58 protein-coding genes and 2 pseudogenes (2 of these 60 only partly in view) are annotated in these 55,012 nt (G+C 73.9%); 27 read left to right on the top strand and 33 right to left on the bottom strand.

The features are described from left to right. Both DER29_RS24565 and DER29_RS24570 read right to left on the bottom strand, forming a co-directional pair. A protein-coding gene (locus tag DER29_RS24565) for a glutamyl-tRNA reductase (RefSeq protein WP_233600125.1) crosses the window boundary here: on the bottom strand, positions 1 to 270 show its 5' end (the start). The gene continues 1,152 nt to the left of window position 1, outside the view; 270 of the gene's 1,422 nt are visible here — the first part of the coding sequence; it begins with the start codon at positions 268 to 270; its stop codon lies beyond the left edge, outside the window. Continuing rightward, positions 267 to 1,037, bottom strand: a complete 771-nt coding sequence (locus DER29_RS24570; RefSeq protein WP_121399977.1) for a redox-sensing transcriptional repressor Rex — start codon at positions 1,035 to 1,037, stop codon at positions 267 to 269. The genes DER29_RS24565 and DER29_RS24570 overlap by 4 nt, the downstream gene beginning before the upstream one ends. A gap of 399 nt (positions 1,038 to 1,436) precedes the next feature. On the opposite strand from DER29_RS24570, the gene DER29_RS24575 reads away from it, so the two are divergent. Then, a complete protein-coding gene (locus DER29_RS24575) occupies positions 1,437 to 2,738 on the top strand; it encodes a sensor histidine kinase (RefSeq protein WP_121399978.1) in 1,302 nt (433 codons plus the stop codon). 24 nt (positions 2,739 to 2,762) lie between these two features. After that, positions 2,763 to 3,416, top strand: coding sequence for a response regulator transcription factor (locus DER29_RS24580; protein WP_121399979.1), 654 nt, complete (start codon positions 2,763 to 2,765; stop codon positions 3,414 to 3,416). 109 nt (positions 3,417 to 3,525) lie between these two features. Here the strand turns inward: DER29_RS24580 and DER29_RS24585 are convergent, their stop codons facing one another. The 3 genes from DER29_RS24585 to DER29_RS24595 are packed head-to-tail and all read right to left on the bottom strand — an operon-like array spanning position 3,526 to position 6,176. Continuing rightward, a complete protein-coding gene (locus tag DER29_RS24585) occupies positions 3,526 to 4,176 on the bottom strand; it encodes an HAD family hydrolase (protein WP_121399980.1) in 651 nt (216 codons plus the stop codon). 22 nt (positions 4,177 to 4,198) lie between these two features. After that, the gene (locus DER29_RS24590) at positions 4,199 to 4,450 is read right to left on the bottom strand and encodes a glutaredoxin family protein (protein WP_121399981.1); all 252 of its coding nucleotides are present in this window, start codon (positions 4,448 to 4,450) and stop codon (positions 4,199 to 4,201) included. Then, positions 4,443 to 6,176, bottom strand: coding sequence for an AMP-binding protein (locus DER29_RS24595; protein ID WP_121399982.1), 1,734 nt, complete (start codon positions 6,174 to 6,176; stop codon positions 4,443 to 4,445). The genes DER29_RS24590 and DER29_RS24595 overlap by 8 nt, the downstream gene beginning before the upstream one ends. A gap of 553 nt (positions 6,177 to 6,729) precedes the next feature. On the opposite strand from DER29_RS24595, the gene DER29_RS24600 reads away from it, so the two are divergent. The 3 genes from DER29_RS24600 to DER29_RS24610 all read left to right on the top strand — a co-directional run bounded on the left by DER29_RS24600 (position 6,730) and on the right by DER29_RS24610 (position 9,864). After that, positions 6,730 to 7,689 carry an ECF subfamily RNA polymerase sigma factor, BldN family gene (locus DER29_RS24600; protein WP_121400167.1) on the top strand — a complete coding sequence of 320 codons (960 nt, stop codon included), beginning with the start codon at positions 6,730 to 6,732 and terminating at the stop codon, positions 7,687 to 7,689. Positions 7,690 to 7,977: 288 nt separating this feature from the next. Next, positions 7,978 to 8,862, top strand: coding sequence for a DUF5667 domain-containing protein (locus DER29_RS24605; RefSeq protein ID WP_121399983.1), 885 nt, complete (start codon positions 7,978 to 7,980; stop codon positions 8,860 to 8,862). A 126-nt stretch (positions 8,863 to 8,988) separates the two neighbouring features. After that, complete coding sequence (locus DER29_RS24610) at positions 8,989 to 9,864, top strand: HAD family phosphatase (RefSeq protein ID WP_121399984.1); 876 nt, start codon at positions 8,989 to 8,991, stop codon at positions 9,862 to 9,864. A gap of 45 nt (positions 9,865 to 9,909) precedes the next feature. Here the strand turns inward: DER29_RS24610 and DER29_RS24615 are convergent, their stop codons facing one another. The 10 genes and pseudogenes from DER29_RS24615 to DER29_RS24655 form a co-directional block, all read right to left on the bottom strand. Further along, the gene (locus tag DER29_RS24615; RefSeq protein ID WP_121399985.1) at positions 9,910 to 10,320 is read right to left on the bottom strand and encodes a hypothetical protein; all 411 of its coding nucleotides are present in this window, start codon (positions 10,318 to 10,320) and stop codon (positions 9,910 to 9,912) included. 248 nt (positions 10,321 to 10,568) lie between these two features. Further along, positions 10,569 to 11,471, bottom strand: a complete 903-nt coding sequence (locus DER29_RS24620) for a lysophospholipid acyltransferase family protein (protein ID WP_121400168.1) — start codon at positions 11,469 to 11,471, stop codon at positions 10,569 to 10,571. 203 nt (positions 11,472 to 11,674) lie between these two features. Beyond that, a complete protein-coding gene (locus DER29_RS24625) occupies positions 11,675 to 12,748 on the bottom strand; it encodes an NAD-dependent epimerase/dehydratase family protein (protein WP_121399986.1) in 1,074 nt (357 codons plus the stop codon). 120 nt (positions 12,749 to 12,868) lie between these two features. Beyond that, a complete protein-coding gene (locus tag DER29_RS24630; RefSeq protein WP_007465623.1) occupies positions 12,869 to 12,970 on the bottom strand; it encodes a 30S ribosomal protein bS22 in 102 nt (33 codons plus the stop codon). A 216-nt stretch (positions 12,971 to 13,186) separates the two neighbouring features. Further along, positions 13,187 to 13,396, bottom strand: a complete 210-nt coding sequence (locus DER29_RS24635; protein WP_007465625.1) for a helix-turn-helix domain-containing protein — start codon at positions 13,394 to 13,396, stop codon at positions 13,187 to 13,189. Between the two features lie 274 nt (positions 13,397 to 13,670). Next, positions 13,671 to 13,841: pseudogene (locus DER29_RS36345) on the bottom strand (ABC transporter ATP-binding protein); the annotation flags it as partial. 50 nt (positions 13,842 to 13,891) lie between these two features. After that, complete coding sequence (locus tag DER29_RS24640; RefSeq protein ID WP_121399987.1) at positions 13,892 to 15,163, bottom strand: hypothetical protein; 1,272 nt, start codon at positions 15,161 to 15,163, stop codon at positions 13,892 to 13,894. A gap of 588 nt (positions 15,164 to 15,751) precedes the next feature. Continuing rightward, positions 15,752 to 16,087 carry a YrdB family protein gene (locus DER29_RS24645; protein ID WP_121399988.1) on the bottom strand — a complete coding sequence of 112 codons (336 nt, stop codon included), beginning with the start codon at positions 16,085 to 16,087 and terminating at the stop codon, positions 15,752 to 15,754. A gap of 5 nt (positions 16,088 to 16,092) precedes the next feature. Beyond that, a complete protein-coding gene (locus tag DER29_RS24650; RefSeq protein WP_121399989.1) occupies positions 16,093 to 16,662 on the bottom strand; it encodes a TetR/AcrR family transcriptional regulator in 570 nt (189 codons plus the stop codon). Then, positions 16,655 to 17,452 (bottom strand): alpha/beta fold hydrolase, encoded by a 798-nt coding sequence (locus tag DER29_RS24655; RefSeq protein ID WP_121399990.1) that lies wholly within the window; start codon positions 17,450 to 17,452, stop codon positions 16,655 to 16,657. Before DER29_RS24655 ends, DER29_RS24650 begins: the two co-directional genes overlap by 8 nt. A gap of 77 nt (positions 17,453 to 17,529) precedes the next feature. On the opposite strand from DER29_RS24655, the gene DER29_RS24660 reads away from it, so the two are divergent. Then, the gene (locus DER29_RS24660) at positions 17,530 to 17,973 is read left to right on the top strand and encodes a VOC family protein (protein WP_121399991.1); all 444 of its coding nucleotides are present in this window, start codon (positions 17,530 to 17,532) and stop codon (positions 17,971 to 17,973) included. Here the strand turns inward: DER29_RS24660 and DER29_RS24665 are convergent. Next, the gene (locus DER29_RS24665; RefSeq protein ID WP_121399992.1) at positions 17,936 to 18,856 is read right to left on the bottom strand and encodes a proline dehydrogenase family protein; all 921 of its coding nucleotides are present in this window, start codon (positions 18,854 to 18,856) and stop codon (positions 17,936 to 17,938) included. The genes DER29_RS24660 and DER29_RS24665 overlap by 38 nt on opposite strands. A gap of 131 nt (positions 18,857 to 18,987) precedes the next feature. On the opposite strand from DER29_RS24665, the gene DER29_RS24670 reads away from it, so the two are divergent. The 3 genes from DER29_RS24670 to DER29_RS24680 are packed head-to-tail and all read left to right on the top strand — an operon-like array spanning position 18,988 to position 21,017. After that, complete coding sequence (locus DER29_RS24670) at positions 18,988 to 19,257, top strand: hypothetical protein (protein WP_233600126.1); 270 nt, start codon at positions 18,988 to 18,990, stop codon at positions 19,255 to 19,257. A 1-nt stretch (position 19,258) separates the two neighbouring features. Beyond that, positions 19,259 to 20,425: a glutathionylspermidine synthase family protein gene (locus DER29_RS24675; protein WP_121399993.1), complete on the top strand. Its 1,167-nt coding sequence runs from the start codon at positions 19,259 to 19,261 to the stop codon at positions 20,423 to 20,425. 19 nt (positions 20,426 to 20,444) lie between these two features. Beyond that, a complete protein-coding gene (locus DER29_RS24680) occupies positions 20,445 to 21,017 on the top strand; it encodes a CGNR zinc finger domain-containing protein (RefSeq protein ID WP_121400170.1) in 573 nt (190 codons plus the stop codon). A 114-nt stretch (positions 21,018 to 21,131) separates the two neighbouring features. Here DER29_RS24680 and DER29_RS24685 read toward each other — a convergent pair whose 3' ends face one another. Beyond that, a complete protein-coding gene (locus DER29_RS24685; protein ID WP_199729520.1) occupies positions 21,132 to 21,938 on the bottom strand; it encodes a sugar phosphate isomerase/epimerase in 807 nt (268 codons plus the stop codon). Positions 21,939 to 22,050: 112 nt separating this feature from the next. Further along, a complete protein-coding gene (locus DER29_RS24690; RefSeq protein WP_121399995.1) occupies positions 22,051 to 23,001 on the bottom strand; it encodes a Ppx/GppA phosphatase family protein in 951 nt (316 codons plus the stop codon). A gap of 74 nt (positions 23,002 to 23,075) precedes the next feature. On the opposite strand from DER29_RS24690, the gene DER29_RS24695 reads away from it, so the two are divergent. Beyond that, a complete protein-coding gene (locus DER29_RS24695) occupies positions 23,076 to 23,885 on the top strand; it encodes a hypothetical protein (RefSeq protein WP_121399996.1) in 810 nt (269 codons plus the stop codon). A gap of 56 nt (positions 23,886 to 23,941) precedes the next feature. Here the strand turns inward: DER29_RS24695 and DER29_RS24700 are convergent, their stop codons facing one another. Next, on the bottom strand, positions 23,942 to 24,625 hold the full coding sequence (locus DER29_RS24700; protein ID WP_088998216.1) for a response regulator transcription factor: 684 nt from the start codon (positions 24,623 to 24,625) through the stop codon (positions 23,942 to 23,944). Between the two features lie 23 nt (positions 24,626 to 24,648). Then, complete coding sequence (locus DER29_RS24705; protein WP_121399997.1) at positions 24,649 to 25,935, bottom strand: cell wall metabolism sensor histidine kinase WalK; 1,287 nt, start codon at positions 25,933 to 25,935, stop codon at positions 24,649 to 24,651. A 199-nt stretch (positions 25,936 to 26,134) separates the two neighbouring features. Here DER29_RS24705 and phoU point away from each other — a divergent pair, with 199 nt between their 5' ends. Further along, complete coding sequence (gene phoU, locus DER29_RS24710; protein WP_121399998.1) at positions 26,135 to 26,788, top strand: phosphate signaling complex protein PhoU; 654 nt, start codon at positions 26,135 to 26,137, stop codon at positions 26,786 to 26,788. A gap of 63 nt (positions 26,789 to 26,851) precedes the next feature. Here the strand turns inward: phoU and DER29_RS24715 are convergent, their stop codons facing one another. Then, entirely contained in the window at positions 26,852 to 27,619 is a 768-nt protein-coding gene (locus DER29_RS24715; protein WP_121400171.1) for a phosphoglyceromutase, read from the bottom strand. 150 nt (positions 27,620 to 27,769) lie between these two features. On the opposite strand from DER29_RS24715, the pseudogene DER29_RS24720 reads away from it, so the two are divergent. Both DER29_RS24720 and DER29_RS35555 read left to right on the top strand, forming a co-directional pair. Further along, positions 27,770 to 29,083 (top strand): annotated as a pseudogene (locus DER29_RS24720) (MDR family MFS transporter); the annotation flags it as partial. 221 nt (positions 29,084 to 29,304) lie between these two features. Beyond that, entirely contained in the window at positions 29,305 to 30,873 is a 1,569-nt protein-coding gene (locus DER29_RS35555; protein ID WP_233600127.1) for an MFS transporter, read from the top strand. 562 nt (positions 30,874 to 31,435) lie between these two features. On the opposite strand, the gene DER29_RS24735 is transcribed toward DER29_RS35555, so the two are convergent. The 3 genes from DER29_RS24735 to mshA form a co-directional block, all read right to left on the bottom strand. Beyond that, positions 31,436 to 32,392, bottom strand: coding sequence for a hypothetical protein (locus DER29_RS24735; RefSeq protein WP_121400000.1), 957 nt, complete (start codon positions 32,390 to 32,392; stop codon positions 31,436 to 31,438). Between the two features lie 299 nt (positions 32,393 to 32,691). Next, entirely contained in the window at positions 32,692 to 33,237 is a 546-nt protein-coding gene (locus DER29_RS24740; RefSeq protein WP_121400001.1) for a YbjN domain-containing protein, read from the bottom strand. Between the two features lie 197 nt (positions 33,238 to 33,434). Then, positions 33,435 to 34,799, bottom strand: coding sequence for a D-inositol-3-phosphate glycosyltransferase (gene mshA, locus DER29_RS24745; protein WP_121400002.1), 1,365 nt, complete (start codon positions 34,797 to 34,799; stop codon positions 33,435 to 33,437). A gap of 181 nt (positions 34,800 to 34,980) precedes the next feature. Between mshA and DER29_RS24750 the strand changes: the two genes are divergently transcribed. Both DER29_RS24750 and DER29_RS24755 read left to right on the top strand, forming a co-directional pair. Continuing rightward, positions 34,981 to 35,742, top strand: a complete 762-nt coding sequence (locus tag DER29_RS24750) for an SDR family NAD(P)-dependent oxidoreductase (RefSeq protein WP_121400003.1) — start codon at positions 34,981 to 34,983, stop codon at positions 35,740 to 35,742. 22 nt (positions 35,743 to 35,764) lie between these two features. Continuing rightward, entirely contained in the window at positions 35,765 to 36,562 is a 798-nt protein-coding gene (locus tag DER29_RS24755) for a class I SAM-dependent methyltransferase (protein ID WP_121400004.1), read from the top strand. Positions 36,563 to 36,584: 22 nt separating this feature from the next. Here the strand turns inward: DER29_RS24755 and DER29_RS24760 are convergent, their stop codons facing one another. Further along, a complete protein-coding gene (locus DER29_RS24760) occupies positions 36,585 to 37,676 on the bottom strand; it encodes a UDP-N-acetylmuramate dehydrogenase (protein WP_121400005.1) in 1,092 nt (363 codons plus the stop codon). A 70-nt stretch (positions 37,677 to 37,746) separates the two neighbouring features. Here DER29_RS24760 and DER29_RS24765 point away from each other — a divergent pair, with 70 nt between their 5' ends. The 8 genes from DER29_RS24765 to DER29_RS24800 all read left to right on the top strand — a co-directional run bounded on the left by DER29_RS24765 (position 37,747) and on the right by DER29_RS24800 (position 45,725). After that, positions 37,747 to 38,508, top strand: coding sequence for a maleylpyruvate isomerase family mycothiol-dependent enzyme (locus DER29_RS24765; RefSeq protein WP_121400006.1), 762 nt, complete (start codon positions 37,747 to 37,749; stop codon positions 38,506 to 38,508). Between the two features lie 240 nt (positions 38,509 to 38,748). After that, on the top strand, positions 38,749 to 40,050 hold the full coding sequence (locus DER29_RS24770) for an ABC transporter substrate-binding protein (protein WP_121400007.1): 1,302 nt from the start codon (positions 38,749 to 38,751) through the stop codon (positions 40,048 to 40,050). A gap of 76 nt (positions 40,051 to 40,126) precedes the next feature. Beyond that, positions 40,127 to 41,137, top strand: coding sequence for a carbohydrate ABC transporter permease (locus tag DER29_RS24775; RefSeq protein WP_121400008.1), 1,011 nt, complete (start codon positions 40,127 to 40,129; stop codon positions 41,135 to 41,137). Further along, a complete protein-coding gene (locus tag DER29_RS24780) occupies positions 41,134 to 41,967 on the top strand; it encodes a carbohydrate ABC transporter permease (protein WP_121400009.1) in 834 nt (277 codons plus the stop codon). Before DER29_RS24775 ends, DER29_RS24780 begins: the two co-directional genes overlap by 4 nt. After that, positions 41,964 to 43,334: a GH1 family beta-glucosidase gene (locus DER29_RS24785; protein WP_121400010.1), complete on the top strand. Its 1,371-nt coding sequence runs from the start codon at positions 41,964 to 41,966 to the stop codon at positions 43,332 to 43,334. Before DER29_RS24780 ends, DER29_RS24785 begins: the two co-directional genes overlap by 4 nt. A gap of 17 nt (positions 43,335 to 43,351) precedes the next feature. Beyond that, on the top strand, positions 43,352 to 44,356 hold the full coding sequence (locus tag DER29_RS24790) for a LacI family DNA-binding transcriptional regulator (protein ID WP_121400011.1): 1,005 nt from the start codon (positions 43,352 to 43,354) through the stop codon (positions 44,354 to 44,356). A gap of 57 nt (positions 44,357 to 44,413) precedes the next feature. Continuing rightward, complete coding sequence (locus tag DER29_RS24795) at positions 44,414 to 44,827, top strand: RidA family protein (protein ID WP_121400012.1); 414 nt, start codon at positions 44,414 to 44,416, stop codon at positions 44,825 to 44,827. Between the two features lies 1 nt (position 44,828). After that, positions 44,829 to 45,725 carry a GNAT family N-acetyltransferase gene (locus DER29_RS24800; RefSeq protein ID WP_121400013.1) on the top strand — a complete coding sequence of 299 codons (897 nt, stop codon included), beginning with the start codon at positions 44,829 to 44,831 and terminating at the stop codon, positions 45,723 to 45,725. A 37-nt stretch (positions 45,726 to 45,762) separates the two neighbouring features. Here the strand turns inward: DER29_RS24800 and DER29_RS24805 are convergent, their stop codons facing one another. The 3 genes from DER29_RS24805 to DER29_RS24815 are packed head-to-tail and all read right to left on the bottom strand — an operon-like array spanning position 45,763 to position 47,979. Further along, a complete protein-coding gene (locus tag DER29_RS24805) occupies positions 45,763 to 46,596 on the bottom strand; it encodes an EI24 domain-containing protein (protein WP_121400014.1) in 834 nt (277 codons plus the stop codon). A gap of 50 nt (positions 46,597 to 46,646) precedes the next feature. After that, entirely contained in the window at positions 46,647 to 47,450 is an 804-nt protein-coding gene (locus DER29_RS24810; protein WP_121400015.1) for a MerR family transcriptional regulator, read from the bottom strand. Continuing rightward, entirely contained in the window at positions 47,443 to 47,979 is a 537-nt protein-coding gene (locus DER29_RS24815; protein WP_121400016.1) for a VOC family protein, read from the bottom strand. Before DER29_RS24815 ends, DER29_RS24810 begins: the two co-directional genes overlap by 8 nt. 145 nt (positions 47,980 to 48,124) lie before the next feature. Between DER29_RS24815 and DER29_RS24820 the strand changes: the two genes are divergently transcribed. Further along, on the top strand, positions 48,125 to 49,132 hold the full coding sequence (locus DER29_RS24820) for a YafY family protein (protein WP_121400017.1): 1,008 nt from the start codon (positions 48,125 to 48,127) through the stop codon (positions 49,130 to 49,132). On the opposite strand, the gene DER29_RS24825 is transcribed toward DER29_RS24820, so the two are convergent. Further along, positions 49,123 to 50,037 (bottom strand): SDR family oxidoreductase, encoded by a 915-nt coding sequence (locus DER29_RS24825; protein WP_121400018.1) that lies wholly within the window; start codon positions 50,035 to 50,037, stop codon positions 49,123 to 49,125. The two genes, DER29_RS24820 and DER29_RS24825, sit on opposite strands and share 10 nt — an antisense overlap. Positions 50,038 to 50,113: 76 nt before the next feature. On the opposite strand from DER29_RS24825, the gene DER29_RS24830 reads away from it, so the two are divergent. Then, on the top strand, positions 50,114 to 50,809 hold the full coding sequence (locus DER29_RS24830) for a DNA polymerase beta superfamily protein (protein ID WP_121400172.1): 696 nt from the start codon (positions 50,114 to 50,116) through the stop codon (positions 50,807 to 50,809). A 40-nt stretch (positions 50,810 to 50,849) separates the two neighbouring features. Here DER29_RS24830 and DER29_RS24835 read toward each other — a convergent pair whose 3' ends face one another. Continuing rightward, on the bottom strand, positions 50,850 to 51,299 hold the full coding sequence (locus tag DER29_RS24835; RefSeq protein WP_121400019.1) for a VOC family protein: 450 nt from the start codon (positions 51,297 to 51,299) through the stop codon (positions 50,850 to 50,852). Positions 51,300 to 51,364: 65 nt separating this feature from the next. Here DER29_RS24835 and DER29_RS24840 point away from each other — a divergent pair, with 65 nt between their 5' ends. Both DER29_RS24840 and DER29_RS24845 read left to right on the top strand, forming a co-directional pair. Beyond that, positions 51,365 to 51,988, top strand: a complete 624-nt coding sequence (locus DER29_RS24840; RefSeq protein WP_121400020.1) for an ABATE domain-containing protein — start codon at positions 51,365 to 51,367, stop codon at positions 51,986 to 51,988. A 157-nt stretch (positions 51,989 to 52,145) separates the two neighbouring features. After that, on the top strand, positions 52,146 to 53,048 hold the full coding sequence (locus tag DER29_RS24845; protein ID WP_121400173.1) for a GNAT family N-acetyltransferase: 903 nt from the start codon (positions 52,146 to 52,148) through the stop codon (positions 53,046 to 53,048). 46 nt (positions 53,049 to 53,094) lie between these two features. On the opposite strand, the gene DER29_RS24850 is transcribed toward DER29_RS24845, so the two are convergent. The 3 genes in view from DER29_RS24850 to DER29_RS24860 are tightly spaced (at most 11 nt apart) and all read right to left on the bottom strand, a layout consistent with a single transcriptional unit that may run on beyond the window. Continuing rightward, entirely contained in the window at positions 53,095 to 53,832 is a 738-nt protein-coding gene (locus DER29_RS24850) for an alanyl-tRNA editing protein (RefSeq protein ID WP_121400021.1), read from the bottom strand. Between the two features lie 11 nt (positions 53,833 to 53,843). After that, positions 53,844 to 54,731 carry an alpha/beta fold hydrolase gene (locus tag DER29_RS24855; protein WP_121400022.1) on the bottom strand — a complete coding sequence of 296 codons (888 nt, stop codon included), beginning with the start codon at positions 54,729 to 54,731 and terminating at the stop codon, positions 53,844 to 53,846. Then, on the bottom strand, positions 54,728 to 55,012 hold the 3' portion of the coding sequence (locus DER29_RS24860; protein WP_121400023.1) for a DUF2516 family protein. It continues 30 nt past the right edge of the window; only the last 285 of its 315 coding nucleotides appear in the window; the start codon falls outside the window, past its right edge; its stop codon occupies positions 54,728 to 54,730. Before DER29_RS24860 ends, DER29_RS24855 begins: the two co-directional genes overlap by 4 nt.

Below are 55,012 nucleotides of genomic sequence, written 5' to 3' on the forward strand. Positions count from 1 at the left end.
CACGTAGAGGTGGTTGGCGAGCGCGGCGGGCTGGCAGCCGGCCTGCTCGGCCAGCACGGCGCAGATGTCGCCGAGGCCGCCGTGGAAACCGGACACGGCGGCGTAGATCTCCACCCGGTTGCAGGTGGAGACGAGCACGGCCTCGGTCACGTACGGCTGGGCGACCAGGCGGTCCAGGGTGCGGGTGAGGTCCGCGGGGCCGACCGCGAGCTGCTCCAGCGTGGCGACGGGAGCGGTGCGGTAGGACGCGCCGACGACGAGCAGTTTCACGTGCCTATCGCCTCCTGCGGGTCGGTGACGGCGAGCCCCCCGGGCAGGGCGGTGAGGGCGGACCCACCGGTGGCGGGCAGCGCGGTCAGCGATGCCTTGCGGTGCTCGTGGAAGGACAGGATCTGCAGCTCGATCGCGAGGTCGACCTTGCGCACGTCGACCCCCTCCGGGACCGAGAGTACGCACGGGGCGAAGTTCAGGATGCTCGTCACACCGACGGCCACGAGCTGGTCCGCCACCGCCTGGGCGGCCGGGGCCGGGGTGGCGATCACGCCGATGGCGATGGCCTCCTCGACGGCGACCCGGGGCAGCTCGTCGATGTGCCGGACGACCAGCCCGTTGATCTCCTCGCCGACCCGTGCGGGGTCGGCGTCGAAGAGGGCGGCGATCCGGAAGCCACGGCTGGCGAAGCCGTCGTAGCCGGCGAGGGCGTGACCGAGATTACCCACGCCGACCAGGGCGACGGCCCGCCGCTGGGTGAGCCCGAGCACGTACTCGATCTGGTCGACCAGCAGCGCCACGTCGTAGCCGACGCCACGGGTCCCGTACGAGCCGAGGTGTGAGAGGTCCTTGCGGAGCTTCGCGGAGTTCACGCCGGCGGCGCTGGCCAGACCCTCGCTGGACACGGTCTCGTGGCCGGTTTCGGCGAGGTTGTGCAGGGCACGGAGGTATTCCGGGAGCCGCGCGACGGTCGCCTCCGGCAGATCCGGGAGCGCCGGTACGGCACCGGCGCGGCCGGGCGCGCCAGGGTGACGGTGCTGACTCATGAGACTCCGTGCGGTGCGATCCTCGGCCAACTCGTGCGGCGGGCCGTTTCGGGATCCCCGCTGGCGACCGAGATTGCCGGCTGTGCTAGCAGGGCGCGTCGGAACTACAGAGTAGGCGCTTGTGAAGGCGTGCACAAATCGCGATCTTGAAAGCTCGCGACCCGGCTTCACCAGCCCCTCCATTCCGCAAGATCGATCCGGTGGCCGCCGCCGGCCGCCGCCCGGCCTCCGGGCGACGCCGATGGCGCCGGCGCGCCGATTATTGCTCAATTAAGACTTCTCTGACCAATCACGCGGCCCACGGCTCGCCCACGATCCGGTCACGGTAGGGCCAGCCCTACGCCGGAGAGGCGGGCCGACGGGATGGGTCGGCTACCCCGCGCTGCCTAGCCTCTTGACATGACCGCCGTACCCGTCGCCGCCGATCAGCCCGTGCCGGCGCCGACCATCTCCCGACAGCTCCTGCTGGACTCCGGCTACGTGCTGCTGGGCCTCCCGCTGGCCCTGGCCAGCTTCGTCGTCCTGCTGGTCGGCCTGGCTGCCGGGCTGGGGCTGGTCGTGACGGTGATCGGCCTGCCGATCCTCAGCGGCACCCTCTACGCCGCCCGGGGCCTCGCCGACATCGAGCGCCTCCGCCTCCCCACCGTGCTCCACCAGGCCCGGATCCGCCCCCAGTACCGGCTCCCCGAGCCCGGCGCGAGCGCCTGGCGGCGGATCTTCGTGCCGATGGGGGACGCGCAGTCCTGGCTCGACCTGGCGCACGGCATCCTCAAGCTGATCGTGGCCATCGTCACCTTCGTGGTCACGCTGGTCTGGTGGGCCGGCGCCGTCGCCGGCACCCTCTACTGGGCGTACGACTGGACGCTGCCGCACGGCGACCCGGAGGACGTCGGCCTCCCCCAGCTCCTCGGCCTCGGCGATTCGACCGTCGCCCGGATCGGGCTGCACACCGCGATCGGGCTGTTCTTCCTGATCACCCTGCCGATCGTGGCCCGGGGCTGCGCGCTGCTCCAGGCCGGCTTCGGTCGGGCTCTGCTCACGGGCGTGGCCGAGATGCGCAACCGGATCACCGTGCTGGAGGAACAGAAGCGGGCCGCCGTCTCCGCCGAGGCGAGCGCGCTGCGCCGGCTGGAGCGGGACATCCACGACGGCCCGCAGCAGCGCCTGGTCCGGCTCGCGATGGACCTCAGCCGGGCCCGCCAGCAGCTCGCCACCGACCCGCAGGCCGCCGGGCGCACCCTGGACGAGGCGGTCACCCAGACCCGGGAGACGCTCGCCGAGCTGCGCGCCCTGTCCCGGGGCATCGCGCCGCCGATCCTGGTCGACCGGGGACTGCCCAGCGCCCTGGCGGCACTGGCCGGGCGCGGCCTGATCCCGATCGAGCTGCGGGTGGACCCGGAACTGGCCAGCCCGGCCGGCCGGCTCGACCCGGCGGTGGAGAGCACCGCCTACTTCGTGGTGTCCGAGGCGCTGACCAACGTCGCCAAGCACAGTCGGGCGACGGAGTGCCAGGTCACCGTGGCCCGGCACGACGGGCGGCTGGAGGTCGACGTCGACGACGACGGGCAGGGCGGCGCCCACCTGGCCAAGGGGCACGGGCTGGTCGGCATAGCCGACCGGGTCCGCGCCGCCGGCGGCCGGCTCTCCGTGGTCAGCCCGGCCGGCGGGCCCACCAAGATCCGCGCGGAACTCCCGCTGTGAGCCGTACGTGGTAGACAACAGGACATGCGGATCGTGATCGCGGACGACGCGGTGCTGCTCCGGGAGGGGCTGGTACGGCTGCTCACCGAGCGCGGGCACGAGGTGGTGGCCGCCGTGGCCGACGGCGACGCGCTGGTGGTGGCGGTGGTGGCCCACCGGCCCGACGTGTCGATCGTCGACGTCCGGATGCCGCCCTCGCACACCGACGAGGGGCTCCGCGCGGCGGTGGAGGCCCGCCGGCTGGTGCCCCGCACCCCGATCCTGGTCCTCTCCCAGTACGTCGAGGTGTCGTACGCCGACGACCTGCTCGCCACCACCGGCGGCGGCGGGGGCGGCATCGGCTACCTGCTCAAGGACCGGGTGGCCGCGATCGACGAGTTCCTCGACGCGCTGGACCGGGTGGCCGGCGGCGGGACGGTGCTCGACCCCGAGGTGGTCGGCCAGCTCTTCGCCCGGCGTCGGCGCGACGACCCGCTGCGCGAGCTGACCCCGCGCGAACGGGAGGTGCTCGCGCTGATGGCCGAGGGCCGCTCCAACACGGCGATCGCCCGGACCCTGGTGGTCACCGACGGCGCCGTCGAGAAGCACGTCCGGAACATCTTCACCAAGCTCCAGCTCCCGCCCGACACGGAGCAGCACCGGCGGGTCCTGGCCGTGCTGGCCTACCTGCGCAACTGACCGGACGCCCGGCGCGACGCCCCGCGGCCGACGCCGGTGCCTCCGTCCCGACCCGGACCCGACGCCACCTGCCGACCCCGCCGACCCGCACCGCGCCCGCCCCGACCGGTCAGGGCAGCGTGGCCGCCAGGCTCACCGCCTCGCTGAGGGTGTCGGCGACCGGGTGGCCGGAGGCGCGCAGCCGTGCCGCGTCGGTGAACCCGCCGGTGTAGAGGACGGCGCGGCCCCCGACCGACACGGCGGCGTCGGCGTCGTCGACGGAGTCCCCGATCAGCACCACGTCCCGGCCGTCCACGCCCAGTTCCGTCAGGTGCCGCCGGAGGGACTCGGCCTTGCGGTCCCCGCCGACGCTCGCCCGCAGCCCGTCCACCCGGACGAAGCGCCCGGTGAGGCCGTACGTGTGCACGGTCGGCACCAGTTCCTCGTGGAACCACATGGACAGCAGGGACTGGCTGCCCGGCCAGGCCGCCATCGCGTCGGTGGCGTCGTGCGCCAGCGCACAGGTCGTCAGCCCGGTGCGGTACGCGTCGTGGAAGATCCGGTCCAGCCGGCCGAACGCGTCGTCGTCGACCGCCCGGCCGAGCACCTCCGCGTAGTAGTCGGCGATCGGCCGGCGGAACCGCACCCGGTGCTCGTCGGCGGTCACGGCGGGCCCGCCGACGCTGGCGAAGGCGGCGTTGGTGCAATCGACCACCAGGCTCAGGTCGTTGAGCAGGGTGCCGTTCCAGTCCCACACCAGGTGGTTGCGCGCAGGGGTCATCGGAGCACCCTAACGCCTGATGTCACAGCTGCGGCGTGGTCAGGTCCCGCAGCAGCCGCTCCTCCTCCACCCGCCAGTAGCCGTGCTCCTTGCCGTCGAGCAGCACCACGGGCAGCCGGTCGCCGTACTCGCGTTCCAGCTCGATGTCGTCGGTGACGTCCTTCTCGGTCCACCGGTCCCCGGTGACCGCCACCACCCGGTCCAGCGCCAGTTTCGCCTCGTCGCAGAGGTGGCAGCCGGGGCGGGTGATCAGGGTGAGTCGGGGCTCACGCATCGGTCTCCTCCGTCGTGCTGGCGCCGGCCGGGGCCGGCGGGCGGGTCTCCGGCGACGCCGCCGGGGACGGCACCGGGGCCGTCGGGGACGACGCCGTCCGGAGCAGGGTCTTGCGTACCTTGCCGATGACCGAGTGCGGCAACTCGTCGACGAACTCGACGGCGGTCGGGCACTTGAACCGGGCCAGGTTGCGGGCGCAGTGGGCGAGCAACTCCTCACCGGTCACCGGACGCCCCGGTGCCGGCACCACGTACGCCCGGACAGTCTCGCCGGTCCGCGGGTGCGGCACACCCAGTACCGCCGACTCGGCCACCCCCGGGTGCGCGGAGAGCACCAGCTCGACCTCGTGCGGGTACACGTTGAACCCGTTGACCAGGATCAGCTCGCCGATCCGGTCCACCAGGAAGAGGCCGCCGTCGGAGTCGGCGTACGCCACGTCGCCGGTGGCCCACCAGCCGTCGGCGTCCGGGCCGCCCCGGCCGTCCGGCCAGTAGCCGGAGAAGACGTTCGCCCCGCGCACCACGACCTGGCCCGGATCGGTGCCCGGCGTGCCGTCGGAGAGGTCGAGCTCGTCGGCGTCGTCGTCCGGCTCGGCCACGCCGTCGCGCCACAGGTCGACCCCGTCCGTCCCGACCAGACGCAGCTCGACGCCGGGCAGCGGCCGGCCGATGGAGCCGGCCTTCGGCTCCCCGCCGACCAGGGTGGAGGTCAGCACCGGCGCGGTCTCGGTCAGGCCGTACCCGACGTGCACCGGGCGACCGGCGACCTCGGCGAAGCGCGCCGCGACGGCCGGCTCCAGCGGCGCCGCGCCGCAGACCACGACCCGGACCGACGTCGTCGCCGCGGCGAGGGCGGCGGCGTCCGCCGTGGACCAGGCGGCCACCATCGACGGTACGCCGACCAGCACGGTGACCCGGTGCCGGGCGATCACGGCCAGCCCCGCGTCGGCACCGAGGTCGTCGACCAGCACCCCGGTAGCGCCATGGTGGACGACCGCGCCCAGCCCCGCGTTCAGCCCGTACGCGTGGAACAGCGGTAGCGCCAGCAGCACGGTGTCGTCCGGGCCGACGACGGACGGGTCGATGCGGCCGACCTGCTCGTGGTTGGCCGCCAGCGCCCGGTGCGTCAGCATCGCGCCCTTCGGGCGTCCCTCGGTGCCGGACGTGTAGAGCAGCAGCGCCAGGTCTTCGCCGCCCCGGTCGGGGAACGGGTGACCGGCGTCGGCCACCGGCGGCGCGGTGTGCACGGCGACGAGCGCGGGCAGGTCCCCGGCGGCGTCGGCGACCAGGTCGCGCACCCGCTCGGTGCCGATCAGCACCGAGGCGCCGGAGTCGGCCAGCACGTGCCGCAGCTCGGGGGCGGTGAGGCCGGGGTTGACCGGCACCGCGACCAGCCCGGCGCGCAGCGCGGCCAGGCAGCTCACCACGAAGTCCGGCGAGTTGCCGAGCGCGACGGCGATCCGGGGCGGGTGCGGGTCGGCGGTCCCCGGCGTCGGGCCGGGCCCGGCGGGTCGCGCCCCGGTCAGGGCCGCCAGGGCGTGGGCGGTGGCCGTCACCGAGGCGTCCAGTTCGGACCAGGTCATGGTCCGCTCGCGCCAGTGCAGCGCGGGTCGGTCGCCGTGGGCGGCGGCCGCCCGGTGAAGCCGCTCGACGAGGGTCGAGGCGGAGCTGTCGGTTGCGTCCTGCACGGTGGCTGAGTCTGGCACAGCGCGGGGCCTGCGGGCCATGCCCGCCGGAGGCCGACCGGACACCCCGGCCGGCGGGAACGGCGGCCCGTACAAGTCCCGTCGACAGGACGACCGATGGTCGCGGGCGGGACGGAACCGGTCCCGTCCACAGGACACGCCGGGACGCGCCGGGCCCGCCGGACGGTCCTGGGTCGACACCCGCGCCGCCGGCCCGCCCGACCCCGCGAAGCGCGCGCTGACCTGGAATTTCATTCGCGACCACGCGGCAATCCGAAAGTCAACCGCACACGACGGACAACCGGTCCGCCAGGTGTGCGACGCGACGGGAAATACTTCCGCCCTGTGTAACGGACTTGCCACGCGTGGGTGACGTTGGCCCTATCATCACTCGGGTCGGCTCACCCCATTTGCCGTGAGTCGACACCCCTCAGCCCGAGGAGGCCCCCGTGCCTGTGAGCGCATTGGACCAGCACCTCAAGGGGATCTGCCGCCCGTCGGCACACCCCGAGCCAGCCCTGCCCGGCCCTGCCGGCCGGGCCACGACGGCGACGCGCCGACCGGCGTGGTCGGCCGGCGGGACGGAGGCGGCGCGGTGACCACCTTCGGATACGCGGAACGGCCGGCCGGCCTGACCAACCCGGCAATCCGCGGGCCGCTCAACGAACGGCCCGCCGCCCGGAATCCGCTGGACGACACGGGCAGCCTCGCCGTCCGGGGGGAGGGCACGTCGAGCCGGACCCGCAGCCGGCCACACCAGAACGAACCACCGCCGCGCTCCGCGACACCGGGCGGCAACGCCAAGCCGGCCGGCGGTCGGGTCGCCGTCCCCGCCCGGCCCACCATGCCGGCGCAGGGCCGCCGCACCACGGAGCCGGCCAAGGCGCCCGACGAGTCGGGCGCGGAGACGGCGGTCATCCCGGCGGTGCCGGCCGCCGCCGCGCCGGTCAACACCTCGACGGGCTTCCCCAGCCGTCCGGACCCGTCCGACCCCGCCACCGAGGTCTGGGGGCTGGTCGAGCGGGCCCAGGCCGGCGAGTCCGAGGCGTTCGGGCTGATCTACGACCGGTACGTCGACACCGTGTTCCGGTTCGTCTACTTCCGGGTGGGCAACCGGCAACTCGCCGAGGACCTCACCTCCGACACCTTCCTGCGCGCCCTCAAGCGGATCGGCAGCTTCACCTGGCAGGGGCGCGACCTGGGCGCCTGGCTGGTCACCATCGCCCGGAACCTGGTGGCGGACCACTTCAAGTCCGGCCGCTACCGGCTGGAGGTCACCACCGGGGACGTGCTGGACGCCGACCGCGAGGACCGGGGCCCGGAGGGCAGCCCGGAGGCGGCGGTCGTCGAGCACATCACCAACGTGGCCCTGCTCAGCGCCGTCAAGCAGCTCAACCCGGAGCAGCAGGAGTGCATCGTGCTCCGCTTCCTGCAGGGCTTCTCTGTGGCCGAGACGGCCCGCACGATGGGCAAGAACGAGGGCGCGATCAAGGCGCTCCAGTACCGCGCGGTACGCGCCCTGGCCCGGCTGCTGCCCGACGGCTTCCAACCGTAGTCCCGGCCGAAGGAACGCCGTGCATCGATCGATGTACGCGCAGCTCCGTGCCGTCGCACCCCCGTGACAGCGATCACTTTGCGTGATTTCGCCTCCGCCGGCCCCGTAACCCATGTCCGGTGCGGACCGTTTCTCCGGGTGCGACCGGTGGTGGCCCCGGCATCCCCCGGGCCCCCGAGGCCCGGCAGCGCGGCCGGCCACGACCTTCGTCCGTGGTGTCACGCCGTCACCGGTCGCTGTCGAAGACAGCGGCCGACCGGCCGCGACCAGCGAGAGGAGGTGCCCGCGGTGGACAGCAACCTCTTCTCCCGTCGGCGCGCGGAGCGCTTCGCGCAGCTTCTCGACGAGGCCAACGGGGGCCGGCGACACCACGTCCGTTCCCGGGCCGACGACCAGTTGGCCGCGCTCGTCGCGGTGGGTCAGCGGCTGCCCGCCGCCCCGCCCGCCGTGGAGGTGGACCCGGAGTTCCGGACGGGACTGCGGGCCATGCTGCTGGCCACGGCCGAGCGCGAGGGCATCGGTGCCCCGGCCGCCGTCACCGCCGAGCCGTCGTCCCGGCGCTCCGCCGCCGACGCCGGCCGCAACCGGCTGCTGCCGGCGGTGACCGCCCGCCGGGCCCGCGCCCGGGGCGCCATCCTGGTCGGCGTCGCGGCCGGCGCCGTCGCCCTCTCGGGGATCTCGGCCGCCAGCGAGAACGCCGTACCCGGTGACGCGCTGTACGGCATGAAGCGCTCCACCGAACGCGCCCAGCTCGCGCTGGCCAGCTCGGACGTCAGCCGGGGCCAGCTGTTCCTGGACTTCGCCCGTACCCGGCTCGCCGAGGCGGCCGCGCTGCGCGGGGACGAGGACGGCTTCAGCGCGGTGCTGGACGACATGGACGCCGACACCCGCCAGGGCGTACGCCTGCTGACCACCGCCGCGACGCAGCGCTCGGACCCGGCGGCCCTGGACGCGGTCAACTCCTTCCTCACCGGCCAGCGCCGGGCGGTCGGCGGGCTCCTCGACGACGCCAGCCGGGCCGAGCGCGACCGGACCCGCCGCTCGCTCGCCCTGCTCGACGCGGCCCGCAAGCGCTCCGACGCGCTGCGGGCGGCGATCGCCTGCGGCCGGTCCGCGCCCGTCGGCAGCGACGCCCTCGGCCCGGCCCCGGCCGCCTGCCCCGGCGACCGCTGACCCGGTCTCGGCCGAACCGGCCGAGACGTCCGCGCCACACTTCTCCCCGTGGGCGGCCGTCCGCCACGCGCACCCGGCTACCCTCGCGGAAGCACACGTCGCGCCGGTCCAGCGGAGGGAGGTCGCGTGGCCCGCAGCCGCAAGGTGACCGTCAGCACCGACGCCCACGGTCACACCGCCGGCTGGGCGGAGACCGACTTCGCGCCCCTCGCTCCCCCGGAACCCGATCCGACCGCGGCGGCCTTCTTCGACGTCGACAACACGATGATGCGGGGCGCGTCGATCTACTGGTTCGCCCGGGGCCTCGCCGCGCGCGACTACTTCACCACCACGGACCTGGCCCGGTTCGCCTGGCAGCAGCTGCGGTTCCGGCTGCTCGCCACCGAGCACGCCGGCGACATGTCGCAGGCCAAGGAGGCCGCCCTCGCCTTCGTCGAGGGCTGGCGGGTGGACGACGTGGAGCGCCTCGCGGAGGAGATCTTCGACGAGCTGATGGCGCCCCGGATCTGGGCCGGCACCCGCCAGCTCGCCCAGCGTCACCTGGACGCCGGCGAGCGGGTCTGGCTGGTCAGCGCCGCGCCGGTGGAGATCGGCCGGGTGATCGCCGCACGGCTGGGCCTGACCGGCGCGGTCGGCACGGTCGCCGAGATCGTCGACGGCGCGTACACCGGCCGGCTGGTCGGCGACCTGATGCACGGCCCGGCCAAGGCGGAGGCGGTCACCCAGCTCGCCGCCGTCGAAGGGCTGGACCTGCGCCGTTGCACCGCCTACAGCGACTCGTGCAACGACCTGCCGATGCTCTCCATGGTGGGCCGGGGCGTGGCGGTGAACCCGGACGCGGCCCTGTTCAAGGAGGCCCGGCAGCGCGGCTGGGACGTCCGCGACTTCCGCACCGGCCGCCGCGCCGTCAAGATCGCCGTACCGTCCACCGCGGCGGCCGGCCTGATCGCCGGGGCGGTCGGCGCCGGGCTGGCGCTGCACCGTCGCCGCCGCGACGGCTGAGCGGGCCGTGTCCGGGCCGACCCGGTGCGGACGCCTCGACCCGCCTCAGTACGGGTAGCGGGCCGGGGCCGGAACGCCGCGCTGGCGCCGCAGCTCGACCGCCCGCCTCTCCTTGCGGATGATGGCCACGGCGTACCAGGTGAACGCAGCCGAAACCAGCGCCAGCGGGACGGCTCCCCAGAAGGGCCGGCCCTGCGCCCACGAGATGGGCAACGTCAGCGCCAGGATCACGGTGAACGCGGTGAACACGACGGCGAGGACTCGCAGCCCGCCCACGGTACGCACCATGACGCCTGGTCCGCCCCCGACGAAGCCGACCTCCTCCGGCCGGTACAGGGTCAACTCCCCGTCGACGGTGCGCATCAGACGCCACGCCTCCCCGCGCTCCCGAAGACGTTGGTACTCGGCTCGGGCGGCCTCGTCGCGAGCCGCCCGTCCGGCGTCGTCTGCGGTCACCGTCTCAGTCCTTCCGCCACCGGTGGCGCCTCTCGGTCGGCCCACCTCGCTCGGCACGCCCGCAGGCTGGGCGTATGCGAACCAACTGTGTCACGGGCTGCCTCCACGGCCGCCCGGCAGTGAGAGCAGCCACACCAAGGTCCGGATCGAGGTGTGCCGGGCAGGCGCCGGGGCAGCAGCGCTGCGACCAGTACGGGCAGCGTCCGGCTACGCGCCGTCCCCGACGACCGGGATCCGCGAGACGGGACCTAGGGGCCGAACGGGTCGGGGCGCCGCTCCAGCAACTGGTGCAGGGTCTGCTGGATGGTCTCCCGCACCTGGTCCGCGAGGTTGAACACGACCAGCGGGTCGTCGGCGGAGTCGATCAGGTGCGCGGTGGGGATCGGCGGGCAGAACTCGATCAGCCACTTGCTCGGCAGCGGCACCATGCCGAGCGGCCCCAGCAGGGGGAAGGTCGGCGTGACCGGGAAGTAGGGCAGCTTGAGCAGCCGCGCCAGGGGCTTGATGTCGGCGAGCATCGGATAGATCTCCTCGCCGCCGACGATGGCGACCGGCACGATCGGCGTGCCGGTGCGCAGCGCCGCCGAGACGAACCCGCCCCGGCCGAAGCGTTGCAGCTTGTAGCGCTCGGAGTAGAGCTTGCCGATGCCCTTGAAGCCCTCGGGGAAGACGCCGACCAGCTCGCCGTTGCCGAGCAGCCGCTCGGCGTCCGGGTTGCAGGCGACCGTCCCGCCGGTCTTGCGGGCGAGCTCGGAGACCACCGGCATCCGGAAGACCAGGTCGGCGCCGAGCAGCCGCAGGTAGCGGCGGGCCGGGTGCTGGTCGTGCAGCGCGGCCGAGAGGATCAGCGCGTCCAGCGCCACGGTGCCGGAGTGGTTGCCCACCACCAGACCGGCGCCCTCGGCGGGCACGTGCTCCAGGCCGGTGACCTCGGTGCGGAACCAGTCCCGGTAGAGCATCCGCAGCAGCGGGTGGAAGACCGCCTCGGTGATCTCGGGATCGAAGCCGAACTCGTCGACCTCGTAGTCGCCGGAGAGCCGACGACGCAGGAACGCCAGGCCCCTGGCGACCTTGCGGTCCCAGTGGTCGCCGGGCCGGTCCGGCACCGCCGGCCCGTTGGGTCCCGTGCCGCCCGGCGCCCCGCCCGCCACGGTGGCCGGCTCGCCGGTGGCCCCGGGGTCGGGCTCGTCGACGGTGGCCGGCACGTCGCCCGCGACCGCCTCGTCGGTGGCGGACGTGTCGGGCTCGTCGGGCGTGCCGGGGTGGTGTCCGTTCGCCCGCGCGGGCTCCGCGTCCGGCGCAACCACGGTCAGCGGTACGTCGTAGCGGCCGTCGCGCCGCTCCTCCGGCCCGTTCACGAGCCCTCCCGCACGGCCGCCCGGACCTGCCGGATCCCGTCCAGCACGAGCTGCTCCGCGACGGCCAGCTGGTCCCGGTTCACCACGACACCGCCGTAGTGGGCGCGGATGAAGTCGTCGAAGGCGGCGGCGGTGGAGCGGGGCGTGAAGCCGTACTCCCGCTCCAGCCGGCTGGTGTCGACGACCCGGCCGTGCACGAAGAGGTCGACCTGGTCCAGGCCGTAGCGGCCGAAGCCGAGGTTGCGGGCGATCGCGGCGGCACTGGAGAGGCCGGGCTCCAGCACCGGCACGGCCACCCGGCCGGCCCGGCGGATCGCCTGCGACAGGGAGAGCACGCCCGGCCCGGCCACGTTGTACGTCCCCGGGTGGTCCTCCACGATCGACCGGTGCAGCACCTCCAGCGCGTCGTCGAAGTGCAGGAACTGCAATCGGGGGTCCCGCCCGAAGACGGTGGGCACCACCGGCCGGGAGAAGTAGCGGGTGAGGGTGGTGTCGGCGGTCGAGCCGATGAAAGGCGCGAAGCGCAGCACGGTCGCGGTGACGTCGGGCCGGCGGCGGCGGAAGCCGCGGACGTACCCCTCGATGTCGAGGATGTCGCGGCCGAACCCACCGCGTGGCACCTCGCGCGGCTCGGTCTCCTCGGTGAAGACGGCCGGGTCGCGGAACGACGCCCCGTAGGCGGCCGTCGAGGAGCGCACCACGAGCTTGCGCAGGCGGGGGGCGCGCTGGCAGGCGGCGAGGAGCTGCATCGTGCCAATGACGTTCTGGTCCTTCATCGCCGCGCGCCCGCCGTGCTGCGGGTCCGGCGAGGTGACCAGGGCGAGGTGGACCACCGCGTCGACGTCGAGGTCGGCGAGGAGGCCGCCGAGCGAGCCGGCGTCGATGCGGACGCGCTCGACCCGGTCGAGCAGGTCGGAGAACTCGGCGCCGGGCTCGGGCTGGTCCACGCCGATGACCCGCTCGATGCGGGGGTCGGCCGCGAGCCGGGCGGCGACGTGCGCGCCGAGGTAGCGGCTGACCCCGGTGACGACGACGACCCCCGGGGCACCTGGGGTGCCACCGGGGGTCATGTCGCGCACCTTCCCCGGCAGGAGGGATCGAACCGGGAAATCCGCGGCGTGATCACCTGAGCCTCCGAGGGTCGACAGTTGGCAAGTGACGACGGGAGCCGGGTCGGGACCCGGCCCCGGTCACTTGCCGAGACGGCGACGCTGGACGCGGGTCTTGCGCAGCAGCTTGCGGTGCTTCTTCTTAGCCATGCGCTTGCGGCGCTTCTTGACCACCGAGCCCATACGAAAGCCTTTCGATGCAACGTGCGGGGCGACCGGATGACGCCACGGTGTGGCGTCGGCGACCGCTTGCGGACAACGGACCGGGCCAGCGGGGTAAGCGGCAGGGCGCACCTGCGGTCACGGTCGGGGTCCAGGGTAGCCGGAGAGCGTCAGCAGGACCAACGCGCCCCCGTCGATGCCCGTTACGTCGTGCTCGGACGACGGCCCGCGGGAGGGTCAGGCGGTCTCCTGAAAGGCGCCCCGCAGGTATTCGTGCACCGCGTGTTCGGGCACCCGGAACGACCGGCCGACCCGGACCGCGGTGAGCTCACCGCTGTGCACCAGGCGGTAGACCGTCATCTTCGACACCCGCATCACCGTCGCCACCTCGGCGACGGTGAGGAACTTGACCTCCGACAGCCGTCCGTCGGACTGCGACCCGGCCATGGCTCACCGACCAATCCCATGCCCGGCGCGTGCCACCGGACGGGTTCGTCCCGCCCGGACCGGCGACGCGCGTGTTACCAGTACGGTAGCGGGACGGCTGTGACCGGCGCGATCCCTTCGTACAACTGATCATGATTCTCGCCGGTGTCCACCCGACCGGTCGGTTCGTTGTCGAACCTGTTGCGCCCGGCGTCCGATCGGTCCTCATCCGGAACTCCGCCCGGTCCGGGGCGGTCGAGACCGCTGCCCGACGCCCCTGGACGCCCCGACGGTTCGGCGCCGGGCCGCCGCGCGGAAGGCGCCCGGTGGCTCCGGCGGCGCCACCGGAGCCACCGGGCGGGTGCCCCGGGCCGCTTCCGGACGCGGACCGGGGCTCCGCGCTGGGAGCGGGCACCAGTGTGTCAGGTCGCCCGACGCGGCCCGACAGCGGTCGATCATGAATGCCGGGGGCTGCCCGGGCCGGCGCCAGCGGGACCCACCGCGCCGCCCGGCGCGTCAGCTGACCACGGCCCGGACGTACCCGACGCACTCGTCGTGCAGGGCGGACCAGGGTTCGCCGAGGACCCGCTCGGCCGCCTGGTCCACCGGCGTGCGCTCGTGCACCACGGCCGCGAAGAAGGCGAGCAGCCGCTCCGGGCCGAACCGGTCGACCAGGTGCCGGACCGCCAGGTAGGAGACCCCGTAGCTGCCGCTGACCCGGTCGGCCGGGGCGTCGTCGGCCGGGCTGAGGCTGTCGAGCCGGCCGTCCCAGCCGCCGCCGAGCAGGCGCCGCACCTCGTCCAGCCCGGCGTATCGGTCGATCGGCTCGCCGTCGGCGCCCGCGTACTCGGCCAGCCCCTCCACCAGCCACCAGGTGCCCTTGCCCGGGTAGCCCCGCTCGGGCAGGGAGGCGGCGTGGGTCAGCTCGTGCCGGAGCAGGTCGTCCACCCCACCGGCGACGAGCCCGTCGGCGTTGAGCACCACCTCGTGGTGGCCGCCGCCGACCGTGACCGCGTACCCGCCGGTCCACTTCGGCCGGCCGCCGCCGTACCAGCGCTGCCACTCGCCCCGGCCCGCGTAGAAGATCCGGTACCGGTCCGGCGCGCGGCCGTCCACGGCGTACGTGTCGGCGACCCGGGCGGCGGCCTCCGCCTGGGCCAGCAGGCCGGGCAGTTCCTTGCGCCGGGCGGGAGTGGTGGCCACGAGCGTACGCCGACCGACGGCCACGGCCAGCTCGCTGACCTCCCAGGGCCGGGTGCCGGTCTCGGCGGACCGGGACGGCTCCACGGCGAGCAGCCGGGGCCGCTCCCCCTCCCGCCAACGGGTGCCGGTCAGCACCCGGCTGGTGCGGCAGTCCGGCGTGACGAAGCAGTAGCGGAACTCGACCAGCAACCGCCACTCGCCGGGCCGGCCCGCCACCGGGGTGGGCAGGCCGTTGGCGCCGGCCTGCCAGGCGGTCACGCGCAGCGCGCGCAGCGCGGCGTACCGGCGGCGCAGGTCCGGATGCGCGACCGGCTCCGCGACCGCCAGGAACCCGGCGCGGTCGCCGCCGAGCAGGGCGGCGGACTGCCGGGCCAGCTCCGCCGTCATACGCTCGCCGAGCCGGCGGGCGGCCGCGGTGGCGGGGTCGTCGGCCGGCGCGGCGGACGCCCCCGGGGCCGGCGGGTCACCGGCACGCATTAGGCCAGCCACCAGCGCCGCGGGCAGGCCGCAGGCCAGCAGCAGCACGACCACCGCCAGCGCCACCCCGAGCGGCCGGAGCCGCCGCGACGGCCGCTCGGGGCCCACCGCTGCCGGAACGGGCCCGCCGGGCCCGGGCCCGGCCGCCGCGACACCCGGCACGCCGGGAGCCGCCGGCCCGCCGGCAGCAGCAGTCGGTACGGCCGGCGCACTCACAACGGACGGCACGAGCGGCGCGCCCACAACCGCCGGCGCGAGCGGCGCGGCGGGCTCGGCTCTCTCGGCGGGCTCGACCTCATCGGCTGGCTCGGCCTCGTCAGCCGGCTCGGCCTCGACAGTGGGCTCCGCCCGGTCAACGGGATCGGCCTCGACAGTGGGTTCGGCGCCATCAGCCGGCTCGGCCTCGACAGTGGGCTCCGCGCGGTCAGCGGGCTCAGCCTCGACAGCCGACTCAGCGCCGTCAGCCGGCTCAGCCTCGACAGTGGGCTCCGCGCGGTCAGTGGGCTCGGCGCCGTCAGCGGGCTCGGCCCGGTCAGGCGGCTCGGCCCTTGCTGTCGCGGTGGCCGGCGTGCCGTCCGTCACCGGTCGGCCGTCCGTTCCGGGCTGCCCGTCAGTCACCCGCCGAAGGGTACGACCATCGGGCCGCCCCGGCGACCACGGCCCGGCGAGCCACGCCGCCCGGCAGCCCCCGGGTGTTCAGGCGGGGCGGCCCGTCAGGCGGAGCAGGGTGACGGTGACCGCCCACGCCACGACCAGCGCAACCCCGGCCAGCGGCAGCCCGCGCAGGGCGAGCATCCCGCCACCCGCCACGAACCAGGCGGCCTGGAACGCGTGCTTGCCCGCCGCCGGCAGCGGCACGCGGGCCTTCGGCGAGCCGAGGACGCCCCAGAGCGCGGCGAGCAGCAGCGGCACGGCGCCGGCGGCGCCCACCCGGACGGGCGTCGCCGCGTCCAGGGTCCAGCCCCACCAGCCGCCGACGGCCAGCACGGCCAGTTCCAGCAGGAAGAGCAGCAGCAGTCCCAGGGCCTTCACCGGCCTTACCGCCGGGGCCAGGACCGGAACGCGACGTCCAGCGCGGCGACCAGGTTGTCGAAGGAGGCGTCGACGGCGCGGGGCAGCCCGAACCCGCCGGCCGCCTCCAGCGAGACGAATCCGTGCAGGGTGCTGCGCAGCATCCGGGTCGCGTCGAGGGCGTCGTCGCCGTCGAGCCCGTAGCCCCGCAGGGTGGCCCGGATCGCCCCGACGGCCCGCTCGCCAGCGATGACGTGTTCCGGGTCGGTCGGGTCCGGCACCCGTTGGGTGGCCGGGTAGCGACCGGGGTGCCGGTGGGCGTACGCCCGGTAGGCGGCGGCGACGGCCCGCAGCGCCTCCCCGCCGGCCCGGCCGGCGACGGCGGCGGTCAGTTCGTCGGCGAGTTCGGCGGTGGCCAGCGCGGAGAGCTTCTGGGCGAGCGCGTCTGCCCCCCGGACGTGCTTGTAGAGGCTGGGCAGCGCGACGCCGAGCCGGCCGGCCAGCGCGGCGAGGGTGAGCTGGTCGGCGCCGACCTCGTCGGCGAGCCGGGCCGCCTCGCGCACCACGCTGCCCTGGGTCAGCCCGGCCCTAGGCACCGGTGACCGCCAGGAACTCGGTGAGCTGGGCGGCGGTGCGGGCCGGCTGGTCGGCGTGGGGGTAGTGGCCGGAGTCGTCGATCATCCGCGCCTCGGCGGTGGCGAACAGCCGGCGGGCCGCCCGCGCCCCGGCGCCCGGGTCGGGGAAGTCCGGGTCCCTCGTGCCCATCAGCACCAGCACCGGCTGCCGGACCTCGCGGGCGCGGGCTGTCCAGTGCGGCTCGGCCGGCGCGAGCACGCCGCGCATCGCCGCCATCCGGCCGGGCTCGCGCAGGTTGGCGACCATCGCCCTGCGGTACGCCGCGTCGTCGGCCGGCCGGTCGCACGGGAAGAGCGTGCGGTGGAACAGCCCGAAGATCCGGGGGCTGCGCAGCACGGCGGTCTGGACCACCCGCGTGACCGGGTTGAGCTTCGGCTCCTCGACGAACGGGGCGACCTGGACGATGCCGTCGACCAGCGCGGGACCGTCGGCGGCGGCGAACACCACGGCCGCCGCGCTGGACGAGCTGCCCACCAGGGTGGCCGGCCCGCCGCCGAGGTCGCGGACCACCGCGAGCAGGTCGGCACCGACCTCCGCCGGGGCGTACGACGGCCAGCCGGCGGTGGACGAGCCGTGCCCCCGGACGTCCACCGACGCCACCTGGTGCCCGGCCGCGACGAGCAGCGGAACCAGGTGGCGGAAGGAGCCACGGTTCTCCCCCATGCCGTGCGAGAGGACCACGAGCGGCCCCCGCCCGTGCACCTCGTAGGCGATGCGTCCGCTGGCGCGCTCCACGTAGCTAACTGCCATAACCAGAAAGCTAAGGCAATTAGCCAACGCGGTCAAGGGGTTGACCTCACGCCGGCTTCAGGTCGCACGATCCGCTCATGCCACTCACCCGCGCCACCGCCCCGCACCTGCGCATCGCCCGACCGAGCCGCGACCTGGCGGCCGCCGAACGCTTCTGGGTCGGTGGGCTCGGCCTCGACGTGCTCTGGCGCGCCGCCGCCAAGGTGCCGGGCGAGCACGACCTGCTCATGGTCGGCTGGCCGGGCGAGCACTGGCACCTGGAACTCGTCGGCGGGGAACAGCTCGCCGTCGCGCCGTCGCCTGCGGACCTGCTGGTGCTCTACCTCGACGGCCCCGTCGACGACGAGCTGGTCCGGGAACTGGAACGGGCCGGCGGGACGAGGGTCTCCGCCGGCCCGTACTGGGACCGCTGGGGGGTGACGGTGGCCGATCCGGACGGCTACCGCCTGGTGCTGAGCACCCGGGGCTGGTCGAACGACCGACTCACTTCTTCGACATCACGGCCCGGCCGAAGAACATGAGGTTGGCCGGGCGCTCGGCGAGCCGGCGCATCAGGTAGCCGTACCAGTCCTCGCCGTAGGGCAGGTAGACCCGCACGGTGTAGCCCTCGCCGGCCAGCCGGGCCTGCTCCTCCGGGCGGATGCCGTACAGCATCTGGAACTCGAACCGCTCGGGGCCGCGGTCGAACCAGCGGGCCCGGTCCTCCCCGATGGCGATCAGGCGGGGGTCGTGGGTGGCCAGCATCGGGTAGCCGTCGCCGGACATGAGGATGTTCATGCAGCGCACGTAGGACTTGTCCACCTCGCGCGCGGACTGGTAGGCCACCGACTCCGGCTCCTTGTAAGCGCCCTTGCACAGCCGCACCCGGGAGCCGGCCGTGGCCAGCTCGCGGCAGTCCGACTCGGTGCGCCGCAGGTACGCCTGGAGCACGGCGCCGGTCGACGGGTGGTCCTTGCGCAGCTTGGCGAGGATGTCCAGCGTCGAGTCGGTGGTGGTGTGGTCCTCCATGTCCAGGGTGACCGTGGTGCCCGCCTCCTCGGCGGCGGCGCAGATCGCCCGCGCGTTGTCGTAGGCGAGCTGCTCGTCGAACATCTGGCCGAGCGCCGACAGCTTGACGCTCACCTCGGCGGCCGGGGTGAGCCCCGCGCCGGAGAGCAGCTTCAGCAGCCCGACGTACTCGTCGCGGGTGGCGGTGGCCTGCTCGGGGGTGACGGTGTCCTCGCCGAGGTTGTCGAGGGTGACCGCGAGACCGTCGTCGACGAGTTCGCGGGTCGCGCGCAACGCGTCGTCGGTCTTGGCGCCGGCGACGAACCGGCGGACGAGGTCCCGGGTGAACGGGGCCGTCGCGACGAGCCGCTCGACCTGGGGTGACCGGGAGGCGGCGAGGATGACGGTACGGAGCATGGGCCGAGCGTAACGCCCGCCGGTGGCCCCGCGCGGGGCAGCGGGGGCAGCCTCGGTCGCCAGGTTCCAACACCGTCACAGGCATCGCCCGGGGGCGGACGGCGGTGGACCCCATCGGTTACAACGATGACGTGGAACATCGCCCCCGTCGCCGGCTCCGGTCGGCCTCCGTGCAGCTCGGCGCGCTCACCGTCCTCGCGCTCACCCTCTCCGGCTGCAACATGTCCTCGGACGACGACGATGACGACTGCGCCCTCGGCCCCGTGGGCGGCGGCGAGACGGTGGCCCTTGCGCTGCGGGCGCCCACGGTGACCACCGGGCGCACCGCGCCGGAGCCGGCCGCCGCGGCGGTGCCCGACCGCGGCGGCTTCGGCACCCACCTCGCCTCCTGCGGCGGCTGAGGTGCGCCGCGAGACGGTCACCCCCCGCCCGGACTGGGACGCCACGATCCGCTTGCAGGGCCTGGTGTACGTCGACACCGAGCTGCCCGACGGCGGCATCATGTCGTACTGGGACGAGACCGCCGCGTACGCGTTCGAGCTGGACGAGGTGCTGCGGCTGGAGGAGGCGACCGAGGAGCTGCACCGGATGTCGGTCGCCGCCGCCGAACACGTCGTCGCGCGCCACCGCTACGCCGAGTTCGGCATCCCGGCCTGGGCGGCCGAGGCCGTGGCCCGGTCGCTGCGCGAGGCGCCGCCCACCCTCTACGGGCGCTTCGACCTCGCCTACGACGGCAGCTGGCCGCCGAAGCTGCTGGAGTACAACGCCGACACCCCCACCGCGCTGGTCGAGGCGAGCATCATCCAGTGGTACTGGCTGGAGCACACCCGGCCGGAGCTGGACCAGTGGAACAGCCTGCACGAGCGCCTTGTCGGCGCCTGGGCGAAGATCGGCGCGGGGCTGCACGACCGCCGGGTGCACGTGGTCTGGTCGAACGAGGAGGAGTCCGGCGAGGACCACATGACCGCCGGCTACCTCGCCGAGACCGCCCGCCAGGCCGGGCTGGAGGTCACGCTCCAGCCGATCCAGCGGCTCGGCTGGGACGGCCGCCGCTTCGTCGACGCGACCGACCAGCCGGTCACCACCTGCTTCAAGCTCTACCCCTGGGAGTGGATGCTCGCCGAGCCGTACGGGCCGCTGGCGCTGGAGCCGGGCACCCCGACGACCTGGATCGAGCCGGCGTGGAAGCTGCTGCTGTCGAACAAGGCGCTGCTCGCCGTGCTCTGGGAGCTGTACCCCGGCCACGAGCTGCTGCTGCCGGCGTACCTCGACTCGCCGCGCGGCATGCCGGAGTACGTGGCCAAGCCGCTGCTCGGCCGCGAGGGCGGCTCGGTGCGGATCGTCACCGGCGACACCGAGATCACCAACCCGGGGATCTACGGCGACGAGGGCTGGTGCTACCAGGAGTTCCGGGCGCTGCCCGAGTTCGCCGGCAACCGGATGGTGCTGGGCAGCTGGATCGTCGACGGCGAGTCGGCCGGGGTGGGGGTGCGGGAGAGCACGAGCCTCATCACCGACGGCTACGCGCGGTTCCTGCCGCACTACATCGACGCGCCACGCATCCCCTGAGTCGTCTACGGTTGTGGGCGTGAACTTCGACGCGTACGCCCGGACCGGCGTTGACCTCGTCAACGCCCGCCTGGACGACCTCGACGACCTCCGGGCCCTCTTTCCCGACGACAACGCGTGGATGCGCGACGAGGTGGCGGAGCGCGACCTCGCCACCTTCCGGCGGGCGCAGAAGCGACTGCGCGACGTCTTCGAGTACGGCACATCCGGGCGGGACGCCCAGGCGGTGACCGAGCTCAACGCGCTGCTGGAGGCGTTCCCGGTGCAGCCCCGCATCTCCGGGCACGACTCCAGCGACTGGCACATGCACGTGACCAGCAGGGGCGCCTCGGTGAGCGCCGAATACCTGGCCGGCGCCGCCTGGGGGCTGTCGGTCTGGCTCTGCGAGTACGGCAGCGCCCGGTTCGGGGTGTGTGCCGACGAGCGCTGCGGCAACGTCTACCTGGACACGTCGTCCAACTGCTGCCGGCGGTTCTGCTCGGAACGCTGCGCCACCCGCTCGCACGTGGCCGCCCACCGCGCCCGCAAGCGCGCGGCCATCGGCGAGCAGGCCGGCGTGAGCAGCAAGGAATCGCTCAGCACGGTCGTCTGACGCCCGGCCCGGCCGACGCTCCGGCGTCGGCCGGGCTCGCCTCGGCGGCCCGCCGGCCGTCGACCGGGGACGGCGCGGTCACCTCTCCGGCCGTCGGCCGGGCTCGGCGTGGGTTCAGGCGTCGACCGGGGACGGGGTGCCGAGGTGCTGGCGGGCGAACGCCAACGACTCCCTCAGGTCGGCCTCCCGCACGGCGCGGCTCTTCGCGCCCCGGGTGGTGACCTCCACGGCGACCGAGCCGGTGAACCCGCGCCCGGCGAGCGAGGAGAGCAGCTCGCCGCAGGGCTGGGTGCCGCGCCCCGGCACCAGGTGCTCGTCGCGGCCCTCGCCGGTGCCGTCGCCGAGGTGCACGTGGGCCAGGTTGGCGCCCATCCGGTCGGCCATCGCCAGCGAGTCGGTGTGCGAGGCGGCGCAGTGCGACAGGTCGAGCGTGTAGGAGGCGTACCCCGTCTCGGTCGGGTCCCAGCCCGGGACGTACGGCACGAACTGCCGCCCCGCCATCCGGACCGGGTACATGTTCTCGACCGGGAAGCGCAGGTCGGGGTAGTCGGCGGCGATGGCGGCGAGCCCGTCGGCGAAGTTGCGCGCGTAGTCGCGCTGCCAGGTGAACGGCGGGTGCACCACCACGGTGGGCGCCCCGAGCGTCGCCGCCAGCTCCGCGGAGCGGCGCAGCCGCTCCCACGGGTCGGGGCTCCACACCCGCTGCGTGACCAGCAGGCAGGGCGCGTGGACGGAGAGCACCGGGACGCCGTAGTGCTCGGCGAGCCCGCGCAGCGCGCCGGCGTCCTGGCTGACGGCGTCGGTCCAGACCATCACCTCGACGCCGTCGTAGCCGAGCGCGGCGGCCAACTGGAACGCCGCCGCGGTCCGCTCAGGGAAGACCGAGGACGTGGACAGGAGCACGGGGACGCGGGAAGTCACACCATCGAGGGTAGCCGGGGTCGATCGACACCTCGTGACGAGAGACCGCAAACCGCGCGAATCACACCGGTCCGCCCTTCGTTCGCGACTGCGGGGCTCGCAAGCTCACTCCTCACGCTCCCACCGGGCCGAGCTGGTCCAGCCGACGCAGGATCACGCCCTCGCGCAGCGCCCAGGGGCAGATGTCCAGCGCGTCCACGTCCAGCTGGCGCAGCACGGCCTCGGCGACGACCGCCCCGGCGAGCAGTTGGTGGGCCCGGCCGGCGCTGACCCCCTCCAGCTCGACGAGCTGGGCCGGCGGGATGTGCCGGATGAAGGCGAGCACCTGCCGCAGCCCGGCGCGGGTGAGCCGGCGGGGCGCCCACAGTCCGGCACCGGAGGGCGCCGCGCCGGCCAGCCGGGCCAGCGTCCGGAACGTCTTCGAGGTGGCCACCGGCCGCTCCCAGCCCACCGCGGTCAGCTGCGCGACGGCCGGTTCCAGCAGCCCGTCGACGTACGCCCGCAGCTCGTCGACCGCCTCGGCCGGCGGCGGCGCCGCGCTGTCGGGGGCCACCCGGAGCCGGTCGCGGGTGAGCCGGCCGGCGCCGAGCGGCAGGGAGACCGCGACGGCCGGGTCCTCGTCGATGCCGGCCGCCAGCTCCAGCGAGCCGCCGCCGATGTCCAGCACCAGCAGCCGGCCCGCCGACCAGCCGAACCAGCGCCGCACCGCGAGGAAGGTCAGCCGCGCCTCGTCCGCACCCGGCAGCACCTCCAGGCGCACGTCGGTCTCGTCGCGCACCCGCGCCAGCACCTCGGCGGCGTTGGTGGCGTCGCGCACGGCGGAGGTGGCGAACGCGATCAGGTCGTCGGCGCCCAGCCCCACGGCCGCCGCCTTTGCCATGCCGACCGCCTTGACCAGGCCGTCGGCGCCGGCCTCGGTGAGCGCGCCGTCCGGGCCGATCTGCTCGGCCAGCCGCAGCACGACCTTCTCCGAGTGCGCCGGCCAGGGGTGCGCCCCGTGATGGGCGTCGACCACCAGCAGGTGCACCGTGTTGGAACCGACGTCGAGGACACCCAGTCGCATGCTGAAGACACTAGGGCCACTCGGTTTGCGCGGCTCGGCGGACCGGTGGGGGCACCGGGCGTACGCTGGGCCGGGTGACAGGCCAGATCGAACTCCGTGTGCTGGTGGACGACCCGGACGACCCCCGCAGCCGCGAGGTGCCCCTGGACTTTCCCCGGGAGTGGATCGAGTTCGCCGACCCGGCGGACGACAACCACCTCATCCGGGCCGACCTGACGTGGCTGCTCTCCCGTTGGACGTGCATCTTCGGCCGGGGCTGCCACGGCATCGTCGCCGGTCGGGCCGCCGACGGCTGCTGCTCGCACGGCGCGTTCTTCACCGACTCCGAGGACGAGCAGCGGGTCCGGGCCGCGGTCAAGCGGCTGACCCCGTCGACGTGGCAGCACTTCCGGCGCGGGTTCAAGAACTGGACCGAGAACGACACCATCGACGGCAAGAACTCCGCCCGCCGCACCGCCACCCAGGAGGCGGACGGGCCGTGCGTCTTCCTCAACGACGCCGACTTCCCGGCCGGCGGCGGCTGCGCCCTGCACGCGCAGGCGCTGCGCGACGGGGTGCACCCGCTGGAATACAAGCCCGACGTCTGCTGGCAGCTGCCGATCCGCCGCGACCAGGAGTGGGTCAAGCGGCCGGACAACACGAAGGTGCTGGTCTCCACGCTCTCCGAGTTCGACCGGCGGGGCTGGGGCGCCGGCGGGCACGACCTGGACTGGTGGTGCACCTCCTCCACCGACGCGCACGTCGGCAGCGAGCCGATGTACGTCTCCTACGGCCCGGAGCTGACCGCGCTCGTCGGCGCCCCCGCGTACGCGAAGCTGGCCGAGGTGTGCGGGGCGCGCAGGCGGCAGGGCATGGTCGCCCCGCACCCCGCCGACGGCGCCTGACCGACCGACGACGACGGGGCCCGCGCGCGGCGCGGGCCCCGTCGTGCGTGCGCCGATCAGGGCTCGAACTTGTAGCCCAGACCCCGCACGGTGACGATGAAGCGCGGCGCGGACGGCTCCGGCTCGACCTTGGAGCGCAGCCGCTTGACGTGCACGTCGAGGGTCTTGGTGTCGCCGACGTAGTCGGCCCCCCAGACCCGGTCGATGAGCTGGCCCCGGGTGAGCACCCGGCCGGCGTTGCGCAGCAGCAGCTCCAGCAGCTCGAACTCCTTGAGCGGGAGCTGGACGGGGGCGCCGTCGACGGTCACCACGTGCCGCTCGATGTCCATCCGGACCGGACCGGCGGCCAGCGTCGGCCCGCCCGACTCGGCGGCCTCGGCGCTCTGCCGCCGCAGCACCGCGCGGATGCGGGCGACCAGCTCCCGGGGCGAGTACGGCTTGGTCACGTAGTCGTCGGCGCCGATCTCCAGGCCGACGACCTTGTCGATCTCACTGTCCCGGGCGGTGACCATGATGATCGGCACGTGCGAGCGCTGCCGCAGCTGCCGGCACACCTCGGTGCCGGACATCTCGGGCAGCATCAGGTCGAGCAGCACGATGTCGGCGCCGGTCCGGTCGAACTCGGTGAGGGCGGAGGTTCCCGTCGCGGCGACGGACACCTCGAAACCCTCCTTGCGGAGCATGTACGACAGGGCGTCGGAGAACGACTCCTCGTCCTCGACCACCAGAACGCGGCTCAACGGGACTTCCTTTCCATGTGCTGTCAGGCCTGCCGGAGCTCGGCCGGACCGGCCTCGATCCCAGCGGACGGCGGTGTCGCCAGGGCCTCGTCGGGGGGACGGGTGGGCAGCCGGAGGGTGAACGTCGATCCACCACCAAGAGTGCTCGACACCTGCACCCTTCCGCCATGGTTGCCGGCGATGTGTTTGACGATGGCCAACCCGAGGCCGGTGCCGCCGGTCGACCGGGACCGGGCCTGGTCGGCCCGGTAGAACCGCTCGAAGATCCGGTCGACGTCGGTCGGGGCGATCCCGATGCCCTGGTCGGCGACGGAGATCTCCACGTGTTCGTCGGTGGCGCGGGCGGTGATCCGGACGGTGGTGTCCTCGCCCGAGTAGTTGACGGCGTTCTCCACCAGGTTGGACACGGCCGTGGCGAGCTGGGTGTCGCTGCCGTGGACGGTCAGGCCCCGCTCGGCGTCGACGGTCACCTCGATCCGGCGGGCGGCGGCGGAGGTGCGGGTCCGGTCGATCACCTCGGCGATCACCCAGTCGATCGCGACCGGCTCCGGGGGCGGCTGCGGCTCGGCGCCCTGGAGCCGGGTCAGCTCCAGCAGCTCCTGCACCAGGCGGCCCAGCCGGGTCGACTCGTGCTGGATGCGCTCGGCGAACCGACGGGCGGCGACGAGGTCCTCGGAGAGGTCGGGCGCGCCCACCCCGGCCGGCTCGGTGGCGTCCAGCAGCGCCTCGGCGAGGAGTTGCAGGGCCCCGATGGGGGTCTTCAGCTCGTGGCTCACGTTGGCGACGAAGTCGCGGCGGACCCGGGCCAGGCGGTGCGACTCGGTCACGTCCGAGGCCTCGACGGCGATGAAGCCCGCCCCGATCCCCATCGCCCGCAGGTGCACCCCGAGCGGGTTCACCCCGGCGTTGTCGCGACCCCGCGGCAGGTCCAGCTCGATCTCGCGCCGCACGCCGGTGCGCCGCACCTGCCCGGCGAGCGTACGGATCAGCGGGTGGGCGGCGATCGAGCCCTGGGTGGGGCCGGTGCGGAGCAGCCCCATCGCGCGGGCGGCCGGGTTGACCAGGACGGGAAGGTCGTCGGGATCGAGCACGACCACGCCGGCCCGTAGGGAGTCGATGGTCCGGCGGCCGATGCCGGACTGCGGATCCTCGGCTATCGGGAGCCTCCCCCAGGTGTTGGGGAAGCCGGACCGGCTCCCCGCCCGCGTGGCGCGCCCGCCCGGCGCCGGGACGAACCGGGGCAGCAGCACCCCGGCGATCAGTCCGACCGCCAGCCCCACGGCCACCGCGACCGCCACCGCCCATTCCACCCGGCGATCGTAGGGTCATTGTTAACCTGGGAACCCCTACAAATGGGATGAATCACCTTCGCTTCCGGCAAAGTTCACTCCCGCGTCCGGCGTCGTTCACCGAGGTTCACCTCGGGTCCGCCCGCCCGACCTACCGTGGGCGGCACACCTGCTCCCCGCCGACCCCCGGGCCGGCGACCACCGACCACAGGACGTGACAATGCGCGACGAGTTCCGGGCTGACCTGCAGATCGTCAGCCAACTGCTGGTGGACATGGCGGAAGGGGTCCGGGCCGCGATGCGGCAGGCCACCCACGCCCTGCTCACCGCGGACCGCCGGGCGGCCGAGACGGTGATCGAGCGGGACGCCGAGATCGACGAGCTCTACCGGCACGTCGAGGAGCGGGTCTGCGACCTGCTCGCCCGGCAGGCCCCGGTCGCCTCCGACCTGCGCGCGATGATCACCGCGCTGCACGTCGCGGCCGACCTGGAGCGGATGGGCGACCTGGCCGACCACGTCGCCAAGACCGCCCTGCGCCGGCACCCCTCGCCGGCCGTTCCGGCGGAGCTGCGGCCGACCTTCACCGACATGGCCGCCATCGCCGACCGGATGGCCATCAAGATCGGCTCGGTGCTCGCCAAGCCCGACGCCGACCTCGCCGCCGAACTCGACGGCGACGACGACGCCATGGACGACCTGCACCGGAGCCTGTTCGGGCTGCTGCTCGGCGAGGACTGGCCGTACGGGGTGGAGACCGCCATCGACGCCACCCTGCTCGGCCGCTTCTACGAGCGCTTCGCCGACCACGCCGTCAACGCCGGCGAACACGTGGTCTACCTGATCACCGGGCAGACCACGCCCTCGGCGAGCTGAGACGCACGGAAGGGTCCCTCCCCGGGCGGCGCGCCGGGAGGGACCCTTCCTCGTGCTCGGGGGTCAGCGACCCTGGTTGGCCACGGCGGCGGCGGCCGCCTTGGCGGCGGCCGGGTCCAGGTACGTGCCGCCCAGCGTGAGCGGGCGCAGCTGCGGGTCCAGGTCGTAGCGCAGCGGGATGCCCGTGGGGATGTTCAGCTTGGCGATCGCCTCGTCCGAGATCTGGTCCAGGTGCTTGACCAGGGCACGCAACGAGTTGCCGTGCGCGGCCACCAGCACCGTACGGCCGGCCAGGATGTCCGGCACGATCGAGTCGTACCAGTACGGCAGCATCCGCCCGACGACGTCCTTGAGGCACTCGGTGCGGGGCATCAGCTCGCTCGGCAGCAGCGCGTAACGCGGATCGCCGACCTGCGAGAACTCGTCGTCGTCCGCGATCGGCGGCGGCGGGGTGTCGTACGAGCGGCGCCAGAGCATGAACTGCTCCTCGCCGTACTCCTCCAGGGTCTGCTTCTTGTTCTTGCCCTGGAGGGCACCGTAGTGCCGCTCGTTGAGCCGCCACGACCGGCGCACGGCGATCCAGTGCCGGTCGGCGGCGTTGAGCGCCAGCTCGGCGGTGCGGATCGCGCGGCGCATCACGCTGGTGTGCACCACGTCCGGCAGCAGGTCGTGCTCGCGCAGCAGTTCGCCGCCGCGGCGCGCCTCGTTCTCGCCCTTCTCGGTCAGGTCGACGTCGACCCAGCCGGTGAAGAGGTTCTTGGCGTTCCAGTCGCTCTCGCCGTGCCGCAGCAGGACCAGCGTCCCGACGGTGGGCCCCTCGCTAGCAGTCATGCCGATCATCCTGCCGCACGTCCCCAGGCGACGCGCGGGCGGTGGTCGTGACGACCACCACGTGGAAAAAGCGCTGCCCGGACATCCGGCCCGGCACTAGGTTGTAAGGCGCAATAATCAGGGCGGTCATTACGAGGCGGGGGCGCCGGCGTGCGGACGATGCGGGGTTGGTTCCGGGACACCACCGGCGGCCTGCCGGTCACCTTCTGGTACCTGTGGGCGGGCACCCTGATCAACCGGCTCGGCTCGTTCGTCCTGGTCTTCCTGGCCATCTACCTGACGCAGGAGCGCGGCTTCTCCGCGTCGCAGGCGGGGCTGGTGCTCGGCCTGTGGGGCGTCGGCGGCGCGCTCGGCACCACCGCCGGCGGCACGCTGAGCGACCGCTGGGGCCGCCGGCCGACCCTGCTCACCGCGCACCTCGGCGCGGCGGCCATGATGCTCGCCCTCGGCTTCGCCCGGGAACTGTGGGCCGTGGCGCTCGGCGCCCTGCTGCTCGGCATGTTCGCCGAGGCCGCCCGGCCCGCGTTCGGCGCGATGGTGATCGACGTGGTGCCGGAGAAGGACCGGCTGCGGGCCTTCTCGCTGAACTACTGGGCGATCAACCTCGGCTTCGCCAGCGCGGCGATCCTCGCCGGCCTCGCCGCCGAGGCCGGCTTCCTGCTGCTCTTCGTGGTCGACGCGACCACCACCGTGATCACCGCGCTGATCATCTTCGCCAAGGTCGGCGAGACCCGGCGGGCCCCCGCGGGCGGGGGCGGCCACAAGGGCGCCGGCGCTCCGGTCGGGGCGCTGCGCACCATCCTGCGCGACCGGGTCTTCCTCGGCTTCGTGACGCTCAACCTGTTCGCCGCGCTGGTCTTCCTCCAGCACATCTCGATGCTGCCGATCGCGATGGGCGACTCCGGCCTCAGCCCCACCACCTACGGCTCCGTGATCGCGCTCAACGGGGTGCTGATCGTGGTCGGCCAGCTCTTCGTACCCCGGCTGATCAGGGGCCGGAGCCGGTCGCACGTGCTCGCCCTGGCGTCGGTGGTGATGGGCGTCGGGTTCGGGCTCACCGCCTTCGCCGACACCGCCTGGTTCTACGGCCTGACCGTGCTGATCTGGACGGTCGGCGAGATGCTCAACTCGCCGTCCAACGCCACCCTGATCGCCGAGCTCTCCCCCGCCGAGCTGCGCGGCCGCTACCAGGGCGTCTTCTCGCTCTCCTGGCAGGGCGCCGCCGCGGTCGCGCCGGTGCTCGGCGGCCTGGTCCGGGAGCAGGCCGGCAACGCCCAGCTCTGGTTCGGCTGCGCCGCCATCGGCGGGCTGATGGCGCTCGCCCACCTGATCTCCGGCCCGACCCGGGAGCGGCGGGCCACGCTGCTGCGGGCGGCCACCGGTCCCGTCGTGCCGGTGGTGGCGATCCGGCCGCCCGCCCCGCAGGCGGCCGAGGCGGCGGCGACGGCCCCCGCCGAGCCGCTCGGTCCGGTGCCGGGCGACGGCCTGCCGGAGAAGAACCCGGAGCGGGCGGCCCCCGCCGAGCCGGGCGGTCCGGCGTGGGGCGACGGCCTGCCGGACAAGGGCAAGGGGCGGGCGACGGAGCCGACGGGAGCGCGGTGACCAGCGACACCCTGGCGCGGCAGCCCTCCGCTTCCTACGGTCGAGGGCGCTTCGGTTAGGAAACAGAACTGTCGGGAGGACGGGTGCGGGCCCTGCGCCGCTGGCTGGACGACACCGCGGGCGGGCTCCCCGCCACCTTCTGGTACCTCTGGGCCGGCCTGCTGATCAACCGGGCCGGCGCCTTCGCGATGCTCTTCCTGTCGCTCTATCTGACCGAGGCGCGGGGCGTGAGCGAGGCGCTCACCGGGACGGTCGTCGGGGCGTACGGGCTGGGCGGGGCGGGTGGCGTGCTGCTCGGCGGGGTGCTGGCCGACCGGTGGGGCCGGCGGTCCACCCTGCTCGCCGCCCACCTGGCCACCGCCGCGCTGATGGTCGGGCTGGCCTTCAGCCGGCACCTGGTGATGATCGCGGCGCTCGCCGCGCTGGTCGGGGTGGCGCACTCGATGCCCAGCCCCGCCTTCGTGGCGGCGATCGTCGACGTGGTGCCCGAACGGCGGCGCTCCCGGGCCTTCAACCTCCAGTTCTGGGCGTTCAACCTGGGCATGGCCGTCGCCTCGCTGCTGGCCGGCCTGCTCGCCGAGGCGAGCTTCGTCGCGCTCTTCCTGGTGGACGCCGCCGCCACCGTCCTCGCGGCGGCGGTCATCGCCTGGAAGGTCCCGGAGACGCTCCCCCGCCGCGCCGCCACGCCTGCACCGATCTTGGACACTTCCCGTTCCGACCGGACGGCAAGTGTCCAAGATCTTCGGCCGGCACCGGTCGGCGGCGGCGGAGCGGCGCCGCGGCGGGCGGAGGTCGGACGGCAGGCGGAGGCGGGACAGGGGCGGCCAGCGGAGGTCGCGCGGCAGACGGAGGTCGGACGGCAGGCGCAGGTCGGGCGGCAGGCGGAGGCGGGCCGGGGGCGGTTGACGGAGGCGGGACGGGGGCTGCCGGCAGGGTCGGTGCGGCCGACAGGGCGACGGGGCAAGGGGCGGGCGGGGCTGGGGCGGGCGGGGCGGCCGAGGCAGCCGGGGCTGCACACGGCGCTGACCGACCGCACCTTCCTCACCTTCGTGGGCCTGACCTTCGTGTTGGCCGTACTGACCATGCAGACGTCGACGATCATGCCCCTCGCGATGCGGTCGGACGGCCTGCGCCCGTCGGCGTACGGCGCGGTGGTGGCGCTCGGCGGAGTCCTGATCGTGCTCGGGCAGCTCTTCGTGCCGCGGCTGATCGAACGGCACCGCAAGGACCGCGTCCTGGCCGTCTCCACCGCGCTTCTGGCGCTCGGCTTCGCCACCCTCGCGTTCGCCGACGACGTGGTCGTCTATCTGGCCGCGGCGGTGGTCTGGACGGTCGGCCAGATGCTCGCCGCGCCGCCCAACGCGCAGATCAACGCCGACCTCGCCCCGCTCGAGCTGCGGGCCCGCTATCAGTCGGTGTTCTACCTGGCCTTCCCGGCGGCGTCGTTCGTGGCACCCACCCTGGGCGGGGTCAGCCTGCAGTACCTCGGGGACCGGCACTGGCTCATCGTCGGCGGGCTCGGACTGCTGGCCGCCGGCTGCCACCTGCTCGCCGGCCCACCCCGCGAACGCCGCGTCGCCGCCCTCCGCCAACTCTCCACCCCCCTCCCACCTCCCCCCACCCCGACCTCGTCCCCGGCCCCGGTGCGGTGATCATGGGATTGGCGGCGCCCGGAGAGATCGGCATCGCCGTCAACCCCATGGTCAACGGAGGCCGTGAGCGGCCGAGGGAGGCAGGCGGGCGGGTGGGCCCGGGAGAGGAGGCCTGACGGGCGGCGGCGGTCGGGCAGCGCCCAGGCACAGGGTGCGGGGCGGGGGTGGGGTGGGGTGGTTGAGGGGGACAGCAGAACGCCCATCGCGACTCGTGATCGCGATGGGCGTCCGCACCGTATGACCGGCGGCGGCGGGCGAAGCCCACCCCCGTAGGCGTCGCCCGCTCGCGCCGCCGGTCCAAACAGGTGGCCACCGTCCCCCAACGGTGTTGTTCCACCCGTCCCCTGCGCCTCACTCGGTGCACGGATCTGATCGATCCACCGCTCCCCCGAACGGTTCCAAGCGTGGCGCGGTGCAATAAAGTTAGTTCGCCCGGGATTACGAAGACAACCTGGTTGGGCTGTCTCGCCGGTCACAGCTCCGGGTCCCACCGGAACTGCCGCCACCTCGGGCCTCGGTGTTGGCCAACAGCGCTTACCCGTGGGCCATTCCCCCAAACACGTCAGGCGTCCTCACGATCGGGCGATTCCGTACGGAAGAAGTTGCTCGGCCGGCCGTCGCGGAGCTGCTCCTGGTAAATCAGGTTCAGCTTCCGCTCGTCGAAGGTCCGGAACCACTCGTCCCAGGTGATCTCGCGTACCCGGCTGCTCTCGCGGTAACCGGGCATGTTGAAGGTGAGCACGCCGGCCCGCCCCTCCCGCTCGGTGCCCGCGATCGTGGCCGGCTTGGCGCCGCGCTCCCGCGCCCAGTTCCGGATCACGTCGTGGTTGGTGGTCACCAGGCTGCGGCCGGGGCGCTCCGGGCGGTCGGCGGTGGACGAGATGAGCTGCGAGGAACGTACTGACCGCGAGGTGCTCCGCCCGGTCCGGACGCCGGTCGCCGTACCGCCGGTCGCCGTGCCCGCCCGCGCCGACGCGCGGGGCGCCGTGGACTTCCGGGCCGCCGACGTGGTCTTCTTCGCCGGGGCCGCCTTCGCGGCGGCCTTCCTGGCCGGGGCCTTCTTCGCCGCCGCTGTCTTCTTCGCCGCTGGAGCCTTCGCCGCCGCCGTCTTCTTCGCCGCCGCCTTCTTCGCCGGGGCGGCCTTGTTCGCGGCCTGCGCCCGGCCCGGGGCGGCCTTGTTCGCCGCCCGGCCCGACGCCGCCTTCTTCGTGGCGGCGGCCCGTCCGGCGGACGCCCGCGTCCCCGTCGCCCGACCGGCGGGCCCGGTGCTGCGACGTGCGGCACCGCCCGAGGGACGCTCCGCCCGCAGGGTCTTCGCCAGGGTCTTCACCAGATCCGGCTTGCGCAGGGCGGAGATACCGGAGACTCCGCGCTTGCGCAGCTGTCCCCGGATCTCGTCCACCTTCATCCGGGAGATCTCGGACTCGGAGATCGTCGGGGTGTTCGGGGTCTGGTTGCCCGGCTGCCGTTTCGTCCTGGTCGCAGTCCCGCCGCGACCTGAGCTGTTCCGCTGAGCCATGGGACGCTCACGCTCCTAGACAGTTGGTCCTCGGCGCGCGGCGGGTCCCAGTGCCGCACCGCGCGGTGCGGCATACCCGTCAGGACCGGTCCGAACCTCCGAGAGGGGCACTCATGCCCGAGGCGTCGTCCGCGGCACCCCCGGTCGGCCCGGCCGCACCCGACGGCTCGGCCGCACCCGACGGCCCGGCGACACCCGACGGCCCGGCGACACCCGACGGCCCGGCCGCACCCGACGCCCGACCGCACCCTGACTGCTCGGCCGCGCCCGACGGCCCCAACTACCCGACGGCGCCCCAACTACCCGGTCGCGCCCGACGGCCCGGCCGCGCCCGACGGCCCGGCCGCGCCCGGGGACGGCTCGAAGAGGTGAGCGAACGCCGCGAGGTTGGCGGTGGACTCGCCCCGCTTGACCCGCCACTCCCACTCCCGCCGGATCGAGCTGCCGAAGCCGATCTCCAGCATCGTGTCGAAGGACTCGTCGGCGTACGTCAGCACCGCGCCCAGCAGCCGGTCCAGCTCGTCGGCGTCGATTCCGGCCGGGTTGACGCGACCGGTCAGGTAGACGTCGCCGACCGCGTCGACGGAGAACGACACGCCGTACATGCGGGCGTTGCGCTGCAACAGCCAAGCCCACAGCTCCTCGCGCCGCTCGTCCGGCTGGCGCATCACGAACGCCTCGATCCGCAGCGCGTGCTCACCGACGATGAGGTTGCAGATCGTCTTCAGCTTGTGGGTCCCCGGCAGCGTGACCGCGTACGAGCCCGGGCCGGTCGACTCCCAGGCCAGCTCCCGCTCGTCGCAGACCGACTCGATCAGGGCCGCAAGATCACTCTTCCCGCTCATCGGATCCACTCTACGGCCGGCACCGCCCCGGCACCGGACGACGACGACCGGCACGACGAGGACCGGAGGCCGGCACGACGAGGACCGAAGGTTGGCACGACGAGGACCGGAGGCCGGCACGACAGCGGGCCGGCGGCCGGGACAACAGCGGGCCGGCGGTATGGCGCGACGGCAGGTGGTGGTTGGCGCGCGAACGGTCACCAGGAGCAGGACATCGCCGGGCCGCAGGCCAGCTCGGAGGCGAGCCGGGCCCGATGCGCGGCGATCGCCTCGCCGTAGACGGTGAGCAGCCCGGAGGCGGTGCGGTGCCAGGAGAAGTTGCGGGCGTGCCGGGCGGCGCCCCGGGCCAGGTCGGCGCGGTGGAGCCGGTCCGGCAGCAGGCGCCCGAGCGTACGGGCCCAGTCGGCCGGGTCGTGGCCGTCGATCAGCACGCCGCTGACCTGGTCCCGCACGGCGGTCACCAGGCCGCCGACGGCGGCGGCCACCACCGGCGTACCGCAGGCCTGCGCCTCCAGCGCGACCAGGCCGAAGGACTCGTTGTACGACGGCACCGCGACCAGGTCGGCGGCCCGGTACAGGGCGGGCAGGTCGTCTCCGGTCTGCGGGGGCAGGAAGCACACCCGGTCGGCGACGCCGAGCGTGCCGGCCAGCTCCATGAGGGCGGTCGGCCGGTCCAGGCCGCTGCCGCTGGGGCCCCCGCAGATCACCACGGTCACCTCGTCGGCGAGCACCGGGTCGCGCTCGCGCAGCGCGGCCACCGCGCGGATGAGCACGTCCGGGGCCTTCAGCGGCTGGATGCGGCCGACGAAGGCCACCACGTACCCGGTGGCGGGCAGCCCGAGCCGGCGGCGGGCCTCGACGGCGACCCGGTCGCGGTTCCCCGGGGCCGGGCGGAACCGGTCCAGGTCCACGCCGGGCTCGACCACGGCGACGCGGGCCGGGTCGGCGTCGTACCGGTCGATCAGGTCACGGGCCTCGACCGCCGTGTTCGCGACCAGCCGGTCGGCCTCGGTGACCACCTGTTCCTCGCCGATGACGCGGGCCTTCGGCTCGGGCCGGTCCCCGGCGGCGAGCTGGGCGTTCTTGACCTTCGCCAGCGTGTGCGCGGTGTGCACCAGCGGCACGCCCCAGCGCTCCTTGGCCAGCCAGCCGACCTGGCCGGAGAGCCAGTAGTGGGAGTGGATCAGGTCGTAGTGGCCCGGGGGCCGGGACGCCTCGGCGCGCAGCACGCCGGCGGTGAAGGCGCAGAGCTGCCCCGGCAGCTCCTCCTTGGTGAGCCCTTCGAGGGGGCCGGAGGTGACGTGCCGGACGTGCACCCCGGGCGCCGTCTCGACCACCGGGGGGAGATCGCCGGAGGTGGCCCGGGTGAAGATCTCCACCTCGACGCCCGCCTCGGCCAGCCGCCGGGCGACCTCCAGAATGTAGACGTTCATGCCGCCGGCGTCGCCGGTGCCCGGCTGGTGCAGGGGCGAGGTGTGTACCGAGAGCGTCGCGATCCGCCGGGGGCGGGGCCACGGGCGCGCACCGCGCTGACGACCCACACCGGTGTGCAACTCCGCCACGTCCGCTCCCTTTGTCACGGTTTATGCCGTCCGCACGCCCGGCGCCCTTCGGACAACGTCCCCGGCCGATGTCATCTTCCCCATCGGGCACCCCTAATGCGCCGGGACGGCGCCCGGGCGTGACGGACCTCATCACCGCTCCCCCCGGCACCCGCCCGGGGGCCCGGGGGAGAATGGCCGGATGACCTCTGTCGCCGTCGTCACCGGAGCGTCCAGCGGGATCGGTGCGGCCACCGCCCGCCGGCTCGCCGCCGAGGGATTCCACGTCCTCGCCGCCGCGCGGCGTACCGACCGGTTGGCCGCCCTGGTGGCCGAGATCGAGGCTGCGGGGGGCGCGGCCACCGCCGTGGCCTGCGACGTCACCTCCGACGAGTCGGTGGCCGGCCTGGCCGGGGCGGCGGCGGCCCTGGGTCCGGTCGCCCTCCTGGTCAACAACGCCGGCGGCGCGCGCGGCCTGGACCCGGTCGAGTCCGGGTCGGTCGGCGACTGGCAGTGGATGTACGACGTGAACGTGCTCGGCACGCTGCGCGTCACCCAGGCGCTGCTGCCCGCGCTGGAGGCGTCCGGGGCCGGCACCATCGTGGTCGTCTCCTCGACCGCCGGCTTCACCGTGTACGAGGGCGGAGGCGGCTACGCCGCCGCGAAGCACGCGCAGACGGCGATCGCCGGCACGCTGCGGCTGGAACTGTGCGGCCGACCGGTGCGCGTGATCGAGATCGACCCCGGCATGGTCCGGACGGACGAGTTCGGGCTGGTCCGCTTCGCGGGCGACGCCGAGCGGGCGGCGGCCGTCTACGCCGGGGTCGCCGAGCCGCTGGTCGCCGAGGACGTCGCCGACTGCATCGCCTGGTGCGCGACGCGCCCGCAGCACGTCAACGTGGACCGCCTCGTCGTACGCCCGCTGGCGCAGGCCGCCCAGCACAAGGTGCACCGGGTCGGCTGAGCCGGCCCGGACGGTCGCGGAGATGGCGGGCACGGCGCGGCGCCGGCCACTCGGCGTGGTGACCCGGGGGACGACGAACCCGAACCGGCTCCGCCGGGTGGACAACTGGATCGTCGAGACCTGCGGCGAGGCGCTGCGCGAGGCGGCCGACCCGCTGGTGGTGGACCTCGGCTACGGCGCCAGCCCGGTGACCGCCGTCGAGCTGCGCGCCCGGCTCGCCACCGCGGTCCGCCCCGACGTGCGGGTCGTCGGGCTGGAGATCGATCCGGTACGCGTCGCCGCCGCCCAGCCGTCCGCCGACCCGCCCCGGCTCACCTTCGCCCGGGGCGGGTTCGAGCTGGCCGGGCTGCGGCCCGCCCTGGTCCGCGCGTTCAACGTCCTGCGCCAGTACGACGAGCGCGAGGTCGCCGACGCCTGGCGCACCATGACCGCCGGGCTGGCCCCGGGCGGGCTGCTGGTCGAGGGCACCTGCGACGAGTTGGGGCGGCTCGGCGGCTGGCTGCTGGTCGACGCCGACGGCCCCCGTACGCTCACCCTCGCCGCGAAGCTCACCACTCTGGACACCCCGGCGGAGCTGGCCGAACGGCTGCCCAAGGCGCTGATCCACCGCAACGTGCCCGGCGAGCGGATCCACGACCTGATCCGCGCGCTCGACGACGCCTGGCACGCCGCCGCCGGCTACGCCCCGTACGGCCCGCGCCAACGCTGGCTGCGCGCGGTCTCCGCGATCCGCGAGACGGGCTGGCCGATCCTGGACGGCCCCCGCCGCTGGCGCCACGGCGAACTCACCCTCCCCTGGCCCGCGATCGCCCCCACCTGACCTCGTCGGCGGGGAGGCGGGGTCAGATGGTGCAGTTGATGAGGATCGGTTCGGGGTGGAGGGTGACGCCGAAGCGGTCGTGGACGCCGTCGCGGATTTCCCGGGCCAGCTCGACCAGGGACGCGGTGCTGGCGGTGCCGCTGCGGTTGGTCAGGGCGAGGGTGTGCTTGCTGGAGATGGCGACACCCTCCGGCCCCGGGTGGCCCTTGCCGAAGCCGGCCTTGTCGATCAGCCAGGCGGCGCTGACCTTCACCACGTCACCCGCGCCGGGCCAGGCGGGCGGCTCGCCGATGTCGGCGGCGCACTCCCGCAGCAGCTCGTACGCGGCGACGTCGAGCACCGGGTTGGTGAAGAACGAGCCGACCGAGCGGGTGTCCGGGTCGGCCGCGTCGAGCACCATGCCCTTGCCGGCGCGCAGCCGCAGGACGGTGGCGCGGGCGTCGGCCAGCGGCACCCGGTCCCCCACCTGCACGCCGAGCGCCCGGGCCAGTTCCGCGTAGCGCACGGGGCCGGACAGCGGCGAGCGGGCGAGCCGGAAGTCGACGGAGAGCACCACCCACCGGTCGCTGTACTTGAAGATGCTGGACCGGTACGCGAAGCCGCAGTCGGCGGCGGCGATCCGCCCGACGGTCCCGTCGACCCGGTCGTGGACCACGACGCCGGTGATGGTCTCGGCGACCTCCTGGCCGTACGCGCCGACGTTCTGGATCGGGGTGGCGCCGGTCGAGCCGGGAATGCCGGAGAGGCACTCCAGCCCGGACCAGCCGTTGGCGACGGTGGTGGCGACCAGCTCGTCCCAGGGTTCGCCGGCCTCGACGCGTACGGTGACGGTGTCGGCGTCCTCGGCGACCACCCGCAGGCCCCGGGAGCGCACCAGGACGACGGTGCCGGGGAAGCCTGCGTCCCCGATCACGACGTTGCTGCCCCCGGCGAGGAGCAGGACCTGCTCGTCTCGGCCGGCCGCCTCCCGCACGGCCCGCACGATCCCGTCGGCGTCGTTGCCGGCGACGACGCGGCCGGCCGGGCCACCCAGGCGTAAAGTGGTGTATCGCGCCAGGTCGCACGTCGTGGCGGGTTCGGTTCCGGTTGTCGGCTGGGCGTAGACGTCTGACACGCCTTTCACCCTAGGCTGAGGGGTAGCCGCGGCGCCCACTGGTGGCCCGGTCACCCCCGGGAGGATGGCGATGAGCAGACTGCACGCAACGAAGGACTTCTGGCTGGGAGCGCTCCGGGCGGAGGGCCCGGCGTTCGCCGCAGCCGTGGCCGAGGCGCCGCCGGAGACACCGGTGCTGTCCTGTCCCGGCTGGACCGTCGCCGACCTGACACTGCACCTCACCTCGATCTACCGCTGGGTGCACTCGTTCGCGGGCACGGGCGCGGCCACCCCGTCGCCCGGCGGGTCGAAGCCGGTCGAGCCGGAGCCGGGCGTCGCCCCGCTCCAGCTCTGGCAGCAGGCGTACGACCAGCTGATGACCCTCTTCGACGGCCTCGACCCGGAGGCCCCGGCGTGGAACTGGGCGCCGCAGCCGAAGCGGGCGGGCTTCTGGCCGCGCCGGATGGCGCACGAGACCGCGGTGCACCGGTGGGACGCCCAACTCGCCATCGCGGCGGGCGAGCCGATCGAGGCGAAGCTCGCCGCTGACGGGGTGAGCGAGATCCTGGACACCTGGCTGCCTGCCGGCCGGCGCCGCACCGCCGGCCAGTGGCGCGGGGTGGTGCAGATCTCCGCCGTCGACGCCGGGCAGGAGTGGTTCCTGCGGCTGCGCGGCGAGGGCGTGGCCCTGCTCGACACGGCCACCATCTTCGACCACGACGACCACCACGCCCGGGCGCAGGTCAGCGGCACCGCGAGCGACCTGCTGCTGGCGCTCTGGGGCCGGGTCGGCCTCGACACGCTGGACGTGGCCGGCGACCGCACCCTGCTGGAGGGCCTCCGCGTCGGCTGATTCACCGCCGCGCGGAGCCGGGCCCCGAGGGCTCCGCGCGATCCCACCGCACGTACGAAGAGAGTGGCCGCCCGGCACAGGCGGCCACTCTCTTCGCGTCCAGCCCCACCGGTAACCGGCAGAGAGCGCTCTCTTGACACCGGGCGGGACCAACCACCACCCTGTCGTGAGAGCGCTCTCTCAGCTCTGCTCCACCACCTGCCTCACCACCTCAGACGACCTGAGAGGGGTCCGACCGATATGGGTGTCTTTCCGCGCCGCCGCCTGGCGGCGGTGGCCCTCGTCGCCGCCACCGCGCTGTTCGCCACCGCCGGCTGCGCCGGCGACGAACCCGCCGAGGACGGCAAGATCACGTTGACCGTGGACGTGTTCAGCCAGTTCGGCTACGAAGAGCTCTACAAGGAATACATGGCCAGCCACCCGAACGTGAAGATCGTCGAGCGTGGCACGGGCACCAACCTCGACGACTACTCGCCGAAGCTGACCCAGTGGCTCGCCGCCGGCAAGGGCGCGGGCGACGTCGTCGCCATCGAAGAGGGGTTGATGGTCGAGTACAAGGCCAACCCCGACAACTTCGTCAACCTGCTCGACCACGGCGGGGCCGAGCTCCAGGGCAACTTCCTGGAGTGGAAGTGGAAGGGCGGGATGACCCAGGACGGCAAGCTGATCGGCCTGGGCACCGACGTCGGCGGCATGGCCATGTGCTACCGCAAGGACCTGTTCGCCAAGGCCGGCCTGCCCACCGACCGCGAGGCGGTGTCGAAGCTCTGGCCGACCTGGCAGGAGTACATCAAGGTCGGTGAGCAGTTCAAGGCGAAGAACACCGGCGCCGCGTTCCTGGACGCCGCGACCAACATCTTCAACACGATCGTGCTCCAGACGGCCGGCAACGCGCAGGGCTACCACTACTACGACACCAGCGGAAACCTGGTGGTGGACAGCAACCCGGCGGTCCGGCAGGCCTGGGACACCACGATGGACATCATCGACTCCGGCCTCTCCGGCAAGTACGGCTCCTGGTCCGAGGAGTGGGTGTCGGCCTTCAAGCAGGCCAAGTTCGCCACAATCGCCTGCCCGGCCTGGATGACGGGCGTCATCGAGGGCAACGCCGGCGTCGAGGCCAAGGGCAAGTGGGACATCGCCCGGGTGCCCGGCGACGGCGGCAACTGGGGCGGGTCCTGGCTCGCCGTGCCGACGCAGAGCAAGCACCGCGCCGAGGCCATCGAGCTGGCGAAGTTCCTGACCAGCGCCAAGGGCCAGATCGGGGCGTTCAAGGCCAAGGGCCCGCTGCCCTCCTCGCCGCAGGCGCTGGCCGACCCCGCGATCGTCGACGCCAAGAACGCGTACTTCTCCGACGCCCCCGTCGGGCAGATCTTCGGCGAGGGCGCCAAGACGCTGAAGCCCGTCTACATGGGGCCGAAGAACCAGGCCGTCCGCACCGAGGTCGAGAACGCCGTCCGGACGGTGGAGCTGGGTCAGCGCAAGCCCGATCAGGGCTGGACGGACGCGGTCAACAACGCGAAGAAGGCCGCCGCCAAGTAGCCCGAGCCGGGGATGCGGGCGGGAGGGCGCCGGGGGCGCCGGTCCCGCCCGCACCCGGGAAAGGAGTGGTCCGGGCATGACCGTCCAGCTCGACCCGCGCCCGCCGGTCGCACCGGCGCCCCGCACCGGTCGGCGTCCACCGACGATGCGGTTCAGCCGCCTCGACACGAAGTACTCGCCCTACCTGTTCATCGCCCCGTTCTTCGTGCTCTTCGGGGTGTTCGGGGCGTACCCGCTGATCTACACCTTCTGGGTCTCCCTGCACGACTGGGACCTGCTCGGCAGCAACCACCCGTTCGTCGGGCTGGAGAACTACAGCCGGCTGCTGGAGGACGCCGACTTCTGGCACGCCGTGGTCAACACCCTCGGCATCTTCGTCATCTCCACCGTCCCGCAGCTGCTGGCCGCGCTCTGGCTGGCCAACCTGCTCAACCGGCAGCTGCGGGCCCGGACGACGTTCCGGATGGCGGTGCTGATCCCGAACATCACGTCGACGGCGGCGGTCGCGATCGTCTTCGGTGTGCTCTTCGGCCGCGAGTTCGGCATGGTCAACTGGCTGCTCGACCTGGTCGGGATCGACGCGATCGAGTGGAAGTCCAACCGGTTCGCGTCCTGGGTGGCCATCTCCACCATGGTCGACTGGCGGTGGACCGGCTACAACGCGCTGATCTTCCTGGCCGCGATGCAGGCCATCCCGCGCGACCTCTACGAGTCGGCCGCCATCGACGGGGCCGGCCGGGCCCGCCAGTTCTGGTCGATCACCGTGCCGCTGCTCAAGCCGACGATCATCTTCACCGTCATCATCTCCACCATCGGCGGGCTCCAGCTCTTCACCGAGCCCCGGCTGTTCCACTCCGGCACCAACCCGATCCGGGGCGGGACGCTACGGGAGTCGCAGACCGTGACCATGTACATGTTCGAGAACGCCTTCGCGCCCCACTACAACTTCGGGTACGGCTCGGCGGTGGCGTGGCTGCTCTTCGCGCTGATCGCGGTCGTCGCGGCGATCAACGTGCTGCTCCTGCGCCGGCTCGGCGGCACGAAGCCCCCGAAGGCGGACGCGAAGTCGAAGGAGGGAGCGCGATGAACCGCCTCTGGTCCGCCAGCCGGCTCACCTACGCCGCGCTGATCGCCGCCGGGGTCATGTCGATCTTCCCGATCTACTGGATGTTCGTGGTGGCGAGCCGCTCCAACGACGCGATGGGCCAGCTGCCGCCCCCGGTCACCCCCGGCGGCAACTTCGGCGCGAACGTGTCCCGCCTGCTGGACAACACCGACGCGTACTTCGTCGCCGGCCTGGTCAACTCGGCGATCGTGGCGACCACGGTCACCGTCTCGGTGGTCTTCTTCTCCACGCTGGCCGGGTTCGCCTTCGCCAAGCTGCGGTTCCGGGGGCGCAACGCGCTGCTCATGGTGATCATCGCGACGATGATGGTGCCCACCCAGCTCGGCGTCATCCCGCTCTACCTGCTGATGACGAAGCTGAACTGGAACGACCGGCTGCCGGCGGTGATCGTGCCGGCCCTGGTCACCGGCTTCGGGGTGTTCATGATGCGGCAGTACGCGGGCCAGGCGGTCAGCAACGAGCTGATCGAGGCGGCCCGGGTGGACGGCTGCAACACCGCGCGGATCTACTGGAACGTCGTGCTGCCGGCGCTGCGCCCGGCCGCCGCCGTGCTGGGGCTGCTCACGTTCATGACGACCTGGAACGACTTCCTCTGGCCGTACGCTGTCCTCAACGACCCGGAGAACCCCACCGTGCAACTGGCCCTGCGCACCCTGTCCGACGGCTACTACACGGACATGTCCCAGGTGTTCACGGGAACGGCCATCGCGACCCTCCCGCTGTTGCTGGTCTTCGTCCTGTTCGGCCGCCAGATCATCGGCGGCATCATGGAAGGTGCGGTCAAGGCGTGAGCACTCTGCGATTCCCCGACGAGTTCGTCTGGGGTGCGGCCACCGCCGCGTACCAGATCGAGGGCGCGGCCACCGACGACGGTCGTGGCCCGTCGATCTGGGACACCTTCAGCCGTACGCCGGGCAAGGTCCACCACGGCCACACCGGCGACGTGGCCTGCGACCACTACCACCGGTACGCCGACGACGTGGCGCTGATGGCGGAGCTGGGGCTGCGGGCGTACCGCTTCTCGGTGGCCTGGCCCCGGATCCAGCCGGACGGCACCGGCCCGGTCAACCCGCGCGGCCTGGACTTCTACGACCGGCTGACCGACGCGCTGCTGGCCCGGGGCATCGACCCGATCGTCACGCTCTACCACTGGGACCTGCCGCAGGCCCTCCAGGACCGGGGCGGCTGGACCAACCGCGAGACCGCCGAGCACTTCGCCACGTACGCCACGGCGGTGCACACCCGGCTCGGCGACCGGATCCGCACCTGGACCACGCTCAACGAGCCGTGGTGCTCGGCCTACCTCGGCTACGGCAACGGGGTGCACGCCCCCGGCGAGCAGGACCCGGGGGCGGCCTTCACCGCCGTACACCATCTGCTGCTCGGGCACGGCCTGGCGGCCCGCGCGCTGCGCGCGGCCGGCGCGCAGACCGTCGGGATCACGGTCAACCCGGCCGACGTGCGCGCGGCCGACCCGGACAGCGCCGCGGACGCGGCGGCGGTGCGCCTGGTCGACGGCCTGCACAACCGGATCTTCCTCGACCCCCTGCTGCGGGCGGCCTACCCGGACGACGTGCTGGAACACGTGGCCCGCATCGTCGAGCCGACGTTCGTCCGCGACGGCGACGAGAAGCTGATCGCCGCCCCGATCGACCTGCTCGGCATCAACTACTACGCCCCCACCTACGTCGCCGGCCGGCCGGACGGCGCGGGCGGCAGCGCCTGGCCGGGCACCGAGGGCGCGGTGGAGTTCCTCCCGCCGACCGGGCCGCTGACCGACATGGGGTGGATGATCGAACCGGCCGGGCTGACCCGGCTGCTGGAACGCATCGCCACGGACTACCCCGGCGTGCCGCTGATGGTCACCGAGAACGGCGCCGCGTTCCCCGACAAGGCCGACGCCGACGGCGCCGGGCGGGTGGTGGACGCGGACCGCATCGCCTACCTCGACGGGCACCTGCGCGCCGTGCACGAGGCGATCTCCCGGGGAGTGGACCTCCGGGGCTATCTCGTATGGTCGTTGCTGGACAACTTCGAGTGGGCCGAGGGCTACCGTCGACGGTTCGGGATCATCCACGTCGACTATCTGACGCAGCGACGCACACCGAAGTCCAGCGCCCGGTGGTACCAGGAGGTGATCTCCCGGAACGGGCTGTGACGAGGGTGGTAACGGGGATGACGACGGCGCAGCGGCCGACGCTGGAAGCGGTGGCCCGGCGGGCGGGCGTCTCGCGGGCAACCGTGTCCCGGGTGGTGAACGGCTCCACGACGGTCGCCGAGCCCATCCGGGACGCGGTCCGCCGGGCGGTGGCCGAGCTGGGGTACGTGCCGAACCTGGCCGCCCGCAGCCTGGTCACCCAGCGGACCGACTCGATCGCCCTGGTGCTGCCGGAGGCCGCCACCCGGGTCTTCTCCGACGACCAGGTCTTCCCCGGAATCATCCGGGGCGCGGCGCAGGAGCTGGAGGCGGCCGACAAGCAGCTCGTGCTGATGCTGGCCGGCTCGCCCGCCGGGCACGACCGGGTCGAGCGCTACACCACCGGCCGGCACGTCGACGGGGTGCTCTTCGCCTCGCTGCACGGCGAGGACCCGCTGCCCGGCCGGCTCGCCCGGCTGGGCATCCCCGTCGTGTGCAGCGGTCGCCCGCTCGACGGCGCCGACGTGCCCTACGTCGACGTCGACCACGTCGGCGGGGTGGCCACGGCGGTGCGGCACCTGCTCGACAGCGGGCGCCGCCGGATCGCCACCATCGCCGGCCCGCAGGACATGGTGGCCGGCATCGAGCGGCTCGCCGGCTACCGGAACACGGTTGCCGAGGCCGGCCTGCCGGAGCTGGTGGCGACCGGCGACTTCACCCGCGAGTCCGGGGCGACGGCGATGCGGCAGCTCCTCGCCGAGCACCCCGACCTGGACGCCGTCTTCGCCGCCTCCGACCTGATGGCGCACGCCGCCCTGCGGACGCTGCGCGAGGCGGGTCGGCGGGTGCCCGACGACGTGGCGGTGATCGGCTTCGACGACATCGAGACGGCCGCGTACACCGAGCCGCCACTGACCACCGTCCGCCAGCCGATCGTGCAGCTGGGCCGGCAGATGACCCGGCTGCTGCTGCGGCTGGCCGCCGGCGAGGCCATCGAGCCCGTGGTGCTCCCCACCGAGCTGATCGTCCGCGAGTCGGCCTGACCGGCTGCCCGGATAACCGGTCGAGCCGCGTGGGGGTCCGGCGGTAGCGTCGCCGCCGTGACCCCACCGACCCGGCTGATCCGCGTGCCCGCTCTCTCCGACGTCGCCGAGTACGCGTACGCGGCCACGGTCGAGCCGCCCGCCCGGCTGGTGTTCACCGCCGGCGCCTGCCCGCTCGACGCCGAGGGGCGAACCGTCGCGCCCGGCGACCCGGTCGGGCAGGCCCGGCAGGTGATGACCAACCTGGAGACCGCCCTCGCGGCGGCCGGGGCCCGGCTCACCGACGTCGTCAAGACCACCGTGTACGTGGCGTCGTCCCGCCAGGCCGACCTGGTGGCCGTGTGGGAGGTGGTCCGGGACGCGTTCGGCGCCCACGAGCCGCCCGGCACCCTGCTCGGGGTGGCCGTGCTGGGCTACCCCGACCAGCTCGTCGAGGTGGAGGCCGTCGCCGCCGTACGCGAGGAGAACTGACGTGCGGCTCCGGACCGCCCGCCCCGACGACGCGTCCGCCGTGGTGGCGATGCGTGCGATCGTGCACCCCTACCTGGTGCGCGGCGTCGAGTCGACCCGGCAGATGATCGCCCAGCCCCCGCCCGGCGAGGACTGGACCGCGTACGTCGCCGAGGTCGACGACGCCGTGGTCGGCTGGGTGTCGGCGTACCGCAACGACCGGACCTCGGAGCCGGACGTCGGCGAGATCTCCACCCTGCACGTCCATCCCGAGCACCGGGGCCGGGGCGCCGGCACCGCGTTGCTGACCGCCGCGCTCGGGCACCTGCGCGACATCGGGGCGCGCCGGATCCGCACCTGGGCGCTGCCGGAGTCGCTGCCGTTCGCCCGCCGGCACGGCTTCACGCCGAGCCGGGAGCTGCGCTACTCGGCGCTGGACCTGCGGCCGGCCCCGCCGATGCCGGAGCCGCCGCCGGGCGTACGGCTGCTTGCGCTGACCGACGTCGAGCCGCGTCGGGTCTACCTGGCCGAGGTGGCGGCGGCGGCCGACGAGCCGGAGGACGTGCCCGCCGACGCGATCAGCTACGAGAGCTGGCGCTCCGAGATCTGGGACAGCCCGGGCCTGGACCACGTGGCCAGCACGGTGGCGGAAATCGGCGGCGAGGTGGTGTCCTTCAGCCTCGTCCAGCGCGACGGCGACCGGATGTGGTCGGACTACACCGGCACGGTGCCGGCGCACCGGGGGCGTGGGCTCGCGCGCCTGGTCAAGACGGCGGCACTGCACCGCGCCGCCGCCGGCGGGGTACGCATCGCCTACACCTCGAACGACGAGGCGAACGCGCCGATGCTGGCGGTCAACGTCCGGCTCGGCTACCGCCCGGTCGGCTCGAGCTGGTCCTGCCTGCGCGACCTTTCCTGACGGGTCCCGGCCGGCGGCCTGTCCTGACGGGTCCCGGTCAGCCGGCCGCGTGGCCGGGCCCTGGCGGCGCAGGCACGGCTCGCTCCTCCGTGATGGACTGGCCGAGGGAGCGGCGGGCCAGCAGGGTCGCCCCGGCGACGGCGGCCGGCATGACGATCACCGCGCCGAGCGGAATCAGGAAGCAGACGAAGACCGCCACCCCGAAGCCGAGCGTGGTCGGCCGGTCCGCCTTGAGGATGGACCGCCGGTCCGGCAACCGCATGCCGCGCCGGTAGAAGGGGGCCCCGACGAGTTCCACGGCGAGCAGCCAGCCGCCGACCGCCGCCCCGATCACCGGCACCACGGTCTGGCCGACCACCGGGATGAAGCCCGCGGCGAAGAGCGGGATGCCGAAGAGGATCGACAGGCCCACCAGCCGCAGCGAGTCGGCGATGCTGCGCCGCAGCGACGGCCAGAACGGCACGTCGACCGCGTTGGGGGTGCCGCCGAGGCGCTCCTCGACCCGTTCGGAGATCTTCTCGTAGAACGGGTCGCCGATGACCAGGGTGACGGCGGTGAAGCTGACCACCGCGAGCAGGCCGCCGAGGCCGAGGAAGGCCAGCCCGGCGACCACGCGGACGAGGCTGCGCGAGGTGGTCGACCAGTCGTCGGCGAACGGGGTGACCAGCGCGGCCAGGTCGTCGACGAAGTACGCCAGGGTGGCGAACGCGGTCACGAAGATCGCGCCCGAGATCAACGCCGGAATGACGCCGAGCAGCATCAGCCCGGGATTGCGGACGTAGAGGCCGAGGCCGCGCAGGAGCAGGCCCACGCCGGTGAAGAACCGGCCGGCGGCACCGGTCACGGGCGCGGCGATGCGGGGTGCGTTCACGACCGCAGAGCCTAGTTGTACCCCACGAGTGCGGGCTCCGGACCCGCGCGCTACTGCCAGGTGGCGGTGTCGGGGTCGATGCCGTGGGCGCGTGCGTTGGCGTCGATGCTCTGCCGGAACCACGTGGTGAGTCCGGCGCGGATGCCGTCGTAGTGGGCGGTGAACCCGGGGTCGGCCTCGTACATGCGGCCGAGACAGACCTGCATCTGCCTGGTGAGGGGAAAGTACGAGGCGAACACCGTGCGGTGCCGCTCGACGAGTTGGTTGGCGCGCGGGCTGCCAGGGGTGACACCGGCGTCCATCGCGTCCGCGAGGGCACGGTCGAGGTCGGCGACCGCGTCGGCGACGGCCTGCCACTCCTCCGGGCTGCGGAGGGCGGAGCGTTCGGCGTACTGCTGCCACTGCGTCGTGTCCCCGTAGCGCTGACGGGCCCGGGCGGGCGAGTCCGGGTCCCACCGGGGGCCGAAGATCGCGGCCTGCTGCTCGGCGGTCAGCAGCAGGCCGCGTTCGTGGGCGACGATCATCCGGTCCAGGCCGGCGCCGAGCTGCTGGAGACGCTCGATCCGTTGGGCGATCTGGGTGCGCTGCGCGCGCAGTGCGCCGGGCACGTCCGCCGCCGAGTCGTCCAGGATGGCCCGGATCCCGTCCAGGCCGAGGCCGAGTTCCCGGTAGACGACGATGCGGTGCAGGCGTTCCAGATCGCCGGCGGTGTAGAGCCGGTATCCGCCGGTCGTACGCAGCGACGGTCGCGCCAGACCGATGTCGTCCCAGTGGTGCAGCGCGCGGACCGTCACGCCCAGACGCGTCGAGACCTGGCCGACGGTCAGGCCGTCCGCGTCGGTGGCGTCAGGCATGCTCCTCATTGTCGCCGCGACCGGCGCCCGGTGGGGTGATCCCGATGGCTTCAAGGTTCCGCGCCTCCTGGCTGGCCGGGTCGAAGGGCTTCGCCGCGGTGAAGATGATCCGTGCGTTCTCGGGGGTGATCACCTCCACGTCGCGGGTGTTCCAGGGGGTGTCCCGTGGGCCGTCGACCGAGTCCGGACGCAACGCACGACATGCCTCGACGAGGGAGTCGATCTGGCTGAGCACGCCCGAGAAACTGAAGCTCATCGCCGGTGTCTGCGCCGGCACGCTCTCCGCCGAGCGGAGGAGCACGTCCTGGAACGCCCACCGGCGCAGGTGCACGAGCGTGCCGGGGATGCTGAACAGCTCGAAGAACCCGAGACCACGAGTCCAGAAGTCCACCGACGCCGCCAGGTCGGTCGTGGGGATCGTCACGAACGCCGGCATTCCGTAGATGCCCCGGAACGGCTCCGGCGCGACCGCGTCCGGGCCGGGAGTGGGCACGGGACTCATCTCGAAAGCGTCGTAGTAGTCACTCATGCACCTACCCTCCGGCCTCACGCACCGTGAGGGTCAAGCCGGATCCGTGACAATCCCACTGCGCAGCCGTGGGCGTGACCGGGCGACGCCGGAGGAGGCGGGCCACCGGCTGGGGACGGCCGAGCGGGCACGGCAGGATGGACGGGTGCGGGCGGCCCGGTTGATCTCGTTGGTCCTGCTGCTCCAGGCGCGGGAGACGATGACCGCGGCGGAGCTGGCCCGGGAGCTGGAGGTCTCCGAGCGGACCGTCTACCGGGACGTGCTGGCGCTCTCCGCCGCCGGGGTGCCCGTCTACGCCGACCGGGGCCGCACCGGCGGCTACCGGCTGCTCGGCGGCTACCGGACCCGGCTGACCGGGCTGACCCGGGACGAGGCGGAGGCGCTCTTCCTGGCCGGGCTGCCCGGGCCGGCGGGCGACATGGGGCTCGCCGACGCCGTCGCCTCGGCCGAGCTGAAGGTGCTGGCCGCGCTGCCGCCCACGCTCCGCGACGCCCCGGCCCGCACCGGGCAGCGGTTCCACCTGGACGTGCCGGGCTGGTTCCGGGAGGTGGGACCGCCGCCGTGGCTGACCGAGCTGGCCGGCGCGGTCTGGCGGGACCGGGTGGTCGAGCTGCGCTACCGGCGCGGTGACCGCGAGGTGACGCGCACCGTGCGGCCGTACGGGCTGGTGCTCAAGAACGGCGTCTGGTATCTGGTGGGCCGCGTCGGCGACGACGTGCGCACCTACCGGGTGGACCGGGTCACCGGCGTGCGGGTGGCCCCGGAGACCTTCGACCGGGACGAGGGCTTCGACCTGGCCGGGTACTGGCGGGAACAGGCCGAGGCGTTCCACCGGGGCGTGCTGCGCGAGTGGGCCACCGTCCGGCTCAGCCCCGCCGGCCTGCGCCAGCTCCGGCACGTGGCGGACGCCCCCTTCGCGTACGACGAGGCCGTCGCCGCCGCCGGCGGCCCCGACGGGCAGGGCTGGGTGGTGACCCGGCTGCCCGTCGAGTCCGTCGACGTCGCGTACCACCAGTTGCTCGGGCTGGGCCCGGAGGTGGAGGTGCTCGACCCGCCGGAGCTGCGGGCGCGGCTGGCCGAGGCGGCCGAGCGGACGGCCCGCCGCTACGCCGGCCCCGAGCCGGGCCCGGACTTTCAGCCGGGTCAGCGGTAGCCGCTGTCGTCGGCCGGCAGGCCGGGCTCCACCACCTCCGTGTTGTAGCGCGCCCAGTGCGGCCGGGTGCCGTCCAGGTCGGTGAAGCCGTACACCTGCGCCAGCCCTCCGCTGTCGAGCGACTCGCCGTTCCAGCGGGCCCGGTCCGGGTCGGCGGCCAGGGCGGCCACCGCGCGCCCGACGAAGGCCGGCGTCTCCGACATGACGAAGTGCGGTTCCTTGGCGGCGCCGTCGCGCCAGTTCTCCTCGGTGACGCCGTAGTGCTCCAGCATCGCCTCGGACCGCAGCCAACCCGGGGTGAGCGCGACGGCGGTGCAGCCGTGCGGCTTCAGCTCGTGCGCCCAGCTGAAGGCGAGCCGGTTCACGGAGACCTTGGCCAGGTCGTAGAAGACCGAGAGGCGGTAGTTGGCCTCGTTGTGCTCCCGCGTGCCGTCGCCGACCTCCACCACCAGGCCGCCGGGACGGCGGATCATCAGCGGCAGGGCGAAGTGGGCGGTGACGATGTGCGTGTCGATCGCCAGACGCAGGCTGCGGAAGCCGGCCTCCAGCGGTTGCTCCCAGACCGGCTTCTCCCAGGTGGTCAGGGGGTCGCCGCCCCAGATGTCGTTGACCAGCACGTCGAGCCGGCCCTGCTCGGCGTCGATCCGGGCGACCAGGTCGCGGACCTGCTCGGGTACGAGGTGGTCGACCCGGACCGCGATGCCGGTGCCGCCGGCGGCGGTGACCAGTTCGGCGGTCTCCTCGATGGTCTCCGGGCGGTCCATCTCGGAGCGGCCGGCCCGGCTGCTGCGGCCGGTGGCGTAGACCGTGGCGCCGGCGGCGCCGAGCTGGACCGCGATCTGCCGGCCGGCGCCCCGGGTCGCCCCGGCGACGAGCGCGATCTTTCCTGTCAGCGGTTTCGTCATGCGGCGAGCCTGTCAGCGATACCTGACAGCCGAAGTCCGGTTTCGCGAAGCCGTGTCGTCCGTCATGCTCGCCGGCATGCACCTGCTGCTCTCCGGGATCGTCGGCTCGGTCGCGTACGGGCTGGCCGGGCCGGGCTCCGACGTCGACCGGATCGGCGTCTTCGCCGCGCCCACCGTCGCGTTCCACGGCCTGCGCCCGCCCCGCGAGTCGGTGGTGACCACCGACCCCGACGTCACCCTGCACGAGGCGGCAAAGTGGTGCCGCCTGGCGATGAGCGGCAACCCGACCGCCACCGAGCTGGCCTGGTTGCCGGAGGACTGCTACGAGGTCCGTACGGAGTTCGGCGACCGGTTGGTCGCCATCCGCTCGGCGTTCCTCAGCGCGCCCCGCGTCCGCGACGCCTACCTGGGTTACGCCGGCCAGCAGTTCCGCAAGCTGGCGTCCCGGGGCGACGGCACGTTCTCCGCCGACACCCGGCGGCGCACCGCCAAGCACGCCCGGCACCTGGCCCGGCTGGTGCACCAGGGCCGGCTGCTCTACGCCACCGGCGTGCTGGAGATCCGGCTCGCCGACCCGGAGTGGTTCCGCAGCTTCGGCGAGCGGGTGGCCGGCGGCGCGTTGGACGAGGCCCGGACGCTGATCGCCGAGGCGGAACGGGACTTCGACCGCGTCCGCACCCCGCTGCCGGACCGCCCGGACGAGGCGACCGTGGAGCGCTGGCTGCTCGACGTGCGCGCCGCCCACCTGCCACCGGCTCCCTCCACGCCCTGACCTCCCCCGGGCCGATCCTGGTGGGCCGCGCGAGGGTGGCTCACTGCACGTCGAACTCGTTGCCCTCCGGGTCGGCCATGGTGGTGTGCACGCTGCCGAAGTCGGCCACCTCGCGCAGCACGGTGGCGCCGAGCCCCTCCAACCGCTTCACCGTCGCCTCCCGCTCGGCGGGGCCGACGTGCAGGTCGACGTGGAGCCGGTTCTTGACCTGCTTGCGCTCGGGCACCTGGTGGAACAGCAGCCGGCGGCCCAGCCCGGTGCCGCTGGCCGGGTCGACCGGGTCGTCGGGGTGCCGGACGGCGGCCAACTGCCGCCACGCCTTGCGCCCGTCGATGTCGAGGTACGCCTCCGGCCCGATCGCGCCGCCGCCGAGCAGGCGCTCGATCAGCCCGCTGTTGTCCTCGGTCTCGTAGCCGAGGGCCGCCGCCCAGAAGCGGGCCTGCGCGTTCGGGTCGGCGCAGTCGACGACGAGCTTCCACTCCACGGCCATGGCGTCCTCCTCGGTGTCCGGCGACCGCGCTCACGACCGCCGATGTAACCAGTTATAGTGGTTACATGACCGACGGCGCAAGCGGACTCACCCTGACCAGCCCCGAAGGGACCCGCTACCTCTTCGACCCCGGTGCGCTCTGCCTGGAACTCCTCACCACCGGCGGCCCGGGCGCGCTGGCCCGCTACGAGGTGCTGCACCGGCCCCGCGACCTCGCCGACTGGCTGGCGCTGTCCCGGCTGCGCCTCGACCCGGCCAGGGTCGAGGTGGCCGCCGACGAACTGGTGGCCGCCCGCCGGCTACGGGACGCGCTGTGGCGGCTGGTCTGCGTGCGCACCGGGGCCCGGCCGCCGGCCGGCGACCCGGCCACCTTCGACGCGACCCCCGACGACCTCGCCACCCTCAACCGGGCGGCGGCCGGCGTGCCGCTGGCGCCGCAACTCGCCCCCGACGGGACGCACGCCTGGGCGCTGCCGGCCACCGGCGGACAGGCGTTGGCCAGCATCGCCCGGGACGCGGTGGACCTGTTCACCGGCCCGTACCGCGACCGCATCCGCGAGTGCGCCACGCACGACTGCTACCTCGTCTTCGTGGACACCTCGCGCCCCGGCCGGCGACGCTGGTGCGCGATGGAGCGCTGCGGCAACCGGCAGAAGGTCCGCTCGCTGCGCGCCCGCCGCGCCGAGTAAACCCGTTGCCCGGCCGCCACGGTCCCCTGTTAGGGTTCCGGCACGCCCTCGTCGAGGAAAGGGAGGTGAGCGCCGTGTCCACGACATCGCTGTGCTCCCGCCCGACCACGAGGGCACCACGGTTCTGAGCCGGGGGCACGAAACCCGGAAGGACCTCATGACCGACCTGGTCATCCGCCCGCTCACCGCGGGCGAGGAAGCACTGTTCGACTCCCTGCCCCACACCAGGCTGGTGGGGCGCGCCGCCTTCGGCGACAACTATTCCGACATGGCCGCCGACGGTCAGTACCGTCCCGAGTGGAGCTGGGTCGCCCTGCGCGCCGGCACCGTGGTGGCCCGCGCCGCCTGGTGGGGTGGGCCGGACGACGAGTCTCCGTTGGCCCTCGACTGGCTCGACTTCACCGACCACGAGGCCGCGGTCCGGCTGCTGCGCGCCGCGCCGCTGCGGGCCGAGTACTCCCTCTCGCTGCCACCCGGCTGGCGGGACGACCCGGCCGTCCGGGCGGAGGCGCAGGCCCGCATCGACGCGGCGACCGCCGCCGGCATGTCCCCGCTGGTCGCGCGGTACCGGTACCGGTGGACGCGGGAGCACGGGCTGCCCGCCCGGCCCGGCCGGTTGGAGTTCCGCCCGGAACCCGACGACGCCGTGATCCTCGACGTGCTGCGCCGCGTCGGCGAGGGAAGCCTCGACGCCCACACCCGCCACGCCGCCGCCGAGCACGGGCCGGAGGCGGCGGCGCGGGAGGAGCTCGACCTGTTGCGCTGGCTGCCGAGCCCGCGCGACTGGTGGCGGCTGGCCTGGACGCCGGCCGGTGAACTGGTCGGCGTCACCGTGCCGGCCCGCAACCACAGCGATCCGGTCGTCGGCTTCGTCGGCGTGGTGCCCGAGCAGCGCGGGCACGGCTACGCGTACGACCTGCTGGTCGAGGCCACCCACCTGCTCGTCGAGGCGGGAGTGACCGAGATCGTGGCGGCCACCGACCAGACGAACCACCCGATGGCCGCCGCCTTCGCCCGGGCGGGCTACCCGATCGAGCGGGAACGCCTCGATCTCGTGTGACGGCCCGGCTCCCGGCGCCGACGACCGGCGCCGGGAGCCACCCGGTTCAGTCGGCCAGCCGTACGCGGACCCGACGGTTGGCCCGCCCCTTGCTCTCCACCTTGACCACCTGCACCTTGCCGATCTGCGCCGTGGAGGCGACGTGCGTGCCGCCGTCGGCCTGGACGTCCAGCCCGACGATGTCGACGATCCGCACCTCCTGCTCCTCCGGCGGGATCAGGTTCGACTGGGTACGGATGATGTCGGGCAGGGAGAGCGCCTCCGCCCGGGGCAGCACCCGCACGGCCACCGCCCGGTCGGCGGCCACCTCGGCGTTGACCAGCTCCTCGATGCGGCTCTTGAAGTCCGACGGCACCTCGGGCAGGTTGAAGTCCATCCTGGCCTCGCCCGGCTCCATGTTGCCGCCCGTGACGAGCGCGCCGAAGTCGCGGAACACCACCCCGCAGAGCACGTGCAGCCCGGAGTGGGTCCGCATCAGCCGGGTGCGCCGGTCGTCCTCGACCGCACCGGTGACCGCCGTTCCCGCCGGCGGCAGCGGGTCGCCCTCGGCCGGGATCAGCCAGAGGTCGTCGCCCTTACGGGTGCCGACGATCCGGGTCTGCACCCCCTGCCAGAGCAGCACGCCGTGGTCCGGCGGCTGCCCGCCGCCGCCCGGATAGAACGCCGACCGGTCCAGCACGACGCCCTGCTCGGGATCGGCGTGCAGCACCGTGCACTCCCACTCCCGCAGCGTCGGATCGGCGAGGTCCAGCCGGTGCGTACGACCGTGGTGTGTGACGCCCATGTCAGGGCACGTTACTCGTTGAGGAAGGCGGATATCCGGCTTCGCAGGTCGGCGCGTTCCGTCCAGAGGACGCCGGGCCGGTCGTACACGTGCAGGGTGGCCCGGGGCAGCGCGGCCGCGAGCTGCTCGGCGACCTCGACCGGGTGCAGGTCGTCGCCGACGCAGCCGATCACCAGGGCCGGCGCGGCGACCGCGGCCAGCGAGCCGGCGTCGTCCAGGGGCGCCTGCTCGGGCAGGCTCGCCAACCCCGGGGCGAGCCCGTCGCGCAGGAGCTGGTCGAGGCGCTGGCGCAGGTAGGCCCAGCCGGCCGGGGTGTTGCGTACGGCGGACGGCAGCTCGGCCTGGACCACGTCGGCCACGGCGGAGGCGTCGCCGCTCTCCACGGCCTCGAACAGCGCGGTCAGCCGGGCCCGCGCGACCTCGCCGCGCGGACGGTCGAGCGCCGCGGGCAGGAAGACGACGAGTCGCTCGAAGCGTTCGGGGCTCTCGGCGAGCAGCCGGCAGAGCGCGCCCGCGCCGAGGCTGGCGCCGAAGGCCCGGGTGGCGCCGCCGAGGTCGGCGACCGCGCGCAGGTCGCGGGCGAGTTCCAGGTAGCTCCACGGGCCGGGCGGCGCGTCGGAGCGGCCGTGCCCGCGGAACTGGAAGAACAGCTTGCGGCCCGTCACGCCGCTGCCGAACGGCCGGGTGGTGGCGATGCCGTTGCCCAGCCCGTGGGCGAACACCGTGACCGGGTCACCCGTGCCGGTGACGAGCTGCTCCAGGCGTACGCCGTGCGGCGTGGCGACCAGCTCGGTGTCCGGCTCCGGCAGGGCCGGTCGGCCGGTACGCGGGGCGCCCGGGCCCGGCCCCCAGGTGCGGGGCCCGCCGTCCGGCGGCGGAGGCCAGCGGAAACCCCTCACCAGAACCCTTTGCCGTCGCTCAGGTCACGCAGCCCCACCCGGACGTCGAGCAGGTAGATCAGGCCGGCGGCGATGCCGATGAGCCCGAAGAGACTGATCGGGCCGAAGCCGAGCAGGGTCAGCACCAGGCAGACGGCGAGGATGCCGATCCAGCCGCCCTTGGGCAGGGTGCCGATGGCGGAGAAGGCGTCGGAACGCTGGGTGATGGCGTGCACCAGGGCGATGCCCTGCACGATCAACGCGAAGACGAGCAGGATCAGCTCGACCACGTAGCGAACATC

It is taken from the genome of Micromonospora sp. M71_S20, from assembly GCF_003664255.1.
In the GTDB taxonomy this organism is placed as follows: Bacteria; Actinomycetota; Actinomycetes; order Mycobacteriales; family Micromonosporaceae; genus Micromonospora.

What these genes read in the sequence shown, in the direction of transcription:
- DER29_RS24570 (WP_121399977.1), bottom strand. Translation starts at nt 1,037, where the DNA reads ATGAGTCAGCACCGTCACCCTGGCGCGCCCGGCCGCGCCGGTGCCGTA.
- DER29_RS24575 (WP_121399978.1), top strand. Translation starts at nt 1,437, where the DNA reads ATGACCGCCGTACCCGTCGCCGCCGATCAGCCCGTGCCGGCGCCGACC.
- DER29_RS24580 (WP_121399979.1), top strand. Translation starts at nt 2,763, where the DNA reads ATGCGGATCGTGATCGCGGACGACGCGGTGCTGCTCCGGGAGGGGCTG.
- DER29_RS24585 (WP_121399980.1), bottom strand. Translation starts at nt 4,176, where the DNA reads ATGACCCCTGCGCGCAACCACCTGGTGTGGGACTGGAACGGCACCCTG.
- DER29_RS24590 (WP_121399981.1), bottom strand. Translation starts at nt 4,450, where the DNA reads ATGCGTGAGCCCCGACTCACCCTGATCACCCGCCCCGGCTGCCACCTC.
- DER29_RS24595 (WP_121399982.1), bottom strand. Translation starts at nt 6,176, where the DNA reads ATGGCCCGCAGGCCCCGCGCTGTGCCAGACTCAGCCACCGTGCAGGAC.
- DER29_RS24625 (WP_121399986.1), bottom strand. Translation starts at nt 12,748, where the DNA reads ATGACCCCCGGTGGCACCCCAGGTGCCCCGGGGGTCGTCGTCGTCACC.
- DER29_RS24630 (WP_007465623.1), bottom strand. Translation starts at nt 12,970, where the DNA reads ATGGGCTCGGTGGTCAAGAAGCGCCGCAAGCGCATGGCTAAGAAGAAG.
- DER29_RS24635 (WP_007465625.1), bottom strand. Translation starts at nt 13,396, where the DNA reads ATGGCCGGGTCGCAGTCCGACGGACGGCTGTCGGAGGTCAAGTTCCTC.
- DER29_RS24655 (WP_121399990.1), bottom strand. Translation starts at nt 17,452, where the DNA reads ATGGCAGTTAGCTACGTGGAGCGCGCCAGCGGACGCATCGCCTACGAG.
- DER29_RS24660 (WP_121399991.1), top strand. Translation starts at nt 17,530, where the DNA reads ATGCCACTCACCCGCGCCACCGCCCCGCACCTGCGCATCGCCCGACCG.
- DER29_RS24665 (WP_121399992.1), bottom strand. Translation starts at nt 18,856, where the DNA reads ATGCTCCGTACCGTCATCCTCGCCGCCTCCCGGTCACCCCAGGTCGAG.
- DER29_RS24690 (WP_121399995.1), bottom strand. Translation starts at nt 23,001, where the DNA reads ATGCGACTGGGTGTCCTCGACGTCGGTTCCAACACGGTGCACCTGCTG.
- phoU (WP_121399998.1), top strand. Translation starts at nt 26,135, where the DNA reads ATGCGCGACGAGTTCCGGGCTGACCTGCAGATCGTCAGCCAACTGCTG.
- DER29_RS24715 (WP_121400171.1), bottom strand. Translation starts at nt 27,619, where the DNA reads ATGACTGCTAGCGAGGGGCCCACCGTCGGGACGCTGGTCCTGCTGCGG.
- DER29_RS24735 (WP_121400000.1), bottom strand. Translation starts at nt 32,392, where the DNA reads ATGGCTCAGCGGAACAGCTCAGGTCGCGGCGGGACTGCGACCAGGACG.
- DER29_RS24740 (WP_121400001.1), bottom strand. Translation starts at nt 33,237, where the DNA reads ATGAGCGGGAAGAGTGATCTTGCGGCCCTGATCGAGTCGGTCTGCGAC.
- DER29_RS24750 (WP_121400003.1), top strand. Translation starts at nt 34,981, where the DNA reads ATGACCTCTGTCGCCGTCGTCACCGGAGCGTCCAGCGGGATCGGTGCG.
- DER29_RS24755 (WP_121400004.1), top strand. Translation starts at nt 35,765, where the DNA reads ATGGCGGGCACGGCGCGGCGCCGGCCACTCGGCGTGGTGACCCGGGGG.
- DER29_RS24765 (WP_121400006.1), top strand. Translation starts at nt 37,747, where the DNA reads ATGAGCAGACTGCACGCAACGAAGGACTTCTGGCTGGGAGCGCTCCGG.
- DER29_RS24770 (WP_121400007.1), top strand. Translation starts at nt 38,749, where the DNA reads ATGGGTGTCTTTCCGCGCCGCCGCCTGGCGGCGGTGGCCCTCGTCGCC.
- DER29_RS24775 (WP_121400008.1), top strand. Translation starts at nt 40,127, where the DNA reads ATGACCGTCCAGCTCGACCCGCGCCCGCCGGTCGCACCGGCGCCCCGC.
- DER29_RS24780 (WP_121400009.1), top strand. Translation starts at nt 41,134, where the DNA reads ATGAACCGCCTCTGGTCCGCCAGCCGGCTCACCTACGCCGCGCTGATC.
- DER29_RS24790 (WP_121400011.1), top strand. Translation starts at nt 43,352, where the DNA reads ATGACGACGGCGCAGCGGCCGACGCTGGAAGCGGTGGCCCGGCGGGCG.
- DER29_RS24810 (WP_121400015.1), bottom strand. Translation starts at nt 47,450, where the DNA reads ATGCCTGACGCCACCGACGCGGACGGCCTGACCGTCGGCCAGGTCTCG.
- DER29_RS24815 (WP_121400016.1), bottom strand. Translation starts at nt 47,979, where the DNA reads ATGAGTGACTACTACGACGCTTTCGAGATGAGTCCCGTGCCCACTCCC.
- DER29_RS24825 (WP_121400018.1), bottom strand. Translation starts at nt 50,037, where the DNA reads ATGACGAAACCGCTGACAGGAAAGATCGCGCTCGTCGCCGGGGCGACC.
- DER29_RS24830 (WP_121400172.1), top strand. Translation starts at nt 50,114, where the DNA reads ATGCACCTGCTGCTCTCCGGGATCGTCGGCTCGGTCGCGTACGGGCTG.
- DER29_RS24835 (WP_121400019.1), bottom strand. Translation starts at nt 51,299, where the DNA reads ATGGCCGTGGAGTGGAAGCTCGTCGTCGACTGCGCCGACCCGAACGCG.
- DER29_RS24840 (WP_121400020.1), top strand. Translation starts at nt 51,365, where the DNA reads ATGACCGACGGCGCAAGCGGACTCACCCTGACCAGCCCCGAAGGGACC.
- DER29_RS24845 (WP_121400173.1), top strand. Translation starts at nt 52,146, where the DNA reads ATGACCGACCTGGTCATCCGCCCGCTCACCGCGGGCGAGGAAGCACTG.
- DER29_RS24850 (WP_121400021.1), bottom strand. Translation starts at nt 53,832, where the DNA reads ATGGGCGTCACACACCACGGTCGTACGCACCGGCTGGACCTCGCCGAT.